Origin of the sequence: Granulicella sp. WH15 (assembly GCF_009914315.1) — a bacterium.
Lineage (GTDB): Bacteria > Acidobacteriota > Terriglobia > Terriglobales > Acidobacteriaceae > Edaphobacter.
This window is the reverse complement of the sequence record NZ_CP042596.1, coordinates 744,475-802,145: the sequence shown is the minus strand read 5'-3', so window position 1 is coordinate 802,145 and position 57,671 is coordinate 744,475. Positions and strand designations below refer to the sequence as shown.

The window sequence follows — 57,671 nt, the reverse complement described above, 5'->3', positions numbered from 1 at the left end:
GGATACGGTGCTTCCACGGCTCGGCGTACTGCGGCATGTAGAGCACATGCGAGATCCGCTCGCGCCGCACCTCGTAGACGAACTCGGTGAAGCTGGTCGCGTGGGTCAGGTTCACGTTCGCGTTCGGCTCCACCCCGTGGCGGTCGCCGCCCGAGATTACCAGTTGGTTCCACTTGCCCGCCAGCGTCGAGATCTCGCGATTCTCCTTCCAATCGCGCAGGCCGTTCAGCTCCAGCGCGTGGATGAACTGGCCGTTCACCGCCAGAAAGTCGTTGACCAGCGCCTCATGCTTGGCGTTGCCGATGCGGTAGAGATCCCAGAGCGGGTGGTTGAAGACGATGAGCACGCCGGGCAGCTCGTCGAGCTCGGCCAGCATCGCCGTCAGCATCCCCGCGGGCTGCTCGGACGACTTCATCGCCGTGAAGGCCTCCAGCCGCACCATCCACTCCAAGGCAGTGGCGCTGGGCAGGTTGTGGACGCCGAGGTGGAATGCGGTGGCTCCGTACGGCACCGTCCACTCCAGCGAGACCGGGATGTGCCGGGCGCTGTCGATCGAGCGCAGCAGCATCGGGGCGCGGATGTCGTCGTGATCTGTGATCGAGACCAGGGACGCCAGTTGCAGCTTCTCTTCCACCTGCGTACGCTCCAGGTCAAAAGCCAGACGCGGCGTCAACGGTGGGGTCCAGTAGCTGGCCGCGTAGTTGGGACGGATGCCCGAGCAGCGCGCCGAGCGGTCCTCGGCCCAACGCATCACACGCTGCAGCCAGCGCCAGTCGCTCGAGAGCTCCGCGATGAAGTCGAGCGTCTCCCGCGACATGCTGGTGTGGCTGTGCAACGAGACCCCGGTACGAAAACCTTCGGTCGCCTTCGGCTCGCGCCACCAATATGAGATGCTCGACTGGCTCATAGAACCCCCTCCCCGTGCCTTAGGTTACCTTTCGCTGCAAGTATTTCCCCACAAGATGAAGGGGATGTGACTGCTGCAACAATGGTGCTTCAAAAAGGGGATCACGCTTGATACCTAAGCACTTAAGTACCCGGGAATTCTTGTATTTCAAGGGGTTGCTTTCTGCTGTTACTGCGTGCTTCCAGTGGAAAAGACCTGCTCGGCCTGCGCCCCGATGAGGCGGTATAGGGCAAAGGTACGGCTGTGCTGCGCGCGCAGCTCGACCAGCAGGCTGGCCCGGTTCGATGCCTCCGCATCCACCACGTCCACCAGCCGCAGCCGGGGCGTGCGGTCCAGGTGCCGCGAGTCGGTGACGTTGTCGAGCGCTACCCGCAGGTCGTTGTTGGCGTCGGCCTGGGCAATCACCGTCACGTACTGGACGGTGGCTCCATCCGGGCTCGGCGACGAGGCCGAGAAGCTGTAGGTCGGCGCGCCGCCGTAACTCAGGGTGTAAGCCTTCAACACCTCATCCGACAGCGGCAGCGGAGGAGGAGGTGGCGGAGTTACGGCCTTGCTCCGATGGGCTCCGGTACGAACGACTATTGGCTTGGTCGGCGGCGAAGCGGGAGCGACTCCGGCGTATGTCTTCAGCCGATTCCGGGCCAGATCGCGCATCTTGCCCAGCACTGTCTCCTGCTCCTCCTTGCTCTCCCAGGCACGGGCGAAGTCGTGCTGGGGGCGGTCGACCGCGTCCGATACCGCGACCATCTGGTGCAGGTCCGGCGGCAGCCCGATCAGTTTGGGCAGGTCGTCGTCGGTCATGGCGTGGGTGGGCTTGCCACGGTGCAGGTTGGGGCGGTTGGGGTCGTCATTCAAGGAGCCGACCTCGGAGACCGACGCTCCGCCTCCCTTCTGCGCCGCCTTTTTCTCGGCTGGGCTACGCTTTTTTAAAGTAGGCCTGTCCGGGTCGTCGGCCGGGGAGTCGCTCGACGCCGTGGTGCTGCCGGAGTCGCTCCGACGCTTCATCGTCGGGCGGTCGGGGTCGGAGTCGCTGCTGGAAGTCTTTGAATCCGAAGAGCCTGCCGAGGAGCTATCGCTGCCGGAATCCGACCTTCTCTTCATCGTCGGACGGTCCGGGTCATCGGCGGGGGTACTGCTGGATGCCGTCGTGCTACCGGAATCGCTTCGGCGCTTCATCGTCGGACGGTCGGGGTCAGAGTCGCTGCTGGAGGTCTTTGAATCCGAAGAGCCTGCCGAGGAGCTATCGCTGCCGGAATCCGACTTTCTCTTCATCGTCGGACGGTCGGGGTCGTCCGACTTGCTTGTAGAAGCCGTCGTGCTTGGTGTGGAAGGGGGCGAAGTTGTAGAAGCCGCAGGAGTTGAGGGAGTACTCGAAGCCGAGTCGTCGCGGCGTTTCATTGTCGGACGGTTCGGATCATCGTCCGGCTTGGGGGTTGAAGCCGTCGTTGTGGGGGTGCTCGAAGAGGCCGAGGGCGTGGACGTCGAAGTGCTGCCGGAGTCGTCCCGCCGCCGCATCGTCGGGCGGTCCGGATCGCTGTTGGCCGTGGTGCTCGCACTTTTGTTTGCGGTGCTGTCCGGACTCTTGTTGTCTGAAGAAAAATGCGGACGCGCAGTATCCGGCTTGCTGCTCTGCACCGTGCCCTTCGAGAGACGCACCTTGCCCGAAGGCGGCGTCAGCTTGGGCGTGGGCAGCGCCTTGTACTGCCCGTAGCCAAACCAGCCGTCGTCGTACGGAGCCGCCGAACTCTCCTCGGCCGGTTGCAGGTGACGCGCAAATGCAAGATCCAGCAGCCCTTTAGGCACGCCGGACTGGTCCAGCTCGAAGATTGTTCCGGTCTCGAGCGCCATGGGGACGGGACGGGCAAGGTAGACTCCAGCGTCCTGCAAACTGCCGTCGATGAAGAGCGTGACCGGGATGAGGCGACTGGCCGCGGGCTTAGCCACGTCGCCGGTCCACTCGTAGACCCCCACCGCCCGCACCACGGTCTCGGGCTTTTTGACAGCGTGCATCTGGGCGGCAAGGGGGACTGCAACGGGCAAGGCAAGCGCAACGACTCCGGCGACCGCCGACGCGACCCGACCTTTGCCGCAGATCCTCATACTGGCATTAGACGCGATATCCGGCAGGTCGTGCCAGCCGATGCCTCCATTCAGCTACCATTCATGTGGTGGATTCCCAATCGGACAACCCGCTGCTCGAGGTTTCGGACCTCACCGTCGCCTTCGGAGGCCGTCCCGTCGTCCACGGAATCTCCTTCGCCATCCGGCAGGGGCAGACGCTCGGGCTGGTGGGCGAGTCCGGCTCCGGCAAGTCGGCCACCTCGCTGGCGCTGCTGCGGCTGCTGCCGCCCTCGGCACAGGTCACCGGCTCCATCACCTTTGCGGGACAGAACCTGCTCGCCCTGCCCGAGCCAGAGATGCGCCGCCAGCGCGGCAGCGGCATCGCCATGATCTTTCAGGAGCCGATGTCGGCACTGAACCCGGCCATGACCGTGGGGCAGCAGATCGCCGAGGCGGTCCAGGCGCACCACCCCGAGATGGATCGTAACGCCATCAAAAAAAAGGTTCTGGAGGCGATGCACGACGTCGCCCTGCCCGACCCGGCGGCGCGGTTTGGGCACTATCCGCACCAGTTTTCGGGGGGACAGCGCCAAAGAATCCTCATCGCCATGGCGCTCGTTAACCGGCCCCGGCTGCTCATCGCCGATGAGCCGACCACCGCGCTCGACGTCACCGTTCAGGCTCAGATTCTGGAGCTGCTGGCCAGCCTGCGCCGCTCTCACTCGCTGGCCATGCTATTCATATCGCACGACTTAGCTGTCGTCGCCCAAGCGTGCGGACAGCCCGGCGACCAGGTAGCCGTGATGCAGCATGGCCGAATCGTCGAGCAGGCTCCTGCCGCTGAACTCTTCCGCGCGCCCCAGCATCCTTATACCCGGCGGCTGCTGGCCTCCACCCCCACCATGCAGACTGATCGCGGCCTACCGCTCGCTTCCCTGGCCTAAGTCACCGATTCGACACCATAGCCCTCGGAAGATATTCTTGGGAGTCGGCTTTTTTCGCCTTTCAGGCTTGCCGAAGACCTTTCATACAAGTCCGATGCGAGCCCCATGCGTGCCTTAGTCCTCTCCGACATCCACGGAAACCTTGAAGCCCTTCAGGCCGTCCTCGACGCTGCCAGCGGGTGGGACGCGCTCTGGAACCTCGGCGATATCGTGGGCTATGGGGCCAGCCCGAACGAGGTCATCGACCTTATCCGGCCGCTCTCGAGCCTGACCGTGCGCGGCAACCACGACCGCGTCTGCTGCGGGCTGACCTCGCCGAATGGGTTCAACCCCGTCGCCCGCGCCGCCGCGCTGTGGACCCGCGAGGAGCTGACGGCCGAGAATACGGAATGGCTGCGGGCGCTTGAGCAGGGGCCGCTGCATCCGGCGCAACCCGGCGTCACCTGCGCCCATGGCTCACCGCTCAATGAAGACCAGTACATCCTGAGTATGCGCGATGCGTGGGCTCCGCTGCAGCAGATGACGACCTCCATCACCTTCTTTGGGCACACTCATCTGCAGGGAGGGTTTTCGCAGAAGGAGCACGACTGGCACGAGCTGCGGCCCGCGTACGCCAGCGCCAACGAGGCAGGCTCCTGGGTCTTCGAGATTCCGGCGGAGACACGGCAGTTGATTAACCCCGGCTCGGTGGGCCAGCCCCGGGACTACGACTGGCGCGCTGCCTATGCCATCTACGACACCGAGGCCGCCACGATTACCTTCCATCGCGTGCCCTACGACGTGGTTCGTGCGCAGGGCCGCATCCTGATGGCCGGATTGCCCGAACGGCTAGCCCTGCGGCTGCGCGAAGGCAGATAGTCCTGCCGGACGGGCCTCCTGCGCGGAGGGCGGGCGGCACTTCGTGCTGTACTCGGCTTCGCGTGGTCCTCCCGTTGGTCGGGATCAAAGATTCTCGCTAATCTCTTTGCTCTTCCAGCTCCATCCCCAGCCGCTCCCACTCCGCCATCGTCTCGGTTAGCTCCGTCCGCAACGCCTCCAGCCGAGCCGCCGACTTCTGCGCCTCCTCCGCCGTGGTAAAGACCGCCATCGCCGCCTCTGCCTCGGCGATCTTTTCTTCCAGCTTCGGAATCCTCTCCTCAGCCTCCTGCACCTGATCTTCAAGAAGCTTCAGCTTGATCGGATTAAGCCGCTTGATCTGCTTTTTTTCCTCTACTTTTACTTGTGTAACAACCACGGGCACAGATACTGGAGTATTTGTAATCGTTTCTATTACTTTTTCTGGGCCGCCCTGTTTTCTCCACAGGTAATCCTCATAGTTTCCTGGATAGATATGCACACGGCGCTCCTCTACCTCGAAGACCCGCGTCGCCAGCCCGTCGATGAAATAACGATCGTGCGAGACGAAGAGCACCGTGCCGCTAAAGTTGCGGATCGCGTCCAGCAGTACGTCCTTCGCGCGCAGGTCGAGGTGGTTCGTCGGCTCGTCCAGCAGCAGCATGTTGGCCGGGGAGACCAGCATCTTGGCCATCGCGTAACGGTTGCGCTCTCCTCCTGAAAGAACGCCCAGCGTCTTGAAGACGTCGTCGCCCGTGAACATGAAACAGCCCAGCAGGCTGCGCAGCTCGGTCTGCGGCACCTTCGGAGCGATGCCGCTGATGTCGTCCAGCATCTTCGCGTTGCCGTCGAGCACCTTGTACTGATCCTGCGCGAAGTAGTCGGCCAGCACGTTGTGGCCTAGTTTGATCTCGCCGGAGGTGGGCGGCTCGAGCTGCGCCAGCATACGGATCAGCGTCGATTTACCCGCGCCGTTCGCGCCTACCAGCGCGATGCGATCGCCGCGGTCGATCGAGAAGCTGACGTCTTCAAGCACGCGCTTTTCGCCGTAGTGCTTGGTCAGGTTCTTGACGTCGATCACCGTCCGCCCCGAAGCGGGCGGCTGCGGAATCGTGAAGTGGATCGTCGCCTCTTCCTCTGGCACCTCGATGCGGACTATCTTCTCCAGCTCCTTGATGCGCGACTGGACCTGTTTCGCCTTGGTGGCCTGCGCCCGAAAGCGGTTGATGAACGACTCCAGATGCTCGATCTGATCGCGCTGGTTCTTGTACGCGCTCATGATCTGCGTCAGCCGCTCCTCCTTCTGCTTCACGTATTTCTCGAAGCCGCCGAAGAAGAAGTGCGCCTTCTTGTTCCACAGCTCGACGATCTTGGTCACGGTTACGTCGAGGAAGTAGCGGTCGTGCGAGATCAGGATGAAGGCGTTCTCGTAGTTGCGCAGATAGTCTTCGAGCCAGTTGCGCGTCTCGAGGTCCAGGTGGTTGGTCGGCTCGTCGAGCAGCAGCAGCGAGGGCTTCTGCAACAACAACTTGGCCAGCGCGATACGCATCTGCCAGCCGCCCGAGAACTCCTCGGTCTGTCGGCTCCAGTCGTTCTTGTCGAAGCCCAGGCCGCCGAGCACCGTGCCCACCTGGTAATCCAGCGTGTAGATGTCGTGGGCGTGCATCAGGTCGGCGATGTGCGAGTAGCGCGTCGCGGCGGCCTCGTACTCGGCGCTGCCGGGGGCGAACTCGGCCAGCTTACCGGAGAGCACCTCGGCCTCCTGCTCGAGGCCGCGCAGCGCGTCGAAGACCGAGAGGCACTCCTCGAAGACCGTGCGGCCCTTGAGCGCGAGGCCGTCCTGCGGCAGGTAGCCGAGCGTCATCCCCTTGACCCGAGAGAGCGTCCCATAGTCGAGCGTCTCGATCCCCGCCAGCACTTTGAGCAGAGTCGACTTGCCGGTTCCGTTGCCACCCACCAGCCCGGTGTGTTCGTCCGGGGTGATCAGCCAATTAATATCTTCGTAGAGGAGCTTCTGGCCGAATCGCTTGCCGGCCGCTGAGAGTTGGAGCATATCCCTATCTTCGCATCCTGACGCGTCCTGCGCCCGTTCGCACGCGATTGCAATTCACACTCCCCTGCCCGGCCACCTCTGCGGGGTCGATTCGAGACTGTTACGAAACCTATGCTCGGGTCCAGGTTGTCGTTGGTTCAACTTCCAAGTTGCCGATCATCCGTCCGCTGCTTGAAACGTCGCGCTTCAATCAGCGAAATGGTGGGTTCCGATCTACTGAGATGGGTCAAGATATTGTGTCATCCGCTATGAACAGCTTCTGCACTTGGGATGTGAACGGTTGGTGTAAGGGCTAATCCTCACCCGATAGGCTCGCAGCTTTGCCATAAGAAAATGGTCATTCCCCTGATCAATCCTGATGTTCCTTGCAAACCATTGGATCATGTCTGCGGTCGCTGGGATTTTTAGATCAGGAGACAAGCGACCCATGGGCAGGAATTGCAAGAATTGGTTGATATGGGCTGGGTTGATGCTTCCATATCTGGCGGTGGCACAACAGCCTTGTACAATGGGTATCCGCATCGACGGAACCATTACTGATCCGACGGGAGCGGTTATTCCTGGAGCAGAGGTACAGACTGCCGACGGAGAAAAGACGATCTCCGATGCGGCGGGTTATTTTTTATTGCCATGCGTTCGGATAAGCTCCAACAAAATAATGGCGCAAGCCGAGGGCTTTACTCCTAAGGCAGCCACAATTGAAAAACAGGCTGGTGGAAGTGTTCATCTCAATCTCCAATTGGAGATAGCCCATGTGGAGACGATAGTGCAGGTGGACGGCGATGCCAGCTCTAGTGATCGCGGTTCGGGAACCGCTACGTTGAGCACAAAAGACGTGCAGTTGCTCGCCGATGATCCTGATGATTTTCTCCGGCAATTGCAGGCGCTCTCTGCGAGCGGAGGAGGCTCTCCCGCCTCAACGCTTATCCTGGTCGACGGCTTTCAGAATGGAAGCGCGATTCCGCCCAAGAGTTCCATCGCCACGATCCGTGTCAATCCGGATCTCTTCTCTGCCGAATACCAGACTCCTCCATTTAGCAGCGGAGTCATCGAGATCGTCACCAAGCCTGGCGCCGACTCCTTTCATGGGGCACTCTTTTACTCAGATAGCGACAGCAGCTTCAATGCGACCGATCCTTTCTCGGCTACGGCCACACCGGCCGGTAAGCGCCGGTATGGATTTGAACTGAGCGGGCCGGTCCTCCCGAAAAAGAGCGGCTTCGCTCTCGCGCTGGAAAAGCGCGATATCGATGAATTCAACATCGTCAATGCAGTAACACTGGATGGAAGTGGGAATCAAGTACCGTTGCGGCAGGCGATTTCGGCCCCACAGAGGCTTTGGATCGCTTCGGCTCGCGGCGATTGGCAAGTGAGTTCAAAAGATGTTGCAGTGTTCTCCTTCTCCTCCAACGTCAACAATCTGGGCAATCAGGGCGTCGGTGGTCTCACGTTGGCTGAGGCAGGATATTCAAGCCTCTTGAGTGAGAACGATCTTCGATTTACCAATACGCTAATACCCAACGCTAATCTGTTGCACGCGACCCATATTGGCTATTCATGGAAGCGCACGGAGCAGTCTCCACTGTCGACGTCTCCGGCACTCCAGGTCTCCGGCTACTTCATCGGTGGTGGCTCAAGCGGTCAGAATCTGAACGACCGGGAACGTGACCTCGAAATAGATGACGACTTGCTGATCACACACGGCAAACATCAGTTGAAATTCGGCGTTCAGTCGCTCGGTATCTTTGAGCATGACTACAATCCGAATAACTTCAACGGTACTTATGTTTTTGGGGGCGGGAGCGCTCCAGTCCTAGATGCAAACAACAGTCCTACCGGACAGACGACAACCATCAGCGCAATCGAGCAATACCGGCGCGCTCAAAATAATCTTCCTGGTGGCATACCCACCACCTATCAAGTGACTGGTGGAACTCCGCTTGTCCCACTTACGCAGTGGCGGCTGGGTCTGTATTTGCAGGACATCATTAAGCTTGGACCGCGTTTCACTGTGAATGCCGGTCTGCGGTACGCTTTTCAAACATCACCCGATAGCGTCGGCAATTTTGGGCCGCGTGCAAGCTTCTCATGGAGTCCCGACAAGAAGGAAACCTGGATTTTCCGCGCTCGGATCGGTCTTTTCAGTGGATCGATCAGCCCCCATCATGCGCTCGAAGTCGCCCGGCTGAATGATGTGCTGCAGAAGCAGGTGACCGTATATTCGCCCAGTTACGTCGATCCATTAGTGCAAGTTCCCGGGTCAATCGAGGTTGGCACCACCCAACAGTTTCCACATTCGCTTGCGCAACCACTTGAATTCGCAGGATATTTCAATGCTGAGCATGAGCTTCCTCATCACTGGAGCGTCAGAGTGAACTTCTATCTTGGTGAGACCTGGAACGTTGTCCGGATCAGAAACATCAATGCGCCGATGGTGAAAAGCGGCGTCGACACGGCTCCCAATCCCACAGCAGCTCTTCTTGCGCCGAGGCCGATCGCTTCTAACGAAAATCTTCTGCAATATCAGAACTCAGGTCATTTTGCAGGAAATGTCCTCTCCTTCGTCGTAGATCAGCATAGTTACAAGCGCTTCGGGCTGTTTGCATACTATGCATATCGGAACTCCAGGACCGATGGCGGCAGTGGAGACGGGATTCCTCAGTCGAGCTACAGCGACATAGGCGAATCGGCCAGAGCCGACTGGGCGAGTACCCACGGCTTCTTTCTTAACGGGAATCTAAACCTGCCGTACCGCTTGGTCCTATCCACAGAGTTCGCCGCGCAGCAGGGCACACCGTACAACATCATCACGGGTACGGACAATAACGGCGATGGCAACTTTAATAACCGCCCCGCTTATGCTTCCGCTCCTGGTGCGGGCGTATACAGCACTCGCTTTGGGCTGCTCACCGCGAACGCAGTTAACGGGGACGTGCCGCGCAATCTGGGGACCATGCCCTCCCTGATCCACCTCGACGCGAACATGAGCCGGATCTTCAACCTGAAGACGAATGATAGGTCACAGACACGAACCCTCACATTCAATGTCCGGAGCGCCAATTTACTGAATCATACCAACGTCACGGCGGTCCAAACAGTATTGTCGCCCAACCTGGGACAGCCCCTATCTGGCGAAGCCGGGCGACGCTTGGAGTTGGGAGCGCGGTTTGCTTTTTAAATCATTCAGTCGGAAAGCTGGGCGAATAATATGAAGTTGCTGATGTTTTGTGAAAGGACGCTCATGCGGTATTTCACTTCCAAACCTGTGGATAGCAATTCTGCACTTCCCCCGACTGAGGAATTCGCCTCTAATGGGCGCGAGCAATGGATCGTACGGATTCAGGATTGGCAGGTGCTCCTGGTCACATCTGTCGTGCTCACACTCTTGATGGCAAGTGAGTGCCGGTCGATCACGGCGCTGGCGTCGCTTCGGTACGGGGCGGTCTTTTCAGGCTGGTGGGGTCTGGTTGCGCTGGGGCTATGGAGGCTAAGACGGTGGAAACCTTCAGCCCTGAGATTTACTCCCAAAACGGTTACCTTTCATCTGCTCGCTGCTTCGACCCTTGGCCTGTTGCATTTACTCGTAATCGGGATTATCCATTCGCTTGTTCCAGGGTGGCCCGTCCATGGAAACGTCAAACACATCTGGGCGCTGTACTTCGACCTCAACCGCTTTGGCATAGAGCTCCTGGTTTATGGTTTTGCATTCGGCGTTTCCGCTCTTTTGTTTACACAGTCCCAAAGGCAGCGGGATGCCATGCAGAAGCTGTCACTGGAAAGGCAGCTATCGCAGTCCCAGCTCAAAGCCCTCCAGATGCAGATGGAACCTCACTTCCTGTTCAACACGATGAATGCCTTGGCCAGCCTGGTGGCGCAAGGGAGAAACCCGGAAGCGACAAAAACCCTCGGACACCTCAATACAATCCTGCGCACGACGCTCCAGCGCCGTGCCCCTGAGAAGGTGCCCTTCACCGAAGAATTGCGGGTTGTTGAAAGCTATCTGGCAATCCAGCAGGTTCGGTTTGCCGATCGGCTGGAAGTTAAGATCGAAGCGACTCCGGAAGCACTGGAGGGACTTGTACCGTGCTTCCTCCTTCAACCCATTATCGAGAATGCAGTCAAACATGGGATCGCGCCGATGGAGGGTGGCGGGTTGATTGAGACCCACGTCAAGCGAGTAGGAGACAGCCTATGGATGCAGGTCCGAGACAATGGATGCGGCTCTACTGGTTCGTCTACCAAGGGGCACGGGATCGGAATGCAGAACACTCAAGAACGCCTTGCTTTCTTTTATCCAGGGACGCATGAGTTTACTGCCGCGCCGCTGGCTACGGGGGGATATGAAGTTACGATACAAATACCTTTCGAACGGACAGACGCATGACTCTACGGACCGTGATCGTCGACGATGAACCGTTGGGGCGAGAGTTGCTTAGGATATTGCTTACCGATTATAGGGACGTTGAGGTTGTCGCGGAGTGCAAGAACGGTCAAGGGGCTATCGACTACCTTCGATCCGAACCGGTAGACCTGCTATTCCTTGACGTTCAGATGCCGAAGATCAGTGGGTTCGATGTCGTGGAGCAAGTCGGCTTGCCGCACCTTCCGCCGACTGTCTTTGTGACTGCTTATCATGAGCACGCGGTGCGGGCATTTGAGATTCACGCAATCGACTACCTGACAAAGCCCGTACAAGCAGAGCGACTTCAGGCCGCGCTGGTACGGGTTCGGGAAAAGATTGCGGCAAAGGCCGCGCTCTTGACCCAATCGCAACTCGCAGAGGTACTCAATGGATTACGAAATGCCGGCGATGAGCCCAAGGCGTACCCCTCCCGTTTTCTGGTCAAAGATGGTGTCAAGGAAATTCTTCTTCCGGTGGAGAAGATTGAGTGGATCGAAGCGGCGGAATATTACTCGTGTCTTCACTCGAATGGTCGCAGATTCATGTTGCGTGAGACCATTACCAACCTAAGCGAGAGGCTGGACCCCACACAGTTTGTCCGCATTCATCGGTCCTTAATCGTCAATCTGAATCAGATCAGAGAAATTTATCGGGAAGGGCAGACGGAGGGTTCCATAATTCTTATTGATGGTCGAAAGCTCAGAATGAGTAAGGCCGGTCATCAAAAATTAGTCGAGATCGGAAAGTCTTGAACACGGCGCGTCGTACGACGTACTAAAAATCTTGGGTTGTGTGATCGATGTTTTAAACAGAGATCGATGAGAAGATTGCCTTGCTAAGCGGAGGTATTTCTTCTTATGGGTTATACCCAAGGCGAGGGGTGAAATCAGGGAACGCTGTTTCCTTTGGTGTTGGACGACTTTGTGCCAGTCGATCATATGTGCCGCGTGATTGACGCGTTCGTCGAAAAGCTTGTGATGTCGGAGCTTGGCTTCGAGCGTGCTCAGGCTGCTGAAACGGGAAGACCCGGTTACAATCCACGCGATTTATTGAAATTGTATCTGTACGACTACCTGAACCAGATCCGTTCGTCACGGCGGTTGGAAGCCGAGTGTCGCCGAAATGTCGAGATGATGTGGCTTCTAGAGCGCTTGTATCCAGACCACAAGAGCATCGCTGAGTTCCGTCGGATGCCCCGCGATGCAATTACGACGGCGGGAGGCGAACTTGTTCGTTTCGCACGCGGCGGCGGACTCATTCGGGGCGAGTGGATCGCTATCGATGGTTCAAAGTTTCGCGCTGTGGCCAGCATTGACAGCGCCCGCGAACGACTCGCTCTAAAACGCTATCTCGACAGCATCGAGGAAGCGGACGACGAACAACAGACAAGCATTGATTCATCTGCCGTGCAAGCTGCGCTGGAGAAGCTAAAGCAGCATCCCGAACCTGAGGCCGCTTTATGTTGATGCGTCAGAACTCTTTACCCGCATACAACGTCCAGACTGCCGTCGACGCGGAACATGCACTAATCGTGGCACACGCTGTGGTACTCGATGCATCTGATATCCGTTGCTTGAAGCCCATGGCCTAGGCTGCAAAGAAAGCACTCGACCTAGACAGTTTTCAGGTAGTAGCCGACACTGGGTACTCGAATGGAGAACAGGCGGCCCACTGCGAAGCTGCGGGCATGACGCCGTACGTTCCCGTTATGCGTACAGTGAACAACCAGGGCGATGGCACACTGTTCGGGCGTCAGGACTTTCGCTACGAACCTGATCCCGATACCTATCTCTATCCTGGCAACAAGAGGCTACTACGCAAAAATACCAACCATAAAGATCGTTACATCATGTACAGGGCTTCGTCGCTCGACTGTGGTGCTTGTTCGCTCAAATCACGTTGTACCCAGGCTCCGAGACGTGGCTTCGCTCGCCACCTGTATGAAGAAGCGTTAAACCGGATGCAAGAGCGGTTGACACCTGAGGCGATGAGGCTACGTCGATGTACGGTCGAGCATCCCTTCGCAACGATCAAGTACCGCATTTTCGGGCATCCACGCCTATTGATGCGTGGGTTATCCGGTGCAAAGATCGAAATCGGCCTCGCTACCATGGCGTACAACCTAAAGCGCATCACAAATGTGCTCGGCGCAACAAAACTGGTGCAAGCTCTTCATCCGGACTGATCATGCCCAGCTATTAAGTGCTCAATCCGAAATTCCCTGGAGCCTCAAAGAGAATATTTGCGTCCTTCTAGCGTCTCCTGATTTGAGTTTCGTAACGACCTCGATTCCAGCCCGCGCAGGTTATAGCATGGAGTCACAGCATGGCATCGGGCCCCAATCGCGTTCCCGCTCTGCTAACCTCAAGCTTTGGAGAGCGCACCACCCGAATGCCGGCCCAGCCTCAACTCTTTCCCGACCCACCCGCGCCGCCGCTCGAACCGGTCAAGCACTCTCCTGCGCCTCCGCCGCCACTCGAAGGCAAGCCCGCGCCGCTGTGGCTGCAACGCATGTCGCTCTTTGTGTTGGTGCTCTTCTGCGTCTACCTCGGGGTTATTTTGGTGGTGCTGCCGTGGTGGCCCACGCTGTGGGACCACAACCTCTTCCTGCTCTCGCACACCCGGCTGTGGTCGGTGCTGCAGCTCGGCTCGGTGCGCGGCTTCATCTCCGGACTCGGCCTGCTCGATATCTGGATCGGCATCTCCGAGGCCGTCAACTACCGCGACCAGCGCGGCTGAGGCTCCAATGCCCGACGACTCCCAACGACGCTCCGCGCCCGACCCGCTCGACCGCGCTCCCCTGGCCTACGAAAACTCCGAGTTTCTCGACTCGCCCGACGGCCGCCTCTTCCGCATCATGGCCGAGTACCAGGAGCCGCTCGTCCGCTTCCGCCGCGAACGCATCGAGGACACCGTCGTCTTCTTCGGCTCGGCCCGGTTCCGCGCGCTCGACGAGGCCAGCCACGCGCTGGAGCTGCTCGAGAACACCGGCTCCTCTGCCCCCGCGCCTGAACAGGAACAGCCCGCCCGTATGGACGAGATCGCCAGCGGCGAGGCCACCGTGCTCCAGCTATCACTGGCCACGGCCGCAGTCGAGATGGCCCAGTACTACGAGGACGCCCGAACCCTCGCGGGCATGGTCGCGCGCTGGGCGCAGTCTCTGCCTGGCAGGCGTCACCGCTTCGTCGTCACCTCGGGCGGCGGCCCCGGCATCATGGAGGCAGCCAACCGCGGCGCGTACGAGGCCGGATGCAAGACCATCGGGCTCAACATCAAGCTGCCCTTCGAGCAGATGCCCAACCCGTACATCACGCCCGAGCTGAACTTCGAGTTCCATTATTTCTTTATGAGGAAGTACTGGTTTGCCTATCTGGCCAAGGCGCTGGTCGTCTTTCCGGGAGGCTTCGGCACGCTCGACGAGATGTTCGAGCTGATTACGCTGGCGCAGACGCGCAAGCTGGCCAAGCGGATCACCGTCATCATCTACGGCTCCAGCTACTGGAAGTCGGTCATCAACCTCGACCTGCTCGCCGCCAAGGGAGCCATCGCGGTGAAGGATCTCGAGCTAGTCCAGTTCGCCGATACGCCGGAGCAGGCCTTTGCAATGCTCAAGGCGGGCCTCAGCGAGCACCTCATAGGCAAGCCCGCCGCCGAGCCGGTGCCCGAGGAGCCTGCCCCCTCTGCGCAGGAGATACTCGGCCCCGATATCGCGAGGACGCTGCCTTAAGACGCCCTGCCGGACGGGCCTCCTACGCGGAGGGCGGTCACTTCGTGACTTTCATACTTGTCGGGGTAGTAGAAACAGCAAAGGGCCTCCCGCTGGTCGGCAGCGAGAGGCCCTCTTGCTCGAACCTACACAGGAAAAGCCTTCAGCCACTCGCGAAACGACGCTCCCAGAACCGGGTGCTTCAACCCCAGCTCCACCGTGGCCCGCAGGAAGCCCTGCTTGTCCCCAGCATCGTGCCGCTTGCCCTTATAGCTGAAGCCGTACACCTTCTCATGTTGCAACAGCGCCTTGATCGCATCGGTCAGTTGCAGCTCGCCACCCGCGCCCGGCTTGATCCCCTCGATCATCTCGAAGATCCGCGGCGTCAGAATGTAACGCCCGATGATCGCATTCTGGCTCGGAGCCTCCTCCGCCTTCGGCTTCTCGACCATGTTCTTCACCGCCAGCAGCTGCGGGTTCTTCGCATCGACCGTGCAGTCCAAACAGCCGTACGCCGAGATCGCCGCGCCCTCCACGACCTCAGAGCCGAGGATGGTACTGCCGGTCTCGTTGAACGCCTCCACCATCTGCTTCAGGCAAGCCACATCCGCATCGACGATATCGTCCGGCAGCAGCACGCAGAATGGCTCATCGCCCACAATCTCCTTGGCCATCAGGACCGCGTGGCCCAGCCCCAGAGGCTCCGCCTGCCGCGTGTAGGTAATCTTCGCCAGCTTCGACACCGACCGCACCACCTCCAGCAGAGCGGTCTTGTTCTTCGCGGCCAGTGAGGCCTCCAGCTCCGACGACTTATCGAAGTGGTCCTCCATCGTGGTCTTGCCGCGTCCAGTCACAATGATGATCTCCGTGCAACCCGCGGCCACGGCCTCTTCCACGCCATACTGGATCAGCGGCTTGTCAACCAGGCACAGCATCTCCTTCGGCGTGGCCTTCGTTGCGGGCAAAAAGCGCGTGCCCATGCCGGCCGCGGGAATGACGGCCTTGCGAATCTTCATCGGCTTGATCTGTGTCATGTCGTTGAAATGAACCCTTTGTGAGATTTTTCTGTGGAGTCAGCATACCCATGCTAACAAGCAAGCAGCATGAAACTATGCCACCTCCGTGGGATGCACTTTACACGCAGAACGTTACAGTACCGGTGAATCATTATGCAGCATGGACTTGCGGATGATCTTGATCTGGGCCGGGCCTTGTCGCATAAAATCATCGTGGAAGGTCTTCAGGTTGAACTTCGCGCCCTGCTGCTGCATCACATCGGCGCGCAGCTTCATAATTTGCAGCTTGCCCAGCGTGTAGTAGAGGTAGGTGGCGTCGCTGGTGCCGCGCTTCACCTCCATCACGCCCACCGCATGCGACTGGTAGCCCTCCTTGACGAAGACGTCTACCGCCTGGTCGAAGCTCAGCTCTCCTCCCACGCCAGTGTGCATCCGGATCGAGACGATGAACCGCGCATCGCGCAGCAGCGCGTCCTGCAACTGACCCAGGCGGATCAGCTTGGCTTGCTTGGCCTGCTCCTCGGGCGAGCCCGTCAGCGTCGGCAGGTAACCTTCGTCGAGCATCATCTGCTCGCAGTAGTGCGCCCAGCCCTCGATGTTGGTCGTCGCGCCCATCACCTGCCGGATCTTCGAGGGAAAGTGCGACTGCCACAGGAACTGCACGTAGTGCCCCGGATACGCCTCATGTACCGCCGTCGAGGTGACCGTGCCGATGTTGAACGCGGCCATGTGCTCGGCGATGTGCTCGGGCGTCCAGTCTTTTTCGGGCAGGGTCACGTTGAAGTAAGCCTTGGTCGAGTTCTTCTCGAACGGCCCGGGCGAGTCCATCGAGGCCTGCGTGGTGGCGCGCATGAACGGCGGCGTCTCTTCGAGCGTCGGCTCGGTCGTCGCAGGAATGGTGATGATTTGCTTGGCATTGATGAAGGCGATCAGGCTCGAGAACTGGTCCTGAAAGGCATTAAGCAGCTTGTCCGGAGCGGGGTGGATCGTCGCCAGCTCGGCCAACACCTCAAGCGGCGTCTTCGTCGGATCGACCTCCTTGGCAATGCGCGCAAACTCGGCCTGGTTCTTGTGCGCGTCCGCATAGGCGATCTCGAGCAGCCGGTCGAGCGGCGTATCCACCATCTCGTCCAGCGCCAGCTTCTTTTTGAAGGTCTCCGCGCCCAGCCGATACTCGCCCGTCGAGCGCGGCAGCAGGTCGCTCTTCATCCACGCGCCGTAGCTCTTCAGCGCCGCAATCACGGCGGCGTTGCTCTTCGCGAAATCGGCCTTGATATCCGGGTCGGTCGCGTCCTTGAACGCAGAAGGCACATCGGTCTCGAAGAAGCTCACCAGCCCGTCGATCTGCTCGAGCGCGATCTCGGTATAAATCTTCGGCGGATTCTTCAGGTTCGTCCGCGCCTCAGTCAACAGCGCGGGCATCAGCTTCTCGCGCTCGACCAGCGACTTCAACCGCGTGTTCGCGGGCGCGTAGTTGCGGCTCATAATGACGAACGCCGAACCCGCGCAGCCCGAGGAGTACGTATCCGGATTCGTCTCCCACGGCTTGATCGTCTCGAGCGTCAGCAGCGAAGAGCGCAGGTTCGCCAGCAGAATCTGCTGATCCGCCGCCACCGAGGCATCGAGCATCGAAGGATCGATCGCCGCAATCTTCTTCTCAAAGTCTTTGCGCAGCGCGATCTGCTTCTGAATCACGGCAGGCGCGTAATCCTCAAGCTGCGAGTCGTACTGATGCAGCCCCAGCGCGGTGCCGCCGCTCGGCGAGAAAGGAAAGTACGCCTGCTCGAAGTACTGGTCGGCGAGGAAGTGAAACGTCTGCCCCGCGCCATCGGCGGAGAGGCGCTGCGCGGGGGCAGCAGAACTGGCAAGCGGCATGAGAATAGCTCCGGTCGATACGGCGAAGGCGAGAAAGAGTCGGGGAAGTCGGCGCATAAGAACCCTCAAGGCACAGTCTAAATCGAAGCCCTCTTCTGTCTATTGCGCGGCCTTCGCGGGGCGGCGCATCAGTTCCACAAACAGCTTGGTAAATCGCGGCAGATCGAGGTCTATCTGCGCGTGAACCAACTGTAGATCAAGCTCCGGCTTGTTGTCCGCAGTCCATGCCAGAGTATCGCCATATGTCGCTCCGCGCGAGAGGTCTACGTCGAGATACAACTGCCGCTCGCCGGTGATGATCTTCGGATCAAGCCATGCAGCAGCAGCTAGCTCATCCCACAAAAAGTAACGGTCTTCGGAGTAGTGCGCGATGTACTGCGCAGCAGGATTGGGTGATGACGCAATCTCCTTCAACATCGCCTCGGTGAACATCGCCTTGATCGAGATATCGACGGTCGTCAGGTCGATGCGCGGCCAGTGCGCTCGCAGCACAATGTGAGCGGCCTCGGGGTCGAACCAGAAGTTGAACTCGTGCCTCGGATCGGTGGTGAACTCCGCCTCTGTCGACACCGGGTTCAAGCTTCCACCCATGATGACGATGCCCTGCGTCAGCGCGGCGAACTCGGGATCAATCGCGATGGCCAATGCGATGTTCGTCAGCGGCCCGGCTGCGTAAACCGTCACCTGATGCGGATGCGCTCGCACCTGTCTCACGAGGAAGTGCGCGGCATCCTCGGCCAACGGCTTGGTCGTCGGCTCGCCCTCTGCGAGCTTCGGCACCACCATCGGCTCGTGCCACGGAGACGAACCCGAGTGCTTCGCCGCATCGCCCCATGCGCCGAGCCACGGCACCGTGCCGTACCGCTTCTCCCACAGCAACGTCTCTTCACGGTTGCGCACCAGTGGAAAGACCGCGCCCGGCACCACGGGCACATCCGTGCGATGGATCAGCTCCAGCATCCGCAGCGTGTGCTGCACCTCCTCCGGCTCCCACGCGTTGCCGCTCACCATCGTGATGCCCAGCACCCTAGCCTGCGGCGATTGCAGCAGCACCATCATCGCCATCTGGTTCGATCCACCGGGACCGGAGCCGTCCTGATCGACGATGACAAGACGCGGCGTCTGCGCCATTGCGAACGACGCACTGAAGAAAAGCAGGCCAAGCAGGGTCTTGCACATGATGCAGCTAGATTAGCCCAAAGCACTTCGTGCCGTTCTCGGGGCGATCTGGGTAAATCGTCAGCATAGGGCCTCCCGCTGGTCGGCAGCGAGAATTTTCCTTCCGACCAGCGGGTTACACGAAACCGAAACCATACGAAGTGCCCCGTCCGGCAGAACAAACTCTAGGCAGGATCTAACGAATCGAGCAGCGCCCGCGTCTCCGCCAGCACATCCTCCGCCTTCGCACTCGTCAACGGCCAGCGCAGAATCCCTTGGGGCGTAAACTGCGCGCCTCGCTTGGCGTTTCGCGCCACCAGCTTCATCAGCATCCCCGGATCGACCGCCGCATGAGCCAGCGTGCCCTCTTCGGGGACCGCAAACCGCAGATGCAGCATCTCCACAAACGTCTTGATCGGAGCCTTTTTATTTCCGTTCGGATTCGGCAGCTCGATCTGCGTCCGCTTGCGGTCGAGCTGCGCGATCCCCAGCCGCTCGCAGTGCAGACGCAGCTCGCCCGCCGAGAGCAGGTTCAACACACTCTCCGGCGGCGCGCCATAGCGATCATGCAGCTCCGAGCGCACATCGTCGATGGTCGCCTGATCCGCCGCGCCCGCGATCCGCTTGTACATCCGCAGCCGCTGGTTCTCCTCGGGAATGTAATCGGAGTCGATCCGCACCGAGATGCCGAGGTTGAGCACAGTGGTCGCGTGCGCGGGCTTCTCACCCTCGCCCTTCATCTTGTTCACGGCCTCTTCGAGCATCGTCGTATACATCTCAAAGCCGATGGCCTCGATGTGCCCCGACTGCTCGCCGCCCAGCATGTTGCCCGCGCCGCGTAGCTCAAGATCGAGCGCGGCAATCTTGAACCCCGCGCCAAGATCGGAGAACTCCTTCAACGCAGCCAGCCGTCGCCGCGCAATCTCCGTCAGTTCGGTATCGGGCGGAATCAGCAGGTACGAATAAGCACGCCGGTTTGACCGGCCACACGCCGCGCAACTGATACAGCTCCGAGAGACCATGCCGATCCGCGCGGTTGATGATGATCGTATTGGCCAGCGGAATATCCAGCCCGTTCTCGATGATCGACGTAGCCACCAGCACGTCGTACTCGTGATTCATAAAGGCCAGCATCACGCGCTCCAGCTCCGCCTCCGGCATCTGTCCGTGGCCGATCACAACCCGCGCCGAGGGCACCTGCTCGCGGATCATCGCGGCCATGTCGTAGATCGTCTCCACGCGGTTGTGCACGAAGTAGATCTGGCCGCCGCGCTCCAGCTCCATCTCGATTGCGGTGCGCACCAGCTTCTCATCGAACTTCGCGACGATGGTCTGGATCGCCATGCGGTCCTTGGGCGGCGTCTCGATGACGCTCATATCGCGCAGCCCCACCAGCGACATATGCAGCGTGCGCGGGATCGGCGTGGCCGACATGGCCAGCACATCAATCGCAGTGCGCATCTGCTTCAACCGCTCCTTGTGGCGCACGCCGAAGCGCTGCTCCTCATCGACAATCAGCAACCCGAGATCCTGAAATTTCAAATCCTTCGAGAGCACGCGATGCGTGCCGATGAGGATATCGACCTTGCCCTCTTCGACCTTCTCGAGAATCGCCTTCTGCTCCTTCGGCGTGCGGAAGCGCGAGATCATCTCGATGTTCACGGGGAAGTTCGCGAAGCGCTTCTTGAAGCTCTCGTAGTGTTGGAAAGAGAGGACCGTCGTGGGCGTCAGCACAGCTACCTGGCGCGAGTCCTGCACGGCCTTGAAGGCCGCGCGCATCGCCACTTCTGTTTTGCCGTAGCCCACGTCGCCGCAGAGCAGGCGGTCCATCGGCTGCGTCGATTCCATGTCGCTCTTGATGTCCGCAATGGCAGAGAGCTGGTCGTCTGTCTCGGTAAACGCGAACGCGTCTTCGAACTCGCGCTGCAAGTGGTTATCCGGCGAGAACGCCGTGCCCTCGGCGGCCTTGCGCTGCGCGTAGAGCTTCAGCAGCTCCGCGGCCATATCGGCCATGGCCTTCTTGACGCGTGCCTTGGTCTTCTGCCAGCCCTGCCCGCCCAGCTTGTTCAACACTGGCGCGGGTCCTGTCTCGGTCGAGCGATACTTTTGGATCAGATCCAATCGAGTCAGAGGAACGTACAGCTTGGCCTGCTCGGCGAACTCGAGGATCATCAGCTCCAACGCGTCGTCCGTGCCCTCTTCGAGCACGCGCAGCCCGCAGTACTGCGCGATGCCGTGCTCCACGTGAACGACGTAATCGCCGACGGCAAGGTCGCGGAAGTCCGAGATAAATGCCGAGGTCTTCGACTTGCGCGTGGCCGGACGCGCCTGAATATCGGCATCGTCGGAGAGGTCGTTCGCGCCGAAGACCACGAGCTGCCGCGCCGTGGCATGGTCGAGATCGAGCACCTGCACACCGTTGGCAATCGCGGTCCGCACGATCACCGGCGCACGCAGATCACCCGCAAGATGACTCGACTCCGAGTACATCGTCTCTGAGCCATGCGCCGTGTTGCGCGAACCCAGCCGATACGCTACGCCGTACTCCTGTAACAGCCCGGCCAGACGCTCCACTTCCCCTTGATTCGGCGCGGTCAGAACGATCCGCGCCTCCTGCCGGATCAGCACCTTCACCTGGTCGATCATGGCCGGAATCGCACCGTGAAACCGCATCGTGGGCCGCGTCGCGAACTCCACCTCGCTCAGGTCGCTGCGGTCTGCGTCGAGCACATCCACCGCGCCCAGCTGGTCCAGCTCCGCGCCGCAGAAGCCGCGTATCCGGTCGTCGAGATCCCACGGCGAGAGGTACACATCCTCGGGCCGCACCAAATTGCCGATACCTGAGCGGTCGTGCCGCTGCTCAACCTTGTTCCACCAGCGCTCGCCCTGGTTTTTGATCATTGCCGGCTCTTCGACAAACACGCGAGTCGAGGGTCCCATCAGCTCCAGCAGGTTGTGTTTCGCGCCCGCGACCGGGGCGAAGAACTCCCAGCCCGGAAAGACCGTCGCGTCGGAGCCTGTGCGGGTGGAGACATGCGTCTCCAGCTCACGCGGCGTCTCGCCGCCTTCAAGCTCCGCGCCTGCGATACCCGAGCGTGTGAGCCGCGCGTTGATCGCCTGTAATAACTTTTCCGTCACCGGCGTCTCGGTCAGCGGCAGCAGCAGCGCCTCGTCCAGGTGCGAGCTGGAGCGCTGCGTCTCGGGGTCGAACTTACGGATGGACTCGATCTCGTCGCCGAAGAAGTCGATCCGCACCGGCCGCTCCTGCTCGGGCGAGTAGACGTCCACGATGCCGCCGCGCGCGGTCACCTGCCCCGGCATCTCCACCACGTCCACGCGCGTATAGCCCACCGAGAGCAGATGCTCCACCAGCATCTCGGGCAGATATTCTTCACCGACCTTCAAACGCAGAGCCAAGGACGCGTAGTAGTCCTTGCCGAAGAGCCTCATGCAGGCCGCCTCGACCGGCGCGATCACCAGCCGGGCCGTGCCCGTCGTGATCTTCCACAGCGTGGCCGCGCGGGTCTCCTGAATCTCCGGGTGCGGCGAGAGGTTTTCGAACGGCAGCACGTCGTGCGAGGGCAGGCGCACGATCTCGGGCGCCGACATCGCGCCGGTCAGCTCGGCCGCGGCCAGCACGGCCTGGTGCAACGCCTCGGCGGCCTTGTTGTCCGCCACCAGCACCAGCGCCGGAGCCTCGGACGCCTTCGCCATGTAGGGCAGGTACAGCGCCCTCGCCGTGAAGGTGAGTCCTGCGATGCGCCGCCGCCCCTGGCCCGACTGCAAGTGCCGCCGAACGCGTTCAAAGGAGTCAGACGATTTCAGATCGGCGAACAGATCGCGGACAAACGGAAGAATCATGCCTAACCAGTGTACTTCGTACCGTTCTCGGGGCTGTATGGGCAGAATGATCTTCTGAGGGCCTTCCGTTGGTCGGCAGCAAGCATTTTTACCGCCGACGGAAAGGTCCACGCGAAGCTTTCAAAGAGGAATGAAAACACCCACCCGACGCGTAGGAGTCACATCCGGCAAGACAATGTTTTTTCCTCTTGAATTAATTCTAGGCACAGCCCCGGCGATGGTTTATTGTCATTTCACAACATCACAGAACCTTGCACGGATCGCCCCTCGACGGGGCCGCTATCGTCTTTCCACCAGCGCTTCAGCAGCATGGCGCGCAGTCCTGTATCACCAGCAGCATCCCGAACATTCATCCGTGGAGAGGCACCCTATGTTCAACTGTCGCCGTACCTTCGCCGCCGTCCTGGTTCTTCTGTTCGCTCTCTTTGCCTCCTCCACCGCGCTCGCCCAGCAGACCCTCGGGGGCATCACCGGCGAGATCACCGATCCCTCCGGCTCTATCCTGCCCGGCACCGCCGTCACCGCCACCAGCGAGCAGACCGGCATCCAGCGCACCCAGACCTCCGGCAGCAACGGCTTCTACACCTTCCAGAACCTCCCCATTGGCAACTACACGCTGGTCTTCAGCCGCGACGGCTTCTCCACCAAGCGCTTCCCCGGCATCCTCGTCCAGGCCGACCGCACCGTGACCCTGCCCGCGCAGCTCCAGGTCGGCGCGGTCTCAGACTCGGTGACGGTCGACGTGAACCCGCTGCTGAACGCCGCCGACACCACCAACGGCTACGTCCTCGACAAGACGCAGATCGAGTCCATCCCGTTGCCCACCGGCAGCTTCACCGGGCTGGCCATCCTCTCGCCCGGCGTCAATGCGGAGCTACCCGGCGGCACCGGCGTCAACTCGGGCCTCGGCAACTCGCCCATATGGGCCAACGGCCAGCGCGACACCTCCAACAGCTTCCAGCTCAACGGCGTCGACGGCAGCAACCTCTTCAACGGCAAGAGCACCAGCCAGGTGGCCTCGGCGCGCGTCATCAATAACACCGGCAACGGCATCGCCGGGGCGGGCGGGCTGATCCAGAGCGCGTCATCGGTCTATCTCGCCATCGGCAACGCCATCCCCACGCCCGCGCCGGAAACCATCGAAGAGGCCCGCGTCAACGCCAGCATGTACGACGCGCAGCAAGGCTCGGCCTCGGGCGCGCACATCGACCTCAGCACCAAGTCCGGCGGCAACGCCATCCACGGCAGCGCCTACGGGCACCGCGGCACCAACTTTATGAACGCCGCGCCCTTCTTCTTCAAGAAGGACTCCAACGTCCCCGAGAGCGACAAGAACCCGCAGCTCCACCGCTACATCGCGGGCGGAACGATCTCCGGCCCCATCATCAAGGACAAGCTCTTCGGCTTCATCGGCTACCAGCACCTCTACATCTCCGACCAGGAGACCGGCGACACCGAAGCTCCCGTGCCGGTCGGCCTCAGCGACACTAATCGCACTCCCATCGGGCTGGCTCAGCTCGTCAATAACAGCTTCGGCGTGCCCGATCCCAACAATCCCGGCCAGCTCACCATCGGCGAGAACGGCTTCGACGTCACCGCCCGCGACTGGTCCACCAACCCGGTCGGCCTCGCCATGTTCCAGGCCAAGAACCCCGACGGAAGCTGGCTGATCCCGAACGACAACGGCCACGCGCCCAGCTTCTTCTCGCCCTACAACTCCTTCCAGACCGGCACGTCCTCGTTCATCTCCGATCAGCTTGCTACCTCGCTGGATTGGAACGCCACGCCCAAAGACATTCTCGCCATCAAGTACTACTACCAGCACGATCCCAACAGCTCCCCCTTCGCCGTCTCCAACGTGCGCGGCTTCACCGAGCACATGGACACCGGCTCGCAGGTCATCTCCATCAATAACGTACAGTCGCTGCGCCCCAGCCTCAGCATCACCGAGACCCTGGGCTATGTGCGCGAGAAGGCCTATAGCACCAACGACCAGCCCTGGGCTCCCGGACAGGCCAACACCCCGGCAGCGGCCATGACCCCGGCCTTCGGCTCTTACTTCCCCGGCCTGACGATAGTGGATACGCTCGGCTCCAACACCCCCGACGGCCTGGGCGCGCAGTCGCTCAGCATCGGGCCTGCCGCCTCGTCGCAGAGCCCCAACACCGGCATCTTCCAGAACCGCTTCCAGCCCTCGGCCAACGCCATCTGGACCAAGGGCAAGCACGCAGTCACCTTCGGCGGCAGCTACGCGTACACGCAGCTCAACGTGCGCGACCAGCGCACCGGCAAAGGCTCGGTGGCGTCGCCCGACTTCGCCACCTTCGCCAAGAACTGGATCACTCCGTACAGCACCAACGGCTTCGTCGCCACCACCTACCTGCAGGGCGACGCCAACCGCTACTACCGCGCCAACCAGCTCGGCCTCTACCTCTCGGATAAGTTCCAGGTAAAGCCGAACCTCACCATCACCGCCGGAATCCGCTACGACTGGAACGGTGGCCTGACCGAAAAGAACGGCCGCCTCTACAACTTCGACCCCTCGCTCTACAGCTATAACGTCGGCGGCGACATCATCGCCAACTCAGGCATCATCATCGCAGGCAACAACGCCAACGGCACCAGCGGCGTCAGCAACACCACACTCACCGGCCGCCAGTGGGGCATCGCGCCCCGCATTGGAGCCGCCTGGCAGCCGACCATCTTCCAGAACAAGGTGGTCGTCCGCGCCGGAACCGGCATGTACTACGACCGCGGCGAGCTGTACACCTACCTCTCGCCCGGATACGCGGCGGGCGAGATCTCCGGCGGCCCCTTCGGCGTCAGCCAGACACCGCCCTTCGTCACCGAGCAGCATTGCAGCTACAGTTCCTCCCCCTACGGCAAAACCAGCTATCTCTACGACTTCTACATCCCCGTCTGCGGAGCCGGAACCCCCGGTGGCCCCGACACCAGCGACTACTCGCTGGCGACGCCCTGGGGATCTGTGCGCGGCCCCGGCCCGTCGAACCCCAGCGCCGCCGACGTCACCAAGTCCCTGCCCAATGCGGCCAGCATCATCGCCGGAGCGCAGCCCTTTACGCTGGGTGACTACAACCGCGCCAACAAGCTGCCCTACAGCATCAACTTCACCTTCAACGTGCAGTGGCAGCCGACCAACTACCTGATGGTCGAGCTGGGCTACGTCGGCAACCTGGGCCGTCACCAGGTCATCCCGCTGCCGTTCAACCAGGCACACGTCGCCACCAAGAACAACCCCACTCTGGCCGGTGGACCCAACGCCCAATACTTCAGCTACGGCTACACTGTCCTCGACAACAACACCTTCGCCCCCATCTGCGTGAACGACCCCACCGAGGGCAACTGCCAGTACGGGCAGATGCAGCAGAACTACGAGGGCGGCAACGTCGACCTCCGCGTCCCCTACACCGGCCTCTCGTCCGAGTCCGAGACCTACACCGCCGCTGGAATCTCCGCCTACCACGCGCTTCAAGCGCACGTGGAGAAGCGCCTCAGCCACGGCTTCCAGGCCGGTCTCTCCTACACCTACTCGCACGCCACCGATGAACAGAGCGCCCTCGGCCTCTTCTATAACGGCAACGATCCCAACAACCTGCGCAGCGGCTACGGCTCGGCCGACTTCGACCGCACCCACGTCCTCAACTTCACCTATAGCTACACGCTGCCCAAGTTCTACGGCGACGGTACCCTGAGGGGCAAGCTCTTCAATAGCTGGTCCCTCAACGGTATCGGCATCATCCAGAGCGGCCAGCCCTACAGCGTCATCGACTACTCGGGAGCCGTCGGCAGCCTCTACTACAGCACCTTCGACGGCATCACCAACCCCATCGTCCCCCTGGCTCCCGGCTGCACTCCCAAGAACGCCCTCACCGGCGACTCCGGAGCCTTCTACAACGAAAAAACCCAGACCGGCGCGGCCCTCAAGGCCTCCTGCTTCACCATCCCGCTCATCGCCCAGGGCACGCAGGGCGTCCCCAACGGCGACGTCTTCGAGACCGGCTTCACCAGCGGCCAGCGCAACATCTTCCGCCAGACCTGGCAGAAGCGTACCGACGCCTCGCTGGTCAAAGTACTTCCTATCCACGATATCTTCAAGCTGCGCTACACCTTCGACGTCTTCAACGTCACCAACACCAGCAGCTTCGATATCCCTACCGACAACGTCTCGCAGAACGAAGGCTACAACAACGCCCCCGGCTACAGCACCGATCCCTACAGCCTCTACACCAAGCAGGCGGGCGGCCTCGGCATCACCAAGCACACCATCGGAGCACCGCGCCAGATCCAGATGTCCCTCGGTCTTACCTTCTAACGCAAGGCCTTATGCTTAACTCGGCCGCCAGCTCACAAGGCTGGCGGCCGTTCCCGCGAAAGCCCCTCCATGACCCTGCAGCAGCGCCTCGAAGAGCACTTCCAGTTCGCACACCACAACGCCACCTGGCGGACCGAGACCCTCGCCGGTCTCACCACCTTCATCACCATGGCGTACATTATCTTCGTCAACCCCGCCATCCTCTCGCAGACGGGGATGCCGCTGGCCGCCGTCACCACCAGCACCTGCCTCTGCGCGGCCATCGGCTCCATCCTGATGGGCGCGCTGGCCAACTACCCGCTCGCGCTCGCGCCCGGCATGGGGCTGAACGCCTACTTCACTTACACCGTCGTCAAGGGCATGGGCATCCCCTGGCAGACCGCACTCGGAGCCGTCTTCCTCTCGGGCGTCATCTTTCTGCTGCTCACCTTCGGGGGCATCCGCCAAAGACTCGTCGCCGCCATCCCCTACCAGCTCCACGCCGCCGTGGCCGGGGGCATCGGCCTCTTCATAGCCTTCATCGGGCTGCGCAACTCCGGCCTCATCGTGCCCAGCCCGGCCACCACGGTCACGCTCGGCAACCTCCACGATCATTCGGTCCAGCTCGCCATCTTCGGCATCGTCTTCATCGCCATACTCTCGGCCTACCGGGTCAAGGCCGCGATGCTGCTCGGCGTACTTACGACGCTGGCCCTCGGCATCGCCTGCCACCAGGTGCAGTGGCACCCGTCCACCTTCAACCCGCTGGCCATCCGCGAGACCGCCTTCCACCTCGACCTGCGCGGGGCGCTACGGATGAACGCGCTCGAGATTATCTTCGTCTTCCTCTTCGTCGATCTCTTCGACAACATCGGCACCCTGGTCGCGGTCACCGAGCGCGCGGGCCTGATCGCCGAAGACCACACCATCCCGCGTCTCGACCGCATCTTCTTCGCGGATGCCTCGGCAACAGTAATAGGCTCGCTCGCGGGCACCAGCACGGTCACCAGCTACATCGAGTCGTCAGCCGGAGTAGCAGCAGGAGGCCGCACCGGCGTCACAGCCATCGTCACCGGTCTCCTCTTTCTCGCTGCGATCTTCGTCGCCCCCGCCGTAGGAGCCATCCCCGACTTCGCCACCGCGCCCGCGCTAATTCTGGTCGGAGCCCTCATGGTCGCGGGCGCGGCGCGCATCGACTGGGACGAGCCGCGCGTGGCCATCCCCAGCTTTCTGACGCTCATCACGATCCCGCTCACTTACTCGATCGCCACCGGCCTATCCTTCGGCCTCATCAGCTTCGCGGTCCTCGAGCTGGCCACGGGCCGTGGCCGCCGTCAGCACTGGATGCTTTACCTGCTGGCGCTGCTCTTTCTGGCACGCTTTGCGTGGATGAGCCACGGCTAAAAACACGCGAAGCGTCCAGAACCGCACGAAGTGCCGCCCGCCCGGCGCAAGGGCGCTTTTGCACTTGAAGTCATCCACCCATCGGCGACGAAACCGTCAATGAATGAACCCCCTCGTTGTTGCCTGTTTCTTTGTTGTTGCTTGTTTTCTTGGTTGTCATTCAGGAGCGAAGCGGAGGAATCTGCTTCTGTCTTTGTTCTTGCTGTTGTCTTTGCTGTTGCCTTTGCCGTTGCCTCTGGGGTAGGTCCGGGCTTTAGCCCGGATATTAAAACTCTCCACAGAAGCGGGCTTCAGCCCCCGAGGTATGCTTTCTTTTCTTCACCCTCATCCTTCAACCCCACCCCACTGCCGCCAAGCCGTCTTGCACCTTCCAGCAGCCGCCCCAACAACCCAGCCGCCTCCTCATAACCCAACCCACCCACCCGCACATTCGAGACGCAATTCCGCTCCGCATCCGAGCACCCCACTCGCGGCGCGTACGTCAGATAAGCCCCCAAGCTGTCGCTGGCCTGCAACCCTGGCCGTTCGCCGATCAGGACCAGCACTGCCTCCGCCCCGCGCAGCTCGCCAATCTCGTCACCCACAGCCACGCGAGCCTGCGTTGCAATAAACACCGTATCGAGCGTCCAGTCGATCAGCCTCTGCCGCAGTGCCACCAGCAACGGCACCGCATGACGCCGTGGAGCCAGCGCCGACAAACCATCGGCCATCACCACGGTCAATCGGCCCGCAGCACCATCGCAAACAATCGCCTCACGAGAAGCCGCAGACAACCGCCGCCCCAGATCCGGCCTCAGCAAATACTCCGCCCTCGATAAAGTCCGGGTCGTCACGGCATCCGTCGCAAAGCCAGCATCCCGCAGCTCCGCAGCAAGCCCAGCCACATCCAGCGGAGTATGGATCGCATCCCGCGCCCGCGCGTGGGCCATTCCAAACTCCAGCGTGGCCCCGGTCGGCACGCTCACCCCCACGCGCCCCAGCGCGATCCGGGCCGGAGTCCACCGCGCCAACCCCGCCCACGCATCCCGCGCCAGCTCATCCTTCATCGCAACCCCACCGGCAACAGCCTCTCCGCCACCGCCCGCGAGGCCGCCAGCCTGCCGCGCTCATCCACAATCCCCATTCCGGCAAGCCACGCTTCGAACTCCGGCGCTCGCCGCAGCCCCAGCACCTCACGCACGTACAGCGAGTCGTGGAACGAGGTGCTCTGGTAGTTCAGCATGATGTCGTCCGCCCCCGGCACGCCCATGATGAAGTTCACCCCGGCCACGCCCAGCAGCGTCAGCAAGCTGTCCATGTCGTCCTGATCGGCCTCGGCGTGGTTGGTGTAGCAGATGTCGCAGCCCATCGGCAGCCCCATCAGCTTGCCGCAGAAGTGGTCCTCAAGCCCTGCGCGGATGATCTGCTTGGCGTCGTAGAGGTACTCCGGCCCGATGAACCCGACCACCGTGTTGACCAGCATCGGCGAGAACCGCCGCGCCACCGCGTAGGCCCGCACCTCGCACGTCTGCTGATCTACCCCATGATTCGCACCAGCCGAAAGGGCGCTGCCCTGCCCGGTCTCGAAGTACATGCAGTTGGTCCCCACGGTGCCGCGCCCCAGCGCCAGCGCCGCCTGGTGCGCCTCTTCGAGCAGCGCCAGCGAGACCCCGAAGCTCTCGTTCGTCCCCTGCGTTCCCGCAATCGACTGAAAGACCAGATCGACCGGCGCGCCCTGCTCCATCGCCCGCAGGGCGTGGGTGATGTGGGCCAGCACGCAGTTCTGCACGGGCACCTCATAACGTAGGCGGAACTCGTCCAGCACCTGAAGCAGGCGAACCGCGTTGTGGAGCGAGTCGCCCGCCGGGTTGATCCCGATGACCGCATCCCCACATCCATAGAGCAACCCGTCGATGGTCGAGGCCACGATGCCCTGCACGTCGTCGGTGGGGTGGTTGGGCTGGAGCCGCACCGAGAGCCTGCCCGGAAGCCCCACCGTGGTCCGAAACCGCGTCACCACGCGGCACTTGCGGGCCACCAGGATCAGGTCCTGATTCCGCATCAGCTTCGAGACCGCGGCCACCATCTCCGGCGTCAAACCCTCGGCCAGCGCGGCTGGGGTGACGCCGTCCTCGTCGAACGAATCGCTCAACAGCCAGTCCCGCAGACCGCCCACGGTCAGGTGGCTGATCGGTGCGAAGGCTACCGCGTCATGCGTGTCCACGATCAGCCGGGTCACATCGTCGCTCTCGTAGGGGATGACCGCTTCGCGCAGAAACTCCTTCAGCGGCACGTCCGCCAGAGCCATTCGCGCGGCCATACGCTCGATGGCGGAGGTGGCAGCGACTCCGGCCAGTTCGTCTCCCGAGCGCAGCGGGCTGGCCTTGGCAAGCAGTGTCCGCAGGTCTTCGAACCGGAAGGTCTCACCACCGCTGCTGTGCAGAAACGTCATGCCTGCATAGTAAGCGATTCCTGTTGTATCGCCGGATTTGTGGCGAATTGAAGAAAGCATACCTCGGGGGCTAAAGCCCGCTTCTGTGGCGAGTTTTAATGTCCGGGCTAAAGCCCTGACCTACCCCAGAAGCAACGGCAAGAACAACGACAAAAGCAGATTCCTCCGCTTCGCTCCTGAATGACAACCAAGAAAACAAGCAACGGCAAAGGCGTCTTCGAGCTATTAGAGGTCTGGCTAAAGCTTTGCCCTAATAGCTCATGCAGCTCCCCAGCCGCCGCCGCCCGGGGACTCGATTCGGATTGAATCGCCAGCCTTGATTTCGAGGCTTGTCTTTCCCGGAAGCTCGAGCAACTCTTCGCCTGAGCGGTGCAACGATCTGCCTGCCGCACCAGACTCGCCGCCTGCCAGCCCGTAGGGTTGGAAGACGCGGCGATCGGCCAGCAGAGTTACCCGCGCCGGGGTGGTCAGCTCGATCTCGCGTATGATCCCGTCGCCTCCACGGAACTGGCCCGCGCCGCCCGAGCCAACACGATAGCCGTACGTCCGGACGCGGAAGGGGTAGGCGTACTCGAGCGCTTCCACCGGCGTGTTGAGCGAGTTGGTCATGTGGGCGTGGGTGCCGGAGAGGCCGTCCGCGCCGGGCCGCGCGCCCTGGCCTCCGGCGGTCGTCTCGTAGTAGGCAAACGCGCGCCCGGTTCTCGGGTCCACGCCGCCGATGGTCAGGTTGTTCATCGTGCCCGAGCTGGCCGCCGGAATCCTCGTCGGCAGCGCCGCAGCCAGCGCCCGCAGCAGCACGTCCACGATCCGCTGCGAGGTCTCCACGTTGCCCCCAGCCACCGGAGCCGGAAGCTGCGCGTTGACGATGGAGCCAAGCGGGGCCAGCATCGTCACCGGCCGCATGAGGCCAGCCGCGGCCGGAGCGTCGTCCGGCAGCAGGCAGCGCAACACGTAGAAGACCGCCGAGTAGGTAATCGCGTAGACCGCGTTCAGGCTGCTGGCGATCTGCGCGTGCGAGCCCGCGAAGTCGATGGTCACGCCCTCGCCCGCAACCGTGATGGCCACCGCAATGCGGACCGGCTCGCTGCCGAAGCCGTCGTTGTCGAGGAAGTCCTCGGCCTCGAAGCGGCCCTGCGGCACCTTGGCGATCTCCGCTCTCATCAGGCGCTCGGCGTAGTTCAGCAGCGCGGTCGAAAACAGCCGAGCTTGTGCAGCACCGTACTTTTCGAGCAGCTCCCGCAGCCGCAGCTCGCCCACCCGGCAGGCCCCGATCTGGCTCAGCAAATCGCCCTCCCGCTCGCGCGGCGTGCGCACATTATGCAGGATGATGCCGAGGATGCCGGGGTCGATCTCGCCCGCCCGCACCAGCTTCACCGGCGGAATCCGCAGGCCCTCCTGGTAGACCTCGCGGCACAGCCCCATCGAGCCGGGGTACATGCCGCCGACGTCGGCGTGGTGCGCCCGCGAGGCCACGTAGAAGACCGGCGCGGACTCGCCCTTGGTAAAGACCGGCAACACCATAGTCAAATCGGGCAAGTGGGTTCCGCCCGCGTAGGGGTCGTTGAGCAGGGCGATGTCGCCCGGCCCCAGCGTGAGCGCGTCGATGGCCGCCCGCACCGACATGGGCATCGAGCCGAGGTGGACGGGCATGTGGTCGCCCATCGCGATCACCTCGCCCGAGGCGTCGAAGACCGCGCAGGAGTAGTCGCGGCGCTCCTTGATATTGGGCGAAAAAGAGGTCCGCCGCAGGGTCGCGCCCATCTCTTCGGCGATGGAGTGGGTGGCGCTCTTGAAGACGGCCAGCTCGATGGGGTCGATTGCGCTCATTGATTCACCTCAATCAACAGGTTGCCGAGTTCGTCCACCGTGGCCACGCAGCGCGGCGGCAGCACGGTCGTGGAGCTGTACTCAGTGATGAGCGCCGGTCCGGAGAATACGTCGCCCGGATGCAACCGGTCGCGGTCGTAGACGATGCTCTCCCGCCACTCGCCCTCGAACCAGATGGGCCGCGTCTTGATCTTCGCTTGAACACCGTTACCTGGACGTGCGGCACGGCGCGGAAGCTCGATGGCATCCGACTTCGCCGTGAGCCGCACGCGCAGGTTGACCACCTCTACGGGCAGCTCACGATTGGCATAGCCGTAGCGGCGCTCGTGCGCGCGGTGGAACTCCTCCAGCATCGTCTCGCCCGCGGGGACGTTCAGCTCGTAGCCCTGTCCCACGTAGCGCACGTCGGCGGAGCGGACGCTGGTACCCTGAAGCCCTTCGGCCAGAAGCTCCTGCTCGCCCTGTGTCTCCAGCTCCGCGTAGTGCGTGGCCAGCAGGTCAGACGAGGGCGGCAGCATCACTGTGCGCGAGTAGTCCCGCACCACGTCGGCGATCAGGATGCCCAGCGCCGACAGGGCCCCCGGCATACACGGCACCAGCACGCGGGGGATGCGCAGCGCGCGGGCCAGCGAGCAGGCATGCAGCGGGCCGGCGCCGCCGAAGCTGACCAGCGGGAACTCGCGCGGGTCGTAGCCGCTCTCGATGGAGATGACGCGGATAGCCTTCTCCATGGCAGTCTCGGAGAGGGTGAGGATGCCCGAGGCGAACCGTTCCACCGAGCCGAGGCTGCCGCGTGCGGCCCCCATCAGTTCGCGGGTGCGCGGCTCGTCCAGCCTCACCGCTCCGCCGAGGAAGAGGTCGGGATCGAGACGGCCTAGAACTAGGTTTGCATCCGTAACCGTGGGGAGCGAGCCGCGCCCGTAGCAGATGGGGCCGGGGACCGAGCCTGCCGACTCCGGGCCGACGCGAAGGATGCCGCCCGCGTCGAAGCGCGCCAGCGAGCCGCCGCCCGCGCCGACCGTGTGGATGTTCAGCATGGGCACGGCAACCGGCAGGCCGGAGACGATGGACTCGCTGGTGGTGGTCGGCCCGGCGTCGGAGATGAGGGCCACGTCGGTGGAGGTGCCGCCCATGTCGAAGCCGATGATGCGGGGGATGCCCGCCTGCCGGGCGATGTGCCACGCTCCGATGACGCCGCCCGCCGGTCCCGAGAGGACCGTTCGGACCGGCTCGCGCGCGGCCAGCGAGGCCGGGACGATGCCGCCCGAAGACTGCATGACGCTGACGCCGCCCTCGGGCAGCGCGGCTTCGAGGGCGTTGAGGTAGCTGCCGACCTTCGGGGCCAAGTAGGCGTTGACCACGACCGTCGCGGTGCGCTCGTACTCACGGAACTCGGGCAGAATGCGGTGCGAGACCGAGATGGGCAGTCCGAGCGGGGCCAGCGCCTCGGCGATCAGGCGCTCGTTGGCCGGGTTGGCGAAGGAGAAGAGCAGCGAGAGGGCGATGGACTCGGCTCCACTGGCCGCGATGGCTTCGCGAAGGGCCGCAAGCTGGGCCTCGGTAGGGGTCCGCAGGATGGCTCCCTCCGCGGTGACGCGCTCGTCGATGCCGAAACGGAGCGGCTGCTCGACGACGCAGGGAGGCGGGGTGTCAAACCAGTCGTAGAGGCTGGCGCGAGCCTGACGGCCGATGGCGATGACGTCCTCGAATCCGGCGGTGGTGACCAGAGCCACGCGGGCACCCTTGCGCTCGAGCATTGCGTTGGTCCCAACGGTAGTCCCGTGGCGAAGTTCGATCTGCTCCGGGCCTGCGGCCTGTCTCGCGGCATTGAGGACGGCCTGGCCGGGATCGGCGGGGGTGGAGAAGAGCTTGAGGACTTCGAGGCGGCCGTCGCGGAGGAAGACGCAGTCGGTGAAGGTGCCGCCGCTGTCAATGGCTACGCGCATCGGCACTCCCCGGCGCGGTTACGCAAGATGTTCATTTGATTACCCTTAAACCTGTGACATCCGTACGGGAAGCCGTGCCGCAGGTGCCTGACTCGTATCCAGATCAGAATACAGCCCGGCTCGTTAAGGGCACGACTAAAGCCGTGCTCCTAAAACAACGGCTGTCCTGCCGGACGGGCCTCCTACGCGGAGGGCGGGCGTTTGCACGCCTTTTTAAAGCTTCGCGTGGTCCTCCCGCTGGTCGGAAATAAAGATGCTCTCTGATGTGAGAATGAGATATGGCTTTGGTAAAGATGATTGCTGTCGATTTAGATGGAACGCTGCTGGCCCGCGACGGTCGGCCCGGCGAACGCAATGCCGCTGCACTGCGGGCGGCAGAGGCGGCGGGGATCGCCGTCGTCGTGGCGACCGGGCGGCGACACTGCTATGCCATGCGGCCGTTGCGGGAGATCGGCCTCGGCCCCGAGACCGTGCTCGTCAGCTCGAACGGAACCGTGACCCGCACCATGGGCCAGCCCACCCGGCTGCTCGACCGTAACTTGATGTCCGTCGAGCGGGCGCGGCAGCTCTGCGGGCACCTCGACGGCTTCCGCAACGCGCTGGTCATTACGTTCGACAAGGTGCTGCCCGATGGTGAGGACGAGCGCGGCTCGCTGGTCGTGGAAGAGCTGGCCGACCTGCACATCAGCATCGGCCGCTGGATGGAGGCGAACGCGGCTTACATCGAGAACATGCAGCCGATCGAAGTGTGCCTTGACGCGGATGCCGCGACGATCCAGATGATGCTCTGCGGCTCGATTGAGCGGATGAGGGCGGCGGCGGACAGGATGCTGGAGCTGCCCTGGGTCGCGGGCGTGGGCGACGACCGGGCCGATGCGGCGGTGGCTCTGCACAAGGCCGAGTACCCCGAGCGCGATCTCTGCCTGCTGGATATCCTGCCCGGCGGCTGCTCGAAGGGCGTGGCTCTGGCGCGGCTGGCTGCCTCGATGGGGATTGATAACAAAGAGATTATGGCCTTTGGCGATAACTGGAACGACCTGTCGATGCTGGAGATTGCGGGCTCGCCGGTACTGATGGGCAACGCCCCGGAGGACTTGCAGGCGATGGCCCGGGAGCGCGGCTGGCAGATGGCCGGGATGCACCATGAGGATGGCGTCGCGGTGGTGGTCGAGGAACTGCTGGCGATGTCGGCGCTCGCACGGTAGAGCCGATAAAGGCTAGATGGTAGGCTTTTGGGTATGAGCGGCTTCGGGCGAGGGCAGATCGGATTGGCGCTGGCGTTTGTGTTGGCGACGCCGCTGGCTCGTGCCGCCGAGCATGTGACGCTGAAGAACGGGCAGGAGTTCGACCACGTGGTGCGGCGCGAGGCCGACGGAGATCGGGCACGGCTCTACTTGACCGCCGATAACTACGTCGAGGTGGCGGCGGGGTCCGTGGATAAGGTCGAGGTCTTGGAGGAGAGGGTCGAGCCTCCGGTTCCAGAGGTAAAAACGGCACCCACCACTGCGGCCCAGATACAGGCGTTAGTGGCCAAGTCCGGGGCCGAGCATCGCATCGACACGGACCTGCTGGCGAGCGTTATCAAGGCCGAGAGCGGCGGGCGGGCGCTGGCGGTATCGCGCACCGGTGCTCGTGGGCTGATGCAGTTGATGCCCGGAACGGCGGCGACTCTGGGAGTGAAGGACGCGTTTTTGCCGGACCAGAATATTGCCGGGGGAACGGCTTATCTGGACCAGTTGCTGACGCGGTATAAGGATGATTTGCAGCGGGCGCTGGCCGCCTATAACGCCGGGCCGGGCGCGGTGGACAAGTACCACGGCGTGCCTCCCTTTCCTGAGACGCGGGAGTATGTGCGGCGGGTAATTCTCGAGTACAACCGGCGCAAGCTTGCTCTTCAGGACTTAGCCCTAAAAACCAAGCTGGTGGCGGCGCAGTGAGTGTGCGGAAGGCGCTGCCGTGGGTTCTGCTGGCCGCGCTGGCGGGCTTCGTCGCGTGGAAGCTGCACACGTCGCACTTCGACTGGGCGGGCTTCGGGCGCAGCCTGAGGACGGCTGACTGGCGGATGCTGCTGGCGGCGCTGCTCGTCATCTACGTGAACTACGTACTGCGGGCGGTGCGCTGGGCGGTGTTTCTGCGGCGGACGCCTTCGACGGCGCGCTGGTGGCAACTGGTCGGCTCGCAGTTTGTCGGATTTACCGGGCTTTCTCTCTTTGGGCGCATTGGCGAGCTAATCCGACCTCTGCTGGTGGCGCGGCGGACAGGGCTGAGCTTTGCCTCGCAGATCGCCGTGGTGGCGGTGGAGCGGGTCTTCGATCTGGGGGCGTTCGGGCTGCTCTTCGGGCTGAATCTGGCGGTCTCGCCGGGGCTGGATTCGCTGCCGTTCCATGAACGGTTTCATCAGGTGGGCTATGTGATCGCGGGGCTGACGCTGATTGTCGCAGCGTTCGTGGTCAGCGTGCGGGTGGCGGGCGGCGTCATGGCGCGGCTGATGAGTGGGTTCGTCGGAATCGTCTCGAAGAACGCCGGGGCATCAGTTGCGGAGAAGGTTCACGCGTTTCGAGAAGGACTGGATGTGATCGCGGGATGGGGGGATTTTGCCTCGGTGGCGGGGATCAGCATTGTGCTTTGGGCAACGATTGCGGTCTCGTATGTGCTGGTGATGAAGGCGTTTCCGGCTCCGGTCTCGCACCTGACCGTTGCGCATACGCTGCTGCTGATGGGGTTCAGCGTGGTGGGATCGCTGGTGCAACTGCCGGGCGTGGGCGGCGGGGCGCAGGCGATGACGATTGCGGCGCTGACGCTGCTGTTTGGGATTCCGCAGGAGCTGGCGGTCAGCTCGGGGCTGATGCTTTGGTTGATTACGACGATGGGCGTGATTCCGGTGGGGCTGGTGTATGCGAAGGTGGAGGGGATCTCGCTGGAGGCGCTGGCGCGGCGCAGTGAAGAGGCCGAAGAAGCCGTGATCGGCTAGAAACACGCGAAGCGTCCAGTACCGCACGAAGTGCCGCCCGCCCGGCGCTAGGGCGCTTTTGCCTTTAGCTTTGAACCCGAACCAATTTCTGCTGGCTGGTGTGGCCGCGGACGATCTCCACGTTGCGCTTGGGAACGTCCAGAAAATCGGCCAGCACCGTGCGGACCTCTTCGTTGGCCTTGCCGTCCTCGGGGATGGCGTTGACCTTGATCTTGAGCGCGCCGTTGGCCATCAGCTCGGCGACGTGGCTGGTCTGGGCGCGGGGGATGACCTTGACCTGGAGAGTGAGCTGGCCCTCCTGCCGGAGCCGGGATTTCAACGCGGGTTGCATCTCAAGGATGATCTCACGCCAGATTTATAGAACAGCCCGAACGATGCGGCGGACCAGCTCGGTGGTGGCTCCGTAGACGATGTGGGCGGCAAAGGGCGTGGCGTAGGCGGATGCGGGAAACTCCGTGGGAGCGCCCGAGAGCTTGAAGGCGGGGACGGCGATGAGGTCAGCCCCGGTGAAGAGGACGCCGCCGAAGCTGGTTCCGAAGCCCGAGCGGACGAGCGGGCTGTACTCGGCGAGGCCGCCGTAGAGGCCACCCATCAGGGCTCCGAAGGCGTAGTGGACGATGGGGCCGTCTTTCTGTTTCTCTTCGAGCGAGAGGTGGCGTCCGCCGGTGACGGTGTTGACGATGGCGTCGGCGGCCTTCATGGTGGCGTCGATGCTGGGCTTGTTTGGCGTTCTCTTCGTCGGACTGGATGGCGTGGGTGAGCTTCGTGCCGGGACCGGCCATGAACTCGTTCATCACCCAGGCAGCGACGAGACCGCCCGCTACTCCGGCGAGGATGCCGCGAATGGGATGCTTTTCAGACTGCATGATGTATCTCCTTAGGCGCGCTTTTTCACCGGCTTGGGCGTCTTGCCGACGGGTTTCTTGACCGGCTTGCTACTAATGCCAGCGAGAGCTTCGATGACGGCTGTGCCGATGGGGCTGCCCAGGCCGGTGCAGGCATCCCAGCCGGGACCGGCGGTGTAGGCTCCGTTATTGCCGGAGGTGATGTCGCGGAGGGCGGACGGGGCCGTGTAGAGGGTGGGGTTGAGGAAGCCCGCGTCGGTGCCGTTCTGCTGGTTGGCGAGCGCGATGAGGCCCGCCCAGAGCGGCGCGACGGCGCTGGTGCCGCCGATGACCGCGCTCTCGCCGTCGACGCGGATGGTGTAGCCGGTGGAGGGGTCGGCGTCTCCTGCGACGTCGGGAACGCCACGGCCATTGCTGGGGACGTTGGCGTTTTGCTGCCATGTGGGCAGCGGGAAGACCGTGCTGACACCGCCTCCGGTCGCGCCCTCATCGGCGGCGGTCTCGTTCCAGACGACCTCCGAAGTGATGGTCGTGCCACTGCCTTCGAGCTTGGTGCCGCCGCAGGCGAGGACGTGCGGGCTGGACGCGGGGAAATCGACGTTATTGCCCGTGCCGCCGTCCGAGGAGCCGCTATCGCCCGCGGCCACCGTGATGGTGACGCCGACGGCGGCGGCGGCCTGGCAGGAGGCGTCGAGCGCGGTGGTGGACTGCTTGGTCCACGAGGACTCCGGGCCGCCCCAACTGATGGAGAGGATGCCGGGCTTGTGGGTGGTGTCGTGGACGGCGGTGGAGATAGCGTCAATGAAGCCCTGATCGGTGTTGGGGGCGAAGTAGACGACGATCTTCGCGCCGGGAGCGATGGCCGCGCAGACCTCGATGTCGAGCATGACCTCGCCGTCAGCCCCGTTGGCGTCGCCGGGGGTGTTCTTGCCGCCGTCGACCGCTACGGCGGTGACGCTGGGCGCGGGCAGGCCGAGGGTTTTGAAGTAGGCGGTGAGGTCGGCGGTGCGGTAGCCACCGCCCAGCTCGAGGATGCCGATGGTCTGTCCGGGGGCGGTGGCTCCGGCGGGAAAGCCGTAGAGCTGGCCGACCTGGACGGGGGTGTAGGAAGTGTTGACGGCCTCGGCGCGGGCTACGCGAAAGTGGGGCCTGGCCTGTGGGCGGGTGTCGAGGCCGAGGACGGCCAGGACGTGGCCATCCAGCTCATTCGGAAGGGTAATCGCTCCTTCGCGGAGGCGGCACTGACGGCCCGCGATGGTGTGCTGCTTTAGCTGGACGCCGAAGGCCTTCTGGATGGCGGCGCAGGTGCCGGTGAGGTGGAGGGTGTGGGGGACGGGGGTGGTCTCGGTGGTGAGACCGTACTCGGCGGCGAAGTCGCGGACCAGTTGGAGCGATGCGGGGTCAGGGCCATGCTGCTTGGCATAGGCGGCACGGGTCAGGCGGGTGCCGAGCTGGCCCAGGGTGCGGGGGTCGAGTGGCTGCTTGGGCCGCACGAGGACCGAGACCGTAACCTTGGAGGCCGTGGGGTGCGGGGTTGGCTCACCAGTTCCTGCTGCGGGGACGAATGGGGATCGTTCGCTGCCGGGAAGAGTGACTCGGGGTTGAGATGCGAAGCGGGCTGAAGCAGGCATGGGAACCTCCATGTGGCTGATTGGATGCGGAGGAGGTTTGGGGATGTAGCTGGAGGGGAGAAAAAACATCCACAAAAGCTTTGTCCTGCCGGACGGGCCCGCTACGCGCGGGGCGGGCGTTTGCACGCCTTTTTACTGCTTCGCGTGGTCCTCCCGTTGGTCGGAAAGAAATATGCTCGCTGCCGACCAGCGGGAGGCCCTTTGCTGTCAATCCTGCCCATGCAGCCCCGAGAACGGTACGAAGTACTGCTGATAGAATCGGGCCTATCTCCATGAAGTGTCCTTATTGCGGTTTCGGGCAGGATCGGGTCGTGGACTCGCGCGAAAGTAAAGAGGCGGACTCCATCCGCCGACGGCGCGAGTGCGAACGATGCAATAAACGGTTTACCACCTACGAGCGGATCGACGAGATCCCCTACATGGTCGTGAAAAAAGACGCGCGCAGAGAGAAGTTCGACCGGCAGAAGGTGCTGGGCGGACTGATGCAGGCGTGCCAGAAACGCAACGTCTCCGCCAGCCAGCTCGAAGAGATCGTCGATGAGACCGAGGCCTTCGTCGTCGATTCGCCCGAGCGCGAGCGCACGACGACCGAGATCGGCGAGTTGATTATGAACCGGCTGAAGGGCATCGACACGGTGGCCTACATCCGGTTTGCCAGCGTGTACCGCGACTTCAAGGACGTGCGGGAGTTCAAGGCAGAGCTGGAAGAGTTGTTGAACGTCAGGGAAAACAAGCATAAGAAAGGAAGTGCATGAGCGAAGCACACAAGATCACACTGATCCCTGGGGACGGCATCGGCCCCGAGGTCTCGTCCGCGGTTGTCTCGATTCTGGAGGCAGCTGGCAAGAAAACCGGATGCTCGTTCGACTGGCACCGCTACGATGCGGGCGCGGACGCGTTCGCGAAGACCGGGGAGTACATCCCGAAGGCGCTATATGAGTCGATTGAGCAGAATCGTGTCGCCCTGAAGGGGCCTGTGACGACGCCCATCGGCGGCGGGTTCAGCTCGATCAACGTGACGCTGCGCAAGAAGTTCGACCTGTTCTCGAACTTCCGGCCGGTGAAGTCGCTGCCGGGGCTGAAGACGAACTATCCGAACATCGACCTCATCATCTTCCGCGAGAACACCGAGGATCTGTACGCGGGACTCGAGGTGATGGTGCAGCCGGACGTGGCGCAGAGCCTGAAGATCATCACGCGCAAGGGCTCGACGCGGATCGCGAAGGCGGCCTTCGACTACGCGAAGAAGCATGGGCGCAAGAAGATTCACGCCATCCACAAAGCCAACATCATGAAGCTGTCGGATGGCCTGTTCCTGAAGTGCTGCCAGGAGGTTGCCGCCGGATTTCCCGAGGTGACCTATGCCGAGCACATCGTGGACAACACCTGTATGCAACTGGTGCTGAACCCTTATCAGTACGACATCATCCTGACCGAGAACCTGTACGGCGATATCCTGAGCGACCTGTGCTCGGCGTTCGTGGGCGGGCTGGGTCTGGTTCCGGGAGCGAACATCGGGCTGGAGTGCGCGATCTTCGAGGCTGTGCATGGATCGGCTCCGGATATCGCGGGCCAGGATAAGGCGAACCCGACGGCGCTGTTGCAGTCGGCGGTGCTGATGCTGCACCACATCGACGAGCCTGCGACGGCCGAGAAGGTGCAAACCGCGCTTGAGACGGTATACGCCGAAGGTAAGACGCTGACGAAGGATGTCGGCGGCAACAGTGGCACCAAGGCCTTTGCGGATGCGGTCATCGCGGCAATCGGCTAGTACTTCGTACCGTTCTCGGGGCGGTATGGGTAAGTAAAAAGCATGGGGCCTTCCGTTGGTCGGCAGCGAGCATCTTTTGTTTCCGACCAACGGGAGGACCATGCGAAGCAGTAAAAAGGCGCGTGAACGCCCGCCCCGCGCGTAGCGGGCCCGTCCGGCGGGACAGGTCTTTATAAAGGGAGCTTTGCGTTGAAGAAGATCGTTCTGCTGGCTGGTTTTGCGGTGTTGGCTCTGGCTGGATGTAAGCCGGATACCGCGGTGAAGAGCACCTCGGAGAGTGGCGCTGCGCCGCGATCCGAGGCTTACTCCCCGGCAGCGCCCACCGTGAAGCTGGACCCGGCTACGCTGGGCGCGGTGAGCGGAACGATCCACTTCAACGGCAAGGCTCCTGCTCCGGTCAGGATCGACACGAGCATGGACCCGGCGTGCGGCATGAGCGGTGGCGGGGATATGTTCTCGGAGCAGTATGTGGTCCACGAGGGCAAGCTGGCGAACGTCTTCGTGTATGTGAAGAGCGGTCCGGCGGCGGCGATGGCCATCGGCAGCAGCATGAGCGCGCCGGTGGTGATGGACCAGAAGGGCTGCCAGTACGAGCCGCACGTGGTGGGCGTAGTGCGGGGCGGCTCGGTCGAGTTTCACAACTCGGATGTGACGATGCACAACATCCATACGATGCCCACGGTGGTCGGCAATGAGACGGTGGATGTATCGCAGAGTCCGAAGGGCACTCCGAAGAGCAAGCAGTTCAAGGTGCCGGAGCTGATGATCCCGGTGCGCTGCAACAATCATCCGTGGATGAATGCGTTTATCAACGTGTCGCAGACGCCGTTCTTCGCGGTGAGCGATGCGAAGGGGAACTTCAGCATTGCGGGATTGCCTGCAGGCACGTACACGCTGGGCGCGGTACACGAGAAGCTGGGCGAGCAGACACTGACCGTGACCGTAACGGCCAAGGGTGAAGCCAAGGCTGACTTTGCTTTCAGTAAGTAACGACAGGGCCTAACAACCATCCGGGCTGGCCGCACATCGCACCTACAGCAACACCTATGCTGGAAGGACCAACACGACCATGAGCAACCATCTTCTCGACGTCAACTCCCTTGCGGTTCACGCACTGCCGCTTTGGTTTCTGGTCTTCTCGCTGTTTCTGCCGCGCATCGCGCTCATCATCGCCTGGTTCGACCGCGACCTGGTGCGGTTTCATCTGGACTCGCTGCTCTCGCCGATCCTGGCGCTGCTGCTGCCGCGCGTGTTGATCCTGGTGCTCATCTATCGCGATCAGGGGTTGACGATGTGGTTCCTCATCCACGCCATCGTTGCGCTGATGGTTTGGGGCGGGTCGGGCAGCTATCACACGCAACGCTGGCGCTCGAACAGCCTCTAAAAACACTGTCCTGCCGGACGAGCCCGCTACGAGCGGGGCGGTGTTTGCGCGCCTTTTTATAGCTTCGCATGGTGTCTTCCCGTTGGTCGGAATCAAAAGATGCTCGCTGCCAGCCAGCGGGAGGCCCTCAAAACATGATCCCTCCCATGCAGCCCCGAGAACCGCACGAAGTGCCGAAGTACTTATGCCGTCTTTATCTGCGGGTGACTATGCTTAAAAAAGCTGTTGGTTCGTAGGTTTTCGCCGTGGGCATGGTGCCCGGATGCGCACTCCGGACCAAAGGTTGCTGTATCCTAGAGGGATCATGGAACGACGCAAAGTTGGGATTCTGGGCGCGACCGGCATGGTCGGGCAACGGTTTATTCAGATGTTGGCGGACCACCCGTGGTTCGAAGTTGCATGGTTGGCGGCGAGCGACCGCAGCGCAGGCAAGACCTACGCCGAGGCTTGCCGGTGGAAGCTGGATACGCCGATTCCGGCGAAGATCGCAGCCATGACCCTGATGCCGAACGTGCCCGAGGGCACGCCTTCGGGCGAGCTGCCGAAGATCATCTTCGCGGCGCTGGATTCAAGCGTGGCCCTCGAGCTGGAGCCGAAGTTCGCGGCAGCAGGCTGCGCCGTCATCTCGAACTCGAGCGCCTTCCGCATGACGAGCGATGTGCCGCTGGTCGTGCCGGAGGTTAACGCCGACCACCTGGGCATGATCGACGGGCAGAGCTGGCGCAAGGAGTCGGGCGGGTTCATGGTGACGAACCCCAACTGCTCGGCCATCGGCCTGGTGCTGGCACTGAAGCCTCTTGAGGAACGCTTCGGCATCGAGAGCCTCTTCGTGAGCACGATGCAGGCCATCAGCGGCGCGGGCTACCCCGGCGTCGCCTCGCTGGACATTCTCGGCAACGTCGTCCCGTTCATCAAGAACGAAGAAGAGAAGCTGCAAGAAGAAGTTGCGAAGCTGCTGGGCGCGGTGCGCGGCGACCATGTCGAGATGCTCGACGTAAAGGTGAGCGCGCACTGCAACCGCGTGGCCGTGGAAGATGGCCACACCGAGTGCGTCAGCATCAAGTTCCGCAAGCCCGCGACCCGCGAGGAGATTCTCGCGGCCTGGGCGGAGTTCTCGCCGCTGCGCGGGATTCACGAGGGGCAGGACCTGCCCTCGGCCCCGGACCAGCCGGTGGAGTATGACGCTGCGGAAGATCGTCCGCAGCCGCGCCTGGACCGTATGCGTGGACGCGGCATGGCGTCCACCGTGGGACGCCTGCGTCCGTGTAACCTGCTGGACTGGAAGTTCGTGGTGCTCTCGCACAATACGATTCGCGGAGCCGCTGGAGCAGCCTTGTTGAACGCGGAGATCCTGGCCATGCTGGGCAAGCTCGACGCCCCCAAGGGAGCGGCAGCAGGGCTGGTGACGGCATGAGCGCAGCGGTGTCGGAACCCAGGCCCAAGATTGTTGTAATGAAGTTCGGCGGCACCTCGGTGGAGGATGCAGAGGCGATCAAGCGCACCGTCGGCATCGTGAAGGGGCGGCGCGATCAGGGCTTGCAGCCCATCGTGGTGGTCTCGGCCATGGCGAAGGTGACGGACCAGTTGCTGGCCGCTGCCGCCACAGCCGGAGGCGGCGACCGTGACGGCGCGGTGGCCATCTCGTTCAAGCTGCGCAAGCGGCACCTCGACACGGCGGACCAGATCGTCGGCCGCGAGATCGCGGAGCTGGCGCACTTCCTGCATCGCCAGTTCGACGCGCTTGACGACCTGCTGCGCGGAATCGCCGCAGTGGGAGAGCTGACCGAGCGGAGCACGGACCTCGTCGTCAGCTTCGGCGAGCGCCTCTCCAGCATCATGGTCGCGCGCGCCTTCGAGCATCGCGGCCTCTCGGGCGCGCACGTCGACGCCCGCACCTGCATCATCACCGACTCGCACTTCGGCAAGGCCGCGCCACTCGAAGAGATCATCGAGGCCAAGCTGTTAGAACACGTACTGCCTCTCGTGGAAGCCCGCGCGGTCCCCGTGATGGGCGGCTTCATCGGAGCCAACGAGCAGGGCGTCACCACCACGCTGGGACGCGGCGGCAGCGACTACACCGCGGCCCTCGTCGGCGGCGGGCTGTATGCCGGTGCCATCGAGATCTGGACGGACGTGAACGGCATCATGACGACCGATCCGCGCATCTGTCCCGACGCGTTGCGGGTGAAGACGATCAGCTTCGAAGAGGCCGCCGAGCTTGCCTACTTCGGAGCCAAGGTGCTGCATCCGGCGACCATTCTTCCGGCGGTGCAGAAGAGCATTCCGGTGTATGTTCTCAACTCGCGCAACCCCTCCAACGAAGGCACCAAGATCACGCCGATCGCGCCCAAGTGCGCCAGCCCGCTCAAGAGCATCGCGGTAAAGAAGCGGCTGACGATTGTGGATGTGGTCGCGAGCCGTATGCTGATGTCACACGGCTATCTGAAGGCTGTCTTCGACGTCTTCGATAAGTACCACTGCGCCATCGACATGGTCTCGACCAGCGAGGTGAGCATCTCGGTGACGGTGGACTCGAACGAGCAGCTTCCGGCCATCTGCGCGGAGCTGGGCAAGATCGCCGACGTGAAGTATGAGGGCCGCAAGGCGCTGGTCTGCCTGGTGGGCGAGGATATTCGCGGACACAACGGTATCGCCGCCCGGGTCTTCGGTGCGGTGCGCGATATCAATGTCCGGATGATCTCGCAGGGAGCCAGCGAGATCAACATGAGTTTCATGATCGACGAGGAAGATGTAGAGGAGGCGGTGCGCTCTCTGCATCAGGAGTTCTTCTCCGATCCTGATGAAGCTGTGTTCGATGCGACAGCGCGAATGGCGAAGGTGTAGGCTGTCTGTTCGGCGGCCGTCGACAGATCCAGACGGATTCGATGGAGTCGGCCGCCGATAAGCTGGTATTGAAAGAGGGTGGAATGCGCGTTCTGGTACTGGGGCACGGCAAGACAGGCAAGCTGGTGGCGGATGTGGCGGCCGAGCGCGGGCACGGCGTACACGTGCTCGACGCCAAGGAGAACAAGGACGCCGCGGCGCTGACGCCGCCGTTCGTGGCGGGCTTCGACGTGGTGATCGACTTTACCGCGCCCGAGGCGGTGGTGCAGAACATGCGCGCCTGCCTGGCGACGGGGGCGAAGATGGTGATCGGCACCACAGGCTGGTATGACAAGCTGGCCGATATGCGCGGGCTGGCCGAGCGCCGCAGCGCGAGCCTGCTCTATGGCACGAACTACTCCGTCGGCGTGCAGGTGATGATGCAGGTGGCGGCCCAGATGGCGAAGAGCCTGAAGGACGCGGGCTATGCCTTCACCATCGAAGAGACGCACCATGTGACCAAGCTCGACTCGCCTTCGGGCACTGCGCTGAGCCTGGCTGAAGTGGTGGAAGAGGCTGCTGGCGTGGCGATTGTGCCGATCGAGGCCAAGCGCGTGGGCGATGCGGCGGGGACTCACCTGCTGATTGCGACCAGCGAGGCCGACCGGCTGGTGTTGCAGCACGACTCGTTCTCGCGGCGCGGCTTTGCCGAAGGCGCGGTGCGGGCGGCGGAGTGGCTGGTGAAGCAGAAGAGCGGGAGCTACGACTTCCGCGAGGTCTTCTCGAAGCTGTAGGCAACGGCGTGAAGTTGTATTCTTGTGAGCATGAGTGCTTCCGCCGTTTCGCCCTTCGAGTTCGATTTCGCATCCCTTCCCTTTGAAGAAAAGCTGGACCGCTTCGCTCAGGTCGCGGTGCGCGTGGGCCTGAACCTGCGTGAGGGCCAGGAGCTGGTCATCTCGGCCACCACCGAAATGATGCCGCTGGTGCGGCGCATCACCGAGCACGCGTACAAGGCTGGCGCGCTGCTGGTGACGACCTTCTACAGCGACGATGAGGCCGTGCTGGCGCGGTACAAGTACGCCCAGGACGCCTCGTTCGACCACGCCGCGCAGTGGATGGCGGATGGGATCGCCGCCGCGTTCGGCAGCGGTGCGGCGCGGCTGGCGCTGGCCGGATCGAACCCCGCGCTGCTGGCCGGGCAGGACCCGGCAAAGGTCTCGCGCGCGAACATCGCTGGCTCGAAGGCCAACAAGCCCGCGATGGAGCTGATTACGCGCCATGCGATCAACTGGTCGATCCTGGCCGCCGCCACTCCGGCGTGGGCGAAGCTGGTCTTCCCTGACCTGCCCGAGGCAGAGGGCGTCGCCAAGCTGTGGGATGCGATCTTTACCGCGTCGCGCGCGACCGAGGAAGATCCGGTCGCTACCTGGAAGGCGCACTCGCGGCACCTGCACGAGCGTGTGGCCTACCTGAACGAGAAGCGGTACTACGCGCTGCGCTTCCACTCGAATGACGGCGCGACCGACCTGACGGTGGGGCTGGCGGACGATCATCTGTGGGCGGGCGGCGGCGGCGAGGCGGGCAACGGCATCTTCTGCAACGCCAACATTCCGACCGAGGAGTGCTTCACCACGCCGCACAAAGACCGCGTGGATGGCCGCGTGAAGGCATCGAAGCCGCTCTCGCACCAAGGCACGCTGATCGAGAATATCTCTTGTGTCTTTGAGGGCGGCAAGATCGTCTCGGCAACTGCGACGTCGGGCGAGGATGTGTTGAACCGGCTGATCTCGACCGACGAGGGCGCGCGGCGGCTGGGTGAGGTGGCACTGGTGCCGCACTCGTCGCCGATTGCGCAGAGCGGGATTCTGTTCTGGAATACGCTCTTCGATGAGAATGCGGCGAGCCACATTGCGCTGGGGCAGGCTTATGCGACGTGCCTGATTGATGGCGAGCATATGGATGGGGATGCGCTGGCGGCAAAGGGTGCGAACGCGAGCCTGATCCATGTGGACTGGATGATTGGGTCGGGTGAGATGAACGTGGATGGCGTTGCGAAGGATGGAACGAGCGAACCGTTGATGCGCGCGGGCGAGTGGGTGTAAGACACGTAATTCTCCCGTTGGGCGGCAGCGAACATTGTTTGATTCCGACCAACGGGAGGACCACGCGAAGCCGAATACAGCACGAAGTGCCCCGTCCGGCAGGACTAGTCGTTGTAAGTCGTTTCGAGCCTGCGCAGTGTTTGCAGCATGGTGCTCAAGGCACTCTTGCCGACTTCCTTCTCGAAGCCGCGCTGCAAACGGTCGAGCGCACCGATGACCTGTAACGCGGCCCGTTTGCCCTGCGGTTTCAGGTGCAGATAATAGGCTCGGGCGTCGGCGGGGTCGATCTTGCGTTGCAACAGGCCGCGAGCTTCTAACGATGAGATGCAGTGGCTTACGTTGCCGCGTGTGGTGCCGAAGGTCTCGGCAAGCTGAGATGGCTTGATGACCTGGGGCGACTCGAAGAAGACCGCCGCGAGCACCAGGGCTTCGAGAAAGCTTAGCCCCTCGGCGCTGAGAGCCTGGGCCGCGAGTGCGTCGAAGCGGCGTGCGGCGCGGGTGATGGCGAACATGGGGCTTTCAAAGAGAAACGCGTTGATACGCATGTTCCTATTAGATAATTGAATGATTCAACTATCAAGAGCTGTACCGAACTATCCTTGTGACAAGTAACAACAGGGCTGACGATGACAGATGAGGGGTGTACTCATTGAGCATCGAACGAACGATTGGCGTGGCTTTATTGGCAGCAGGCAGCATAACCGCACAGGCGCAGGACAGCCAGCAACAACAGGCGATTCCGCCGGTGCACACCTCGGTGGTGGTGCTGGGCAATGTGACGCCGGTCAGTGAGGGCGAGTCGGCCCGGACCGTTGTAGCGCTGGACACGCAGGAGCATCCCGAAGCGTACGGCAGCGTCGAAGACTACCTGCGCACCGATGCTTCGATTGATATTCAGGAGCGTGCGCCCGCCGGGGTGCTGTCCGATATCTCCGTGCGTGGCGCGACCTTCGAGCAGACTCTGGTGCTGCTGAACGGGCTGCGCATGACCAACGTCGAGACCTCGCACTTCAACCTCGATCTGCCCGTGCCGCTGGCCGCTACCGGCTCGATGAACGTGCTGCACGGCGCGGGTTCTACGGTGTATGGGTCGGACGCCATCGGCGGCGTGGTGGACGTGATGACGTGGCAGCCCGAGGCCGATACGTTGCGGCTGGACGCGGGCGTGGGCAGCTACAACGAGAACCACCAGCTCTTTCTGGCGTCGCTGGTGAAGAGGCGCTGGAGCGAGGTACTGGCCGGGGATCGCAACTTCTCGACGGGCTTTATCGCCGACCGCGACTACCGCACCGAGGATCTCAGCTCTGAGACGCGGCTGAAAAGCGCACTGGGCGCGACCGACCTGCTGCTGGCCACTGACGACCGCAAGTTCGGCGCAGCGCAGTTCTTCGGCGACTACAACTCGCGCGAACGCACGAAGGGCTGGTTTACCGGCGCGACGCAGCAGTTCGACGAGCACACGCTGGCGGCCTTCGGGTATCGGCGGCACACGGATATTTTCTTGCTCGAGAAGGACCAGCCCGACGGATATAAAAATCAACACATCGACAACAGCTTCCAGGGCGCGTTGCGGGACAGCCGCGAGATCTTCAAAAATACGACCTTGCAGACCGGGCTTGAGGAGACGACCGAGCAGATCAATAGCACCAACCTGGGCCAGCATGGACGCAATCGCGGCGCGGGTTACGGTGAGGTGGAGTGGCGCGTGCCGGGGCGCGGGTCGCTCTCGGCGGGGCTGCGCGAGGAGGTCTTCAGCGGCGGGCGCGTGGTCTCCAGCCCGATGGCTGCGGGCACGCTGTGGCTGCCGCACTCGCTGCGCCTGAAAGGGTCGGCGAGCTATGGCTTTCGGTTGCCGACTTATCTCGATCTCTACTATTCGGACCCGACTACGCTGGGCAACGCGAACCTGAAGCCGGAGTCGGCGTGGAGCTACGAGCTGGGGTTGAACTGGTTCCCAGTACCGCGGCTGGAGACGACGCTGACGGGGTTCTACTCGAACCAGACGAACACCATCGACTACACGCGGGCGAGCAGCGCGCAGCCGTGGCAGGCGAGCAACCTGCCGGGGCTGGCGTTCAAGGGACTGGAGGGATCGCTGGGCTGGCAGGCGAGCCGTGGCGGCGTGGTGAAGCTCTCGTGGACGCTGCTGACCGGCGCGCAGAAGGCGCTGGGCGGATTGCAATCGGAGTACGTGCTGAACTACCCGGTGAACAACGGGCGCACGGAGTATCGCTGGCGCTCGAAGCAGGGCATACTTTTTGACACGCGGCTCGGCGTCGTCGAGCGATATCACCATGCGCCTTACGCGGTGTGGGACGCCTCGATTGCGCGTGAGGCGGGGCGAGTGCATCCTTACCTGCGCATGACGAATCTCGCGAACACGGGCTATCAGGAGATCGACAACGTACAGATGCAGGGGCGCAGCTTTGTCGGCGGGGTCGAGCTGGTGCTGTCGCGAGCGAAGAGGTGAGCGGCGCGGGTAGAATCAGGGGCATGTCCCGGATGAATTTGCAGGAACGTTTTTGACCTTCGCCGTATGGCGGATGCAGCGCACGAAGCAGGATATCGACGCCTGCCTGAACCGGCTGACCGACGCTCAGATCGCACATCGCGGCGCGGCTCACGAGAACTCCATCGCCAACCTGCTGCTGCACCTTGAAGGCAATATGCGGCAGTGGTTTCTGCATGGAATCGGCGGCCAGCCGGATGTGCGCGAGCGAGACGAGGAGTTTGCGGAGATCACTGAGGCTCAGGTCACCGAGACGCGTGAGCGTTTTGCCGCGACGCTGGGCGAGTGTTGTGTGGTGGTGGGGTCGGTTCCGGCGGAGCGGATGCTCGAGAAGATCAATCCACAGCCGACCGGGATTCACGGGGCGATGACGATTCTGGAGGCGGTGTTTCAGATTGTGGCGCATCTGCAGATGCACGCCGGACAGATCATCGTGCTGACGAAGCAGTTGACCGGAGGCGACCTGGACCTTTCGCTGCCTCGTAAACGCTAAAGACTTGTCCTGCCGGACGAGCCTCCTGCGCGGAGGGCGGGCGTTTACACGCCTTTTTACTGCTTCGCGTGGCTCTCCCGTTGGTCGGAAACAAAAATATGCTCGCTGCCGACCAGCGGAAGGCCCCATGCAGATGATCCCTTCCCTGCCGCCCCGAGAACCGTACGAAGTACCCGACCAGCGGAAGGCCCTCAGAAGATAATCCCGCCCATACCTCCCCGAGAACGGTACGAAGTACCTTCGAGGTTGTAAACTCAACTGTGCTATGGAACTTTCCGGGTGTGGAACTGCGCTGGTAACCCCCTTTCGCGGGGATGGATCGCTCGATGAGGCGGCGCTGCACGCGCTGGTCTGTTGGCAGATCGAAAATGGTATTGAGCTGCTGGTGCCGTGCGGCACGACGGGCGAGGCCTCGACCCTGACCGAAGCCGAGTGGCTGCGGGCCATCGAGATCGCCTGCGCGGCCGCGGCGGGGCGGGTGCCGGTCTTCGCCGGATGCACCCACAACGCGACGCACATCGCCGTGGCTCGGGCCAGACAGCTCGAAAAGGTTCCGGGGCTGACCGGCATCCTGACCGCCAACCCCTTCTACAACAAGCCCGGGCAGGAGGGCCAGTACCAGCACTTCCGCGCCATCTCCGAAGCGACGCCGTTGCCGATCCTGCTCTACAACATTCCGGGGCGCACGGGCGCGAACCTGGAGCCGGAGACCGTGGTGCGGCTCTCCGAACTGGCCAACGTGGTCGGCATCAAGGAGTCGAGCGGCAATCTGGTCCAGATTACCGAGCTGCTGACGCTGGTGCCGAAGAGCTTCAAGGTCTTCGCGGGCGACGACGGGCTGGCGCTGCCGATCATCTCGGTGGGCGGCGCGGGGTTGATCTCGGTGGCTTCGAACGTGATTCCGCAGGCAATGTCTCAGATGGTGCGGGCGGCGCTGAACGACGACTGGGAGCTGGCGCGCAAGATCAACCGGCAGTACTTCCGGCTGATGCAGGCGCACTTCTGGGAGGCTTCCCCGGCTCCGGTGAAGGCCGTGATGGCGATGGTCGGCAAGGGCGAGGATGTGCTGCGTCTGCCGATGGTCCCGGTGAGCAAGGCCACGCGGAAGCGGCTCGAGACGCTGGTGGGCGAGCTGGGGCTGCTGGTGGAGGCCCCGACCGGACGCGTGGATAACCTGCGGGTCTTCTAAACAGACAGCGGGCCGCTCGAACAGAGCAACAAAAGAACAAATGACAACAGGAACGGAGAGGTTTTGAGCGAGCAGGGTTTGGAAGCTGTAGTGGAGTATTGGTTCGGCAAGGGTACAGAGGCGATCGGCAACCCCGAGGCGCTGGCGGCGTTTGCACAGTTGCGCGATGGGCTGGAGAAGGGCGAGCTGCGGTCGGCTGAGCCGGATGCGGCGTCGCCGACGGGCTGGCGGGTAAATGCGTGGGTCAAGCGCGGCATCCTGCTGGGCTTCCGGCTGGGCGCACTGGAGGAGATGGGCTGCCCCACGGGTGCTTCTTTTGTAGACAAGGCGACGTACCCGGCGCGGCGGTTTACCGTGGCCGATGGCGTGCGCGTGGTGCCGGGCGGCAGCTCGGTGCGGGCCGGAGCCTATATGGCCAAAGGCGTCGTGATGATGCCGCCCTCCTATGTGAACGTGGGCGCGTACGTCGATGAAGGCACGATGGTGGACTCGCACGCGCTGGTGGGAAGCTGCGCGCAGATCGGCAAGCGCGTGCATCTTTCGGCCTCGGCGCAGATCGGCGGCGTGCTGGAGCCGGTAAACGCCTCGCCCGTGATTATCGAGGACGACGCCCTGATCGGCGGCAACACCGGCGTCTACGAGGGCACCATCGTGCGCTCGAAGGCCGTGCTGGCCGCCGGAACCGTGTTGACGCGCGGGACACCGGTGTATGACCTGGTGAAGGGCGAGATCTACAAGGCCACGGCGGAGACGCCGCTGATTATCCCGAGCGGCGCGGTGGTCGTACCGGGGTCGCGGCAGGTGACGTCGGGGATCGGCAAGGATTGGGGGCTGAGCCTGGCGACGCCGGTGATCGTGAAGTACCGCGACGAGAAGACGGAGCTGTCGCTGGCGCTCGAAGATCTGCTGCGCTAGCTCGATTTCCTATGGGATGATTGCAGACGGCGGAACTTCGGTTCCGCCGTCTGCGTATCTGATGGGGAAAGGAAGCTGATCTCCATGAAACTTCTGCTCTTCTGCGTTCTGCTCGTCATCTGCTGGCCGGTCGCCCTGATGGCGCTGGTGCTCTATCCCATCGTTTGGCTGCTTCTGCTGCCGTTCCGGCTGGTCGGAATCGTCGTCACCGGGGTCTTTGGGCTGGTTGCGGCGATCTTCCTGCTCCCCGCCCGGGCTCTGCGCTCGATTTAACTTCGAAGGGTACCCTTGGTTGAAACCCATGTCTCAGACCCGAGACATGGGCACCCGGATTGGTGGCTGGGGAAAGAAAAGCATACCTCGCGGGCTAAAGCCCGCATTCGGGGCAACTTGAGATGTCCGGGCTAAAGCCTGGACCTACTTCGGAAACAACGACAAAACTCCCGCACGTCAAAGCTAAAAAGCCCCAAAACCGCATAGCTGTTAGACTCGGGAGTTGATGAGTCTAGATAAATTAAGAATGATTCCGCTGGGTGGCCTTGGCGAGTTCGGTATGAACTGCATGGCGCTCCGTTGGCAGGATGACATTATCGTCATCGACGCCGGCCTGATGTTTCCTGAAGAAGAACTGCTTGGTGTCGATATCGTGGTTCCGGATATCTCCTACCTGACCGAGAACCGGTCCAAGGTGAAGGCGATCATCCTGACGCACGGGCACGAGGACCACATCGGCGGCCTGCCGTGGATCCTCTCCGAGCTTAACGTGCCGGTGTACGGCACCGAGTTCACGCTCGCCTACGTCGAGGGCAAGCTGGACGAGCACGGCCTGCTGGACGATGCCGACCTGATCGAGATACTGCCGGGCAAGCGGTTTACGCTGGGGCCGTTCTCCATCATGCCCATCCGGGTGACGCACTCGCTGGTGGACTGCGTGGCGCTGGCCATCCATACGCCGGTGGGGATCATTCTCCATACCGGCGACTTCAAGATCGACCTCTCTCCCACCGACGGGCGGCCCTTCGACCTGCAGGCCTTCGCCGAGCTGGGCAAGACGGGCGGCGTGCTGGCGCTGTTGCAGGACTCCACCAACGTCGACCGCAAGGGCTGGACGCCGAGCGAGAAGGCCGTACGTCCGCGGCTCGATGAGATCTTCGCGCAGACCAAGAAGAAGATGTTCTTTAGCTGCTTCTCTTCGTCGATCCACCGGTTGAGCCTGGCGATGGAGCTGGCGCACAAGTACGGGCGCAAGGTTGCGGTGATCGGACGGTCGCTGGATAACTCGACCGAGATCGCGCAGGACCTGGGCTACCTGAAGATTCCGCAGGGGCTGCTCATCAATCCGGGGCAGATCCGCGACTTCGCGCCGGATAAGCTCTGCATCATGATCTCGGGCACTCAGGGCGAGCCGATGAGCGCGCTGAGCCGGGCGGCGGTGAACAACCACAAGTTCGCCAAAATCGACGCGGGCGATACGGTGCTGATGAGCTCGCGCGTCATTCCGGGCAACGAGAAGTCCATCTATCGGGTGATCGACCACCTGGAGCGGCGCGACGCCAACGTTATCCACGACGATGGCACCAACGGCCTGATCCACGTGAGCGGGCACGGCAGCCAGGAAGAGCTGAAGATGATGATTAACCTGGTGCGGCCGAAGTTCTTTATTCCGGTCCACGGGGACTATCGCCACCTGAAGCGGCACGCCGAGCTGGCGGCTTCGACGGGGATTCCGGAGCGGACGATCCTGCTCGAAGACGGCGAGGTGCTGGAGTTCACCAAGGACACGGCGCAGAAGAACGGCAAGGTAACGACCGGGCGGATCTGTATCGATTCGGGCGGCTCGATTGATGTGGTCGAGGACGTCGTGATCCGTGACCGCAAGCACCTGTCTGAGGATGGCATTATGCTGCCGATCCTGGCGATCAACAAGCGGACCGGACGCGTAGAGAGCCAGCCGGAGATCGTCGTGCGCGGTTTCGCGATTGACGATGCGCAGGTGATGGCCGAGGCGCGGAACATCGTGCAGCGGACGCTGGACTCCTCAAACACCGAAGAGAAGCAGGACTACGGCGTCATCAAGGAGAAGATCCGCAACGACCTGAAGCGGTTCATCCAGAAGAGCACCAGCCGCAGGCCGTTGATTATGCCCGTCATCATGGAAATCTAGTACTTCGTACCGTTCTCGGGGCTGCATAGCCGAGATGATTTTTTGAGGTCCTCCCGCTGGTCGGAAGCGAGCAATCTTCGTTTCCGACCAGCGGGAGGATCTTTGCTCTTTAAATCACCCAGACAAGTATGAAAGTCACGAAGTGACCGCCCTCCGCGCAGGAGGCCCGTCCGGCAGGACATATCTTTCCGGCTTGCTTGGTAGACTCGTAGCCACGGTGGCAAAGCAAAAGAGATCGGCAAAGAGGGTGGCTCCGGCAGTGCGGGAACCGGGGTTTCTGGAGCGCAACAAACGGCAGATCGGGTGGACGGCCCTGGTCGTGGGGCTGACGGGGATGCTGGCCGTGGCGGGGTGGCCGTTTGCGCGGGCGCATTTGCAGGCGATTGCGGTATTGCAACAGGTGAGCAACAAGCCGGTGCCTGCAATCGTCGGCAATATCGTGGGCGAGTCGATCTCGGTTGAAGACCTTAGCTTCGAGGTGCCGTCGGGCAAGGTGCGGGCGCGGGTTTACCTGCCCACCGACAGGCCCGATGCTCCCTCGCTGATCGTGCTCCACGGGGTCCATCACCTGGGCATCGACGAGCCTCGGCTGGAGAGCTTTGCGGCGGCGATGGCGAGCTGCGGTCTGCGCGTATTGACGCCGGAATTACCGGATATCAAGGACTACCACGTCGATCAGAAGTCGGTCGAGACCATCGGCGAGTCGGTGGCGTGGTACGCGAAGAAGACAGGTGGGCCGGTCGGGGTGATGGGGCTTAGCTTCTCGGGCGGGCTGGCGCTGGTGGCGGCGACCGATCCGCTGTATGAGAAAAACTTCAAGTTTGTGTTTGCGGTAGGGTCGCAGGACCGCATGGAGCGGGTGGCCCAGTACTTCAGGACCGGCGCGGACGCGAGGCCGGACGGCACCATCGAGCGCCTGCCCGCGCACGAGTACGGTCCGCTGGTGCTGGAGTACGAGTACATCGAGGACTTCGTCCCCCCGGCAGATGTGGAGGCGGTCAGGACGGTCCTGCGGGCTCATCTCTACGAGGACAAACCCGCCGAGGACGCAGCTAAGGCGAAGCTGAACGAGGCCCAGGAGGCCGAGGCGGTGGCGATGATGGATGCGGGTTCTGTGGCCACGCAGGCGCGGCTCGAACAGGCCATAGAGAAACATGGCAGGGAGATGGAGGCTTTGTCTCCCGGAGATCGTCTCAAGCAACTAAAGACGCCGGTGTACCTGCTGCACGGCGAGGGCGACAACATCATCCCCGCCGCCGAGACGCTGTGGATGGCGCGCGAGCTGCCGCCGTCGAGCCTGCGGGCGATGCTGGTCAGCCCGGTGATCTCGCACATCGACGTCGCGGCCAGTCCGGGTCTGTGGGAGCAGTGGAAGCTGGTGCATCTGTTTGCTCTGGTGATGCACGAGGCCGAGAGTCGATAGACTGGGAGCCGATAAGATGGACTCGATCAAGTTGTCGCGGAGAGAACGATGAGTGAGTTGGTGACGTTGGCGGAGATTCGGGCGGCTCAGGCGCGGATCGCTGGGGTGGCGGTAAAGACGCCACTGGTGCGGCTGGATGTGCCGGGGCTGGACTTCGAGCTGTGGGTAAAGTGCGAGTCCGCCCAGCCCATCGGGAGCTTCAAGCTGCGCGGCGCGTACAACATGGTGGCGCAGCTTCCGGCCGACGCGCTGGGGCGCGGGGTCATCACCTACTCCAGCGGAAACCACGCGCAGGGTGTGGCCTACGCGGCGCGGGCGCTGGGAGCGAAAGGAGTCATCGTGATGCCGGACAACGCGCCGGAGGTGAAGATCGAGGCCACGCGGGCGCTGGGGGCGGAGGTGGTCTTCGTCGGTCCGGCCAGCTCGGCGCGCAAGGAGAAGGCCGAGGAGCTGGCGGAGAAGTTCGGCTATACGATCATCCCCCCGTACGACCATCCGCACATCATCGCCGGACAAGCCACCTGCGGGCTGGAGATCGTGGAGGAGATGCCCGACGCCGGGCTGGTCATCTCGCCGGTAAGCGGCGGCGGGCTGCTGAGCGGCGTGGCCACGGCGGTGCGTCTGGCCAGCATGGAGCGGGGCACCAACACCCGCGTCTGGGGGGCCGAGCCGGAGCTGGCCGCCGACGCCAAGGAGAGCTTCGACACTAAGACA

Annotated in this window: 44 protein-coding genes and 2 pseudogenes (2 of these 46 only partly in view); 30 read left to right on the top strand and 16 right to left on the bottom strand. The window is 62.7% G+C overall.

Annotation, left to right across the window (positions count from 1 at the left end; translation table 11 throughout):
• Positions 1–907 carry the 5' portion of a hypothetical protein gene (locus FTO74_RS03570; RefSeq protein ID WP_174242208.1) on the bottom strand. 266 nt of this gene lie to the left of the window's left edge, so 907 of the gene's 1,173 nt are visible here — the first part of the coding sequence; its start codon is at positions 905–907; its stop codon lies off the left edge, out of view.
• 168 nt (positions 908–1,075) lie between these two features.
• Positions 1,076–2,917, bottom strand: a complete 1,842-nt coding sequence (locus FTO74_RS03565; protein ID WP_162536906.1) for a hypothetical protein — start codon at positions 2,915–2,917, stop codon at positions 1,076–1,078.
• Positions 2,918–3,075: 158 nt separating this feature from the next.
• Here FTO74_RS03565 and FTO74_RS03560 point away from each other — a divergent pair, with 158 nt between their 5' ends.
• Both FTO74_RS03560 and FTO74_RS03555 read left to right on the top strand, forming a co-directional pair.
• Positions 3,076–3,912, top strand: a complete 837-nt coding sequence (locus tag FTO74_RS03560; protein ID WP_162536905.1) for an ABC transporter ATP-binding protein — start codon at positions 3,076–3,078, stop codon at positions 3,910–3,912.
• A gap of 105 nt (positions 3,913–4,017) precedes the next feature.
• Positions 4,018–4,770, top strand: coding sequence for a metallophosphoesterase family protein (locus tag FTO74_RS03555; RefSeq protein WP_162536904.1), 753 nt, complete (start codon positions 4,018–4,020; stop codon positions 4,768–4,770).
• Positions 4,771–4,867: 97 nt separating this feature from the next.
• Here the strand turns inward: FTO74_RS03555 and FTO74_RS03550 are convergent, their stop codons facing one another.
• Positions 4,868–6,799 carry an ABC-F family ATP-binding cassette domain-containing protein gene (locus tag FTO74_RS03550; RefSeq protein ID WP_162536903.1) on the bottom strand — a complete coding sequence of 644 codons (1,932 nt, stop codon included), beginning with the start codon at positions 6,797–6,799 and terminating at the stop codon, positions 4,868–4,870.
• A gap of 508 nt (positions 6,800–7,307) precedes the next feature.
• On the opposite strand from FTO74_RS03550, the gene FTO74_RS03545 reads away from it, so the two are divergent.
• From FTO74_RS03545 to FTO74_RS03520, 6 genes and pseudogenes are all read left to right on the top strand, one after another.
• Entirely contained in the window at positions 7,308–9,977 is a 2,670-nt protein-coding gene (locus FTO74_RS03545; protein ID WP_255462481.1) for a TonB-dependent receptor, read from the top strand.
• 30 nt (positions 9,978–10,007) lie between these two features.
• A complete protein-coding gene (locus FTO74_RS03540) occupies positions 10,008–11,183 on the top strand; it encodes a histidine kinase (RefSeq protein ID WP_162536901.1) in 1,176 nt (391 codons plus the stop codon).
• Between the two features lie 11 nt (positions 11,184–11,194).
• Complete coding sequence (locus FTO74_RS03535; RefSeq protein ID WP_255462480.1) at positions 11,195–11,953, top strand: LytTR family DNA-binding domain-containing protein; 759 nt, start codon at positions 11,195–11,197, stop codon at positions 11,951–11,953.
• 144 nt (positions 11,954–12,097) lie between these two features.
• A pseudogene (locus FTO74_RS03530) lies at positions 12,098–13,386 on the top strand (IS1182 family transposase).
• A gap of 140 nt (positions 13,387–13,526) precedes the next feature.
• Entirely contained in the window at positions 13,527–13,940 is a 414-nt protein-coding gene (locus tag FTO74_RS03525; protein ID WP_255462478.1) for a hypothetical protein, read from the top strand.
• Between the two features lie 7 nt (positions 13,941–13,947).
• Positions 13,948–14,928 (top strand): TIGR00730 family Rossman fold protein, encoded by a 981-nt coding sequence (locus FTO74_RS03520; protein WP_162536899.1) that lies wholly within the window; start codon positions 13,948–13,950, stop codon positions 14,926–14,928.
• A 125-nt stretch (positions 14,929–15,053) separates the two neighbouring features.
• On the opposite strand, the gene galU is transcribed toward FTO74_RS03520, so the two are convergent.
• From galU to FTO74_RS03500, 5 genes are all read right to left on the bottom strand, one after another.
• Positions 15,054–15,941, bottom strand: a complete 888-nt coding sequence (gene galU, locus FTO74_RS03515; RefSeq protein WP_162536898.1) for a UTP--glucose-1-phosphate uridylyltransferase GalU — start codon at positions 15,939–15,941, stop codon at positions 15,054–15,056.
• Positions 15,942–16,055: 114 nt separating this feature from the next.
• On the bottom strand, positions 16,056–17,855 hold the full coding sequence (locus tag FTO74_RS03510; RefSeq protein WP_162536897.1) for a DUF885 domain-containing protein: 1,800 nt from the start codon (positions 17,853–17,855) through the stop codon (positions 16,056–16,058).
• 42 nt (positions 17,856–17,897) lie between these two features.
• Complete coding sequence (locus tag FTO74_RS03505) at positions 17,898–18,977, bottom strand: nucleoside hydrolase (RefSeq protein ID WP_162536896.1); 1,080 nt, start codon at positions 18,975–18,977, stop codon at positions 17,898–17,900.
• A gap of 164 nt (positions 18,978–19,141) precedes the next feature.
• Positions 19,142–19,855 (bottom strand): TRCF domain-containing protein, encoded by a 714-nt coding sequence (locus FTO74_RS19940; RefSeq protein ID WP_345934000.1) that lies wholly within the window; start codon positions 19,853–19,855, stop codon positions 19,142–19,144.
• Positions 19,800–22,817, bottom strand: coding sequence for a DEAD/DEAH box helicase (locus FTO74_RS03500; protein ID WP_345933999.1), 3,018 nt, complete (start codon positions 22,815–22,817; stop codon positions 19,800–19,802). Before FTO74_RS03500 ends, FTO74_RS19940 begins: the two co-directional genes overlap by 56 nt.
• 370 nt (positions 22,818–23,187) lie before the next feature.
• Between FTO74_RS03500 and FTO74_RS03495 the strand changes: the two genes are divergently transcribed.
• Positions 23,188–27,150: a carboxypeptidase regulatory-like domain-containing protein gene (locus FTO74_RS03495; RefSeq protein WP_162536895.1), complete on the top strand. Its 3,963-nt coding sequence runs from the start codon at positions 23,188–23,190 to the stop codon at positions 27,148–27,150.
• Positions 27,151–27,219: 69 nt separating this feature from the next.
• Complete coding sequence (locus FTO74_RS03490) at positions 27,220–28,533, top strand: NCS2 family permease (RefSeq protein ID WP_162536894.1); 1,314 nt, start codon at positions 27,220–27,222, stop codon at positions 28,531–28,533.
• A 290-nt stretch (positions 28,534–28,823) separates the two neighbouring features.
• Here FTO74_RS03490 and eutC read toward each other — a convergent pair whose 3' ends face one another.
• The 4 genes from eutC to FTO74_RS03470 all read right to left on the bottom strand — a co-directional run bounded on the left by eutC (position 28,824) and on the right by FTO74_RS03470 (position 34,737).
• Positions 28,824–29,579 carry an ethanolamine ammonia-lyase subunit EutC gene (gene eutC / locus FTO74_RS03485; protein WP_162536893.1) on the bottom strand — a complete coding sequence of 252 codons (756 nt, stop codon included), beginning with the start codon at positions 29,577–29,579 and terminating at the stop codon, positions 28,824–28,826.
• The gene (locus FTO74_RS03480) at positions 29,576–30,964 is read right to left on the bottom strand and encodes an ethanolamine ammonia-lyase subunit EutB (RefSeq protein ID WP_162536892.1); all 1,389 of its coding nucleotides are present in this window, start codon (positions 30,962–30,964) and stop codon (positions 29,576–29,578) included. The genes eutC and FTO74_RS03480 overlap by 4 nt, the downstream gene beginning before the upstream one ends.
• A 258-nt stretch (positions 30,965–31,222) precedes the next feature.
• Positions 31,223–32,791 carry a hydantoinase B/oxoprolinase family protein gene (locus FTO74_RS03475; protein WP_162536891.1) on the bottom strand — a complete coding sequence of 523 codons (1,569 nt, stop codon included), beginning with the start codon at positions 32,789–32,791 and terminating at the stop codon, positions 31,223–31,225.
• The gene (locus tag FTO74_RS03470) at positions 32,788–34,737 is read right to left on the bottom strand and encodes a hydantoinase/oxoprolinase family protein (protein ID WP_162536890.1); all 1,950 of its coding nucleotides are present in this window, start codon (positions 34,735–34,737) and stop codon (positions 32,788–32,790) included. Before FTO74_RS03470 ends, FTO74_RS03475 begins: the two co-directional genes overlap by 4 nt.
• Positions 34,738–35,015: 278 nt before the next feature.
• On the opposite strand from FTO74_RS03470, the gene FTO74_RS03465 reads away from it, so the two are divergent.
• From FTO74_RS03465 to FTO74_RS03455, 3 genes are read left to right on the top strand one after another with little or no spacing between them, the layout of a single operon-like run.
• The gene (locus FTO74_RS03465) at positions 35,016–35,942 is read left to right on the top strand and encodes an HAD family hydrolase (protein ID WP_162536889.1); all 927 of its coding nucleotides are present in this window, start codon (positions 35,016–35,018) and stop codon (positions 35,940–35,942) included.
• A gap of 33 nt (positions 35,943–35,975) precedes the next feature.
• Positions 35,976–36,674, top strand: a complete 699-nt coding sequence (locus FTO74_RS03460; RefSeq protein WP_162536888.1) for a lytic transglycosylase domain-containing protein — start codon at positions 35,976–35,978, stop codon at positions 36,672–36,674.
• Positions 36,671–37,708, top strand: a complete 1,038-nt coding sequence (locus tag FTO74_RS03455; protein ID WP_255462477.1) for a lysylphosphatidylglycerol synthase transmembrane domain-containing protein — start codon at positions 36,671–36,673, stop codon at positions 37,706–37,708. Before FTO74_RS03460 ends, FTO74_RS03455 begins: the two co-directional genes overlap by 4 nt.
• 64 nt (positions 37,709–37,772) lie before the next feature.
• On the opposite strand, the gene FTO74_RS03450 is transcribed toward FTO74_RS03455, so the two are convergent.
• Together FTO74_RS03450 and FTO74_RS03445 are read right to left on the bottom strand one after the other, a co-directional pair.
• Positions 37,773–38,027, bottom strand: coding sequence for a DUF167 domain-containing protein (locus FTO74_RS03450; protein ID WP_162536887.1), 255 nt, complete (start codon positions 38,025–38,027; stop codon positions 37,773–37,775).
• Between the two features lie 36 nt (positions 38,028–38,063).
• A complete protein-coding gene (locus tag FTO74_RS03445; protein WP_162536886.1) occupies positions 38,064–38,408 on the bottom strand; it encodes a DUF1440 domain-containing protein in 345 nt (114 codons plus the stop codon).
• Between the two features lie 10 nt (positions 38,409–38,418).
• On the opposite strand from FTO74_RS03445, the gene FTO74_RS03440 reads away from it, so the two are divergent.
• On the top strand, positions 38,419–38,589 hold the full coding sequence (locus FTO74_RS03440; protein WP_162536885.1) for a hypothetical protein: 171 nt from the start codon (positions 38,419–38,421) through the stop codon (positions 38,587–38,589).
• Here FTO74_RS03440 and FTO74_RS03435 read toward each other — a convergent pair.
• A complete protein-coding gene (locus FTO74_RS03435) occupies positions 38,586–40,253 on the bottom strand; it encodes a S53 family peptidase (protein WP_255462476.1) in 1,668 nt (555 codons plus the stop codon). The genes FTO74_RS03440 and FTO74_RS03435 overlap by 4 nt on opposite strands.
• A gap of 203 nt (positions 40,254–40,456) precedes the next feature.
• Between FTO74_RS03435 and nrdR the strand changes: the two genes are divergently transcribed.
• From nrdR to FTO74_RS03395, 8 genes are all read left to right on the top strand, one after another.
• The gene (nrdR, locus tag FTO74_RS03430; protein ID WP_162536884.1) at positions 40,457–40,939 is read left to right on the top strand and encodes a transcriptional regulator NrdR; all 483 of its coding nucleotides are present in this window, start codon (positions 40,457–40,459) and stop codon (positions 40,937–40,939) included.
• Positions 40,936–41,955: an isocitrate/isopropylmalate family dehydrogenase gene (locus tag FTO74_RS03425; RefSeq protein WP_162536883.1), complete on the top strand. Its 1,020-nt coding sequence runs from the start codon at positions 40,936–40,938 to the stop codon at positions 41,953–41,955. The genes nrdR and FTO74_RS03425 overlap by 4 nt, the downstream gene beginning before the upstream one ends.
• Positions 41,956–42,144: 189 nt before the next feature.
• Positions 42,145–42,945 (top strand): carboxypeptidase regulatory-like domain-containing protein, encoded by an 801-nt coding sequence (locus FTO74_RS03420; protein ID WP_255462475.1) that lies wholly within the window; start codon positions 42,145–42,147, stop codon positions 42,943–42,945.
• Positions 42,946–43,024: 79 nt separating this feature from the next.
• Complete coding sequence (locus FTO74_RS03415; RefSeq protein WP_162536882.1) at positions 43,025–43,339, top strand: hypothetical protein; 315 nt, start codon at positions 43,025–43,027, stop codon at positions 43,337–43,339.
• Between the two features lie 304 nt (positions 43,340–43,643).
• A complete protein-coding gene (gene asd, locus FTO74_RS03410) occupies positions 43,644–44,753 on the top strand; it encodes an aspartate-semialdehyde dehydrogenase (RefSeq protein ID WP_162536881.1) in 1,110 nt (369 codons plus the stop codon).
• On the top strand, positions 44,750–46,183 hold the full coding sequence (gene lysC / locus FTO74_RS03405) for a lysine-sensitive aspartokinase 3 (protein WP_174242207.1): 1,434 nt from the start codon (positions 44,750–44,752) through the stop codon (positions 46,181–46,183). Before asd ends, lysC begins: the two co-directional genes overlap by 4 nt.
• An 83-nt stretch (positions 46,184–46,266) precedes the next feature.
• On the top strand, positions 46,267–46,956 hold the full coding sequence (locus tag FTO74_RS03400) for a dihydrodipicolinate reductase C-terminal domain-containing protein (protein WP_162536880.1): 690 nt from the start codon (positions 46,267–46,269) through the stop codon (positions 46,954–46,956).
• A 30-nt stretch (positions 46,957–46,986) separates the two neighbouring features.
• Positions 46,987–48,264 carry an aminopeptidase gene (locus FTO74_RS03395; RefSeq protein WP_162536879.1) on the top strand — a complete coding sequence of 426 codons (1,278 nt, stop codon included), beginning with the start codon at positions 46,987–46,989 and terminating at the stop codon, positions 48,262–48,264.
• 104 nt (positions 48,265–48,368) lie between these two features.
• On the opposite strand, the gene FTO74_RS03390 is transcribed toward FTO74_RS03395, so the two are convergent.
• Entirely contained in the window at positions 48,369–48,809 is a 441-nt protein-coding gene (locus FTO74_RS03390) for a MarR family transcriptional regulator (RefSeq protein ID WP_162536878.1), read from the bottom strand.
• A 104-nt stretch (positions 48,810–48,913) separates the two neighbouring features.
• On the opposite strand from FTO74_RS03390, the gene FTO74_RS03385 reads away from it, so the two are divergent.
• The 8 genes and pseudogenes from FTO74_RS03385 to FTO74_RS03350 all read left to right on the top strand — a co-directional run.
• Positions 48,914–50,734, top strand: coding sequence for a TonB-dependent receptor (locus FTO74_RS03385; protein ID WP_255462474.1), 1,821 nt, complete (start codon positions 48,914–48,916; stop codon positions 50,732–50,734).
• A 49-nt stretch (positions 50,735–50,783) separates the two neighbouring features.
• Positions 50,784–51,266 (top strand): annotated as a pseudogene (locus FTO74_RS03380) (DinB family protein); the annotation flags it as partial.
• A 265-nt stretch (positions 51,267–51,531) separates the two neighbouring features.
• Positions 51,532–52,455 carry a 4-hydroxy-tetrahydrodipicolinate synthase gene (gene dapA / locus FTO74_RS03375; protein ID WP_162536876.1) on the top strand — a complete coding sequence of 308 codons (924 nt, stop codon included), beginning with the start codon at positions 51,532–51,534 and terminating at the stop codon, positions 52,453–52,455.
• Between the two features lie 63 nt (positions 52,456–52,518).
• Positions 52,519–53,370, top strand: coding sequence for a 2,3,4,5-tetrahydropyridine-2,6-dicarboxylate N-succinyltransferase (locus FTO74_RS03370; RefSeq protein ID WP_162536875.1), 852 nt, complete (start codon positions 52,519–52,521; stop codon positions 53,368–53,370).
• Between the two features lie 84 nt (positions 53,371–53,454).
• Positions 53,455–53,643 carry a hypothetical protein gene (locus FTO74_RS03365; RefSeq protein ID WP_162536874.1) on the top strand — a complete coding sequence of 63 codons (189 nt, stop codon included), beginning with the start codon at positions 53,455–53,457 and terminating at the stop codon, positions 53,641–53,643.
• Positions 53,644–53,869: 226 nt separating this feature from the next.
• The gene (locus FTO74_RS03360; protein WP_162536873.1) at positions 53,870–55,534 is read left to right on the top strand and encodes a ribonuclease J; all 1,665 of its coding nucleotides are present in this window, start codon (positions 53,870–53,872) and stop codon (positions 55,532–55,534) included.
• A gap of 217 nt (positions 55,535–55,751) precedes the next feature.
• Positions 55,752–56,957 carry an alpha/beta hydrolase gene (locus tag FTO74_RS03355; protein WP_255462473.1) on the top strand — a complete coding sequence of 402 codons (1,206 nt, stop codon included), beginning with the start codon at positions 55,752–55,754 and terminating at the stop codon, positions 56,955–56,957.
• Positions 56,958–57,005: 48 nt separating this feature from the next.
• On the top strand, positions 57,006–57,671 hold the 5' portion of the coding sequence (locus FTO74_RS03350; protein ID WP_162536872.1) for a threonine/serine dehydratase. It continues 327 nt past the right edge of the window; only the first 666 of its 993 coding nucleotides appear in the window; its start codon is at positions 57,006–57,008; its stop codon lies off the right edge, out of view.

Coding starts and splice junctions, on each gene's coding strand:
- FTO74_RS03565 (WP_162536906.1), bottom strand. CDS start 2,917: ATGCACGCTGTCAAAAAGCCCGAGACCGTGGTGCGGGCGGTGGGGGTC.
- FTO74_RS03555 (WP_162536904.1), top strand. CDS start 4,018: ATGCGTGCCTTAGTCCTCTCCGACATCCACGGAAACCTTGAAGCCCTT.
- FTO74_RS03550 (WP_162536903.1), bottom strand. CDS start 6,799: ATGCTCCAACTCTCAGCGGCCGGCAAGCGATTCGGCCAGAAGCTCCTC.
- FTO74_RS03545 (WP_255462481.1), top strand. CDS start 7,308: ATGGGTATCCGCATCGACGGAACCATTACTGATCCGACGGGAGCGGTT.
- FTO74_RS03540 (WP_162536901.1), top strand. CDS start 10,008: ATGAAGTTGCTGATGTTTTGTGAAAGGACGCTCATGCGGTATTTCACT.
- FTO74_RS03525 (WP_255462478.1), top strand. CDS start 13,527: ATGGCATCGGGCCCCAATCGCGTTCCCGCTCTGCTAACCTCAAGCTTT.
- FTO74_RS03520 (WP_162536899.1), top strand. CDS start 13,948: ATGCCCGACGACTCCCAACGACGCTCCGCGCCCGACCCGCTCGACCGC.
- galU (WP_162536898.1), bottom strand. CDS start 15,941: ATGACACAGATCAAGCCGATGAAGATTCGCAAGGCCGTCATTCCCGCG.
- FTO74_RS03510 (WP_162536897.1), bottom strand. CDS start 17,855: ATGCGCCGACTTCCCCGACTCTTTCTCGCCTTCGCCGTATCGACCGGA.
- FTO74_RS03505 (WP_162536896.1), bottom strand. CDS start 18,977: ATGTGCAAGACCCTGCTTGGCCTGCTTTTCTTCAGTGCGTCGTTCGCA.
- FTO74_RS03500 (WP_345933999.1), bottom strand. CDS start 22,817: ATGATTCTTCCGTTTGTCCGCGATCTGTTCGCCGATCTGAAATCGTCT.
- FTO74_RS03495 (WP_162536895.1), top strand. CDS start 23,188: ATGTTCAACTGTCGCCGTACCTTCGCCGCCGTCCTGGTTCTTCTGTTC.
- FTO74_RS03490 (WP_162536894.1), top strand. CDS start 27,220: ATGACCCTGCAGCAGCGCCTCGAAGAGCACTTCCAGTTCGCACACCAC.
- eutC (WP_162536893.1), bottom strand. CDS start 29,579: ATGAAGGATGAGCTGGCGCGGGATGCGTGGGCGGGGTTGGCGCGGTGG.
- FTO74_RS03480 (WP_162536892.1), bottom strand. CDS start 30,964: ATGACGTTTCTGCACAGCAGCGGTGGTGAGACCTTCCGGTTCGAAGAC.
- FTO74_RS03475 (WP_162536891.1), bottom strand. CDS start 32,791: ATGAGCGCAATCGACCCCATCGAGCTGGCCGTCTTCAAGAGCGCCACC.
- FTO74_RS03470 (WP_162536890.1), bottom strand. CDS start 34,737: ATGCGCGTAGCCATTGACAGCGGCGGCACCTTCACCGACTGCGTCTTC.
- FTO74_RS03465 (WP_162536889.1), top strand. CDS start 35,016: ATGGCTTTGGTAAAGATGATTGCTGTCGATTTAGATGGAACGCTGCTG.
- FTO74_RS03460 (WP_162536888.1), top strand. CDS start 35,976: ATGAGCGGCTTCGGGCGAGGGCAGATCGGATTGGCGCTGGCGTTTGTG.
- FTO74_RS03445 (WP_162536886.1), bottom strand. CDS start 38,408: ATGAAGGCCGCCGACGCCATCGTCAACACCGTCACCGGCGGACGCCAC.
- FTO74_RS03440 (WP_162536885.1), top strand. CDS start 38,419: ATGCTGGGCTTGTTTGGCGTTCTCTTCGTCGGACTGGATGGCGTGGGT.
- FTO74_RS03435 (WP_255462476.1), bottom strand. CDS start 40,253: ATGTTTTTTCTCCCCTCCAGCTACATCCCCAAACCTCCTCCGCATCCA.
- nrdR (WP_162536884.1), top strand. CDS start 40,457: ATGAAGTGTCCTTATTGCGGTTTCGGGCAGGATCGGGTCGTGGACTCG.
- FTO74_RS03425 (WP_162536883.1), top strand. CDS start 40,936: ATGAGCGAAGCACACAAGATCACACTGATCCCTGGGGACGGCATCGGC.
- FTO74_RS03415 (WP_162536882.1), top strand. CDS start 43,025: ATGAGCAACCATCTTCTCGACGTCAACTCCCTTGCGGTTCACGCACTG.
- asd (WP_162536881.1), top strand. CDS start 43,644: ATGGAACGACGCAAAGTTGGGATTCTGGGCGCGACCGGCATGGTCGGG.
- lysC (WP_174242207.1), top strand. CDS start 44,750: ATGAGCGCAGCGGTGTCGGAACCCAGGCCCAAGATTGTTGTAATGAAG.
- FTO74_RS03400 (WP_162536880.1), top strand. CDS start 46,267: ATGCGCGTTCTGGTACTGGGGCACGGCAAGACAGGCAAGCTGGTGGCG.
- FTO74_RS03395 (WP_162536879.1), top strand. CDS start 46,987: ATGAGTGCTTCCGCCGTTTCGCCCTTCGAGTTCGATTTCGCATCCCTT.
- FTO74_RS03390 (WP_162536878.1), bottom strand. CDS start 48,809: ATGCGTATCAACGCGTTTCTCTTTGAAAGCCCCATGTTCGCCATCACC.
- dapA (WP_162536876.1), top strand. CDS start 51,532: ATGGAACTTTCCGGGTGTGGAACTGCGCTGGTAACCCCCTTTCGCGGG.
- FTO74_RS03365 (WP_162536874.1), top strand. CDS start 53,455: ATGAAACTTCTGCTCTTCTGCGTTCTGCTCGTCATCTGCTGGCCGGTC.
- FTO74_RS03360 (WP_162536873.1), top strand. CDS start 53,870: ATGAGTCTAGATAAATTAAGAATGATTCCGCTGGGTGGCCTTGGCGAG.